General features: G+C 72.4%; 46 protein-coding genes (2 of these 46 running past the window's edge). 18 read left to right on the top strand and 28 right to left on the bottom strand.

Going from position 1 to position 57505, the window contains the following annotated elements:
* Nucleotides 1-1190 carry the beginning of a polymorphic toxin-type HINT domain-containing protein gene (locus ACWCPY_RS15520; protein WP_451265112.1) on the bottom strand. The gene continues 6706 nt to the left of window position 1, outside the view, so 1190 of the gene's 7896 nt are visible here — the first part of the coding sequence; it begins with the start codon at nt 1188-1190; its stop codon lies off the left edge, out of view.
* A gap of 435 nt (nt 1191-1625) precedes the next feature.
* Here ACWCPY_RS15520 and ACWCPY_RS15515 point away from each other — a divergent pair, with 435 nt between their 5' ends.
* A complete protein-coding gene (locus ACWCPY_RS15515; RefSeq protein WP_451265110.1) occupies nt 1626-2801 on the top strand; it encodes an NlpC/P60 family protein in 1176 nt (391 codons plus the stop codon).
* Nucleotides 2802-2883: 82 nt separating this feature from the next.
* Here ACWCPY_RS15515 and ACWCPY_RS15510 read toward each other — a convergent pair whose 3' ends face one another.
* From ACWCPY_RS15510 to ACWCPY_RS15490, 5 genes are read right to left on the bottom strand one after another with little or no spacing between them, the layout of a single operon-like run.
* Nucleotides 2884-4131 (bottom strand): styrene monooxygenase/indole monooxygenase family protein, encoded by a 1248-nt coding sequence (locus tag ACWCPY_RS15510; RefSeq protein WP_451265108.1) that lies wholly within the window; start codon nt 4129-4131, stop codon nt 2884-2886.
* Between the two features lie 22 nt (nt 4132-4153).
* A complete protein-coding gene (locus ACWCPY_RS15505; protein WP_266414357.1) occupies nt 4154-4804 on the bottom strand; it encodes a GTP-binding protein in 651 nt (216 codons plus the stop codon).
* Nucleotides 4785-5198: a DUF742 domain-containing protein gene (locus ACWCPY_RS15500; protein ID WP_266414359.1), complete on the bottom strand. Its 414-nt coding sequence runs from the start codon at nt 5196-5198 to the stop codon at nt 4785-4787. Before ACWCPY_RS15500 ends, ACWCPY_RS15505 begins: the two co-directional genes overlap by 20 nt.
* The gene (locus ACWCPY_RS15495; protein ID WP_329816015.1) at nt 5195-5674 is read right to left on the bottom strand and encodes a roadblock/LC7 domain-containing protein; all 480 of its coding nucleotides are present in this window, start codon (nt 5672-5674) and stop codon (nt 5195-5197) included. Before ACWCPY_RS15495 ends, ACWCPY_RS15500 begins: the two co-directional genes overlap by 4 nt.
* Nucleotides 5671-8589: a nitrate- and nitrite sensing domain-containing protein gene (locus tag ACWCPY_RS15490; protein ID WP_451265105.1), complete on the bottom strand. Its 2919-nt coding sequence runs from the start codon at nt 8587-8589 to the stop codon at nt 5671-5673. The genes ACWCPY_RS15495 and ACWCPY_RS15490 overlap by 4 nt, the downstream gene beginning before the upstream one ends.
* A gap of 364 nt (nt 8590-8953) precedes the next feature.
* Here ACWCPY_RS15490 and ACWCPY_RS15485 point away from each other — a divergent pair, with 364 nt between their 5' ends.
* The gene (locus tag ACWCPY_RS15485) at nt 8954-9739 is read left to right on the top strand and encodes a hypothetical protein (protein WP_451265103.1); all 786 of its coding nucleotides are present in this window, start codon (nt 8954-8956) and stop codon (nt 9737-9739) included.
* Between the two features lie 30 nt (nt 9740-9769).
* Here ACWCPY_RS15485 and ACWCPY_RS15480 read toward each other — a convergent pair whose 3' ends face one another.
* Nucleotides 9770-10252 carry a MarR family winged helix-turn-helix transcriptional regulator gene (locus tag ACWCPY_RS15480; protein ID WP_362438020.1) on the bottom strand — a complete coding sequence of 161 codons (483 nt, stop codon included), beginning with the start codon at nt 10250-10252 and terminating at the stop codon, nt 9770-9772.
* Nucleotides 10253-10494: 242 nt separating this feature from the next.
* On the opposite strand from ACWCPY_RS15480, the gene ACWCPY_RS15475 reads away from it, so the two are divergent.
* Both ACWCPY_RS15475 and ACWCPY_RS15470 read left to right on the top strand, forming a co-directional pair.
* A complete protein-coding gene (locus ACWCPY_RS15475) occupies nt 10495-11346 on the top strand; it encodes a lysozyme (protein ID WP_451265101.1) in 852 nt (283 codons plus the stop codon).
* A gap of 225 nt (nt 11347-11571) precedes the next feature.
* A complete protein-coding gene (locus ACWCPY_RS15470; protein ID WP_451265229.1) occupies nt 11572-12330 on the top strand; it encodes a polysaccharide deacetylase family protein in 759 nt (252 codons plus the stop codon).
* Nucleotides 12331-12466: 136 nt separating this feature from the next.
* Here the strand turns inward: ACWCPY_RS15470 and lon are convergent, their stop codons facing one another.
* Entirely contained in the window at nt 12467-14890 is a 2424-nt protein-coding gene (gene lon / locus ACWCPY_RS15465) for an endopeptidase La (protein WP_451265099.1), read from the bottom strand.
* 177 nt (nt 14891-15067) lie between these two features.
* Between lon and ACWCPY_RS15460 the strand changes: the two genes are divergently transcribed.
* The gene (locus ACWCPY_RS15460; protein WP_451265097.1) at nt 15068-15334 is read left to right on the top strand and encodes a hypothetical protein; all 267 of its coding nucleotides are present in this window, start codon (nt 15068-15070) and stop codon (nt 15332-15334) included.
* Here the strand turns inward: ACWCPY_RS15460 and ACWCPY_RS15455 are convergent.
* Entirely contained in the window at nt 15300-16100 is an 801-nt protein-coding gene (locus tag ACWCPY_RS15455; protein ID WP_451265095.1) for a rhomboid-like protein, read from the bottom strand. The genes ACWCPY_RS15460 and ACWCPY_RS15455 overlap by 35 nt on opposite strands.
* A gap of 135 nt (nt 16101-16235) precedes the next feature.
* Between ACWCPY_RS15455 and ACWCPY_RS15450 the strand changes: the two genes are divergently transcribed.
* From ACWCPY_RS15450 to ACWCPY_RS15410, 9 genes are all read left to right on the top strand, one after another.
* Nucleotides 16236-16841 carry an RNA polymerase sigma factor gene (locus ACWCPY_RS15450; protein ID WP_451265093.1) on the top strand — a complete coding sequence of 202 codons (606 nt, stop codon included), beginning with the start codon at nt 16236-16238 and terminating at the stop codon, nt 16839-16841.
* A 20-nt stretch (nt 16842-16861) separates the two neighbouring features.
* On the top strand, nt 16862-17755 hold the full coding sequence (locus ACWCPY_RS15445) for a zf-HC2 domain-containing protein (RefSeq protein WP_451265227.1): 894 nt from the start codon (nt 16862-16864) through the stop codon (nt 17753-17755).
* Nucleotides 17756-17765: 10 nt separating this feature from the next.
* A complete protein-coding gene (locus ACWCPY_RS15440; RefSeq protein WP_451265091.1) occupies nt 17766-18569 on the top strand; it encodes an ABC transporter ATP-binding protein in 804 nt (267 codons plus the stop codon).
* A gap of 11 nt (nt 18570-18580) precedes the next feature.
* Nucleotides 18581-19927 (top strand): hypothetical protein, encoded by a 1347-nt coding sequence (locus ACWCPY_RS15435; protein ID WP_451265089.1) that lies wholly within the window; start codon nt 18581-18583, stop codon nt 19925-19927.
* Nucleotides 19924-20547, top strand: a complete 624-nt coding sequence (locus tag ACWCPY_RS15430) for a hypothetical protein (protein ID WP_451265087.1) — start codon at nt 19924-19926, stop codon at nt 20545-20547. The genes ACWCPY_RS15435 and ACWCPY_RS15430 overlap by 4 nt, the downstream gene beginning before the upstream one ends.
* 98 nt (nt 20548-20645) lie before the next feature.
* The gene (locus ACWCPY_RS15425; protein WP_451265085.1) at nt 20646-21338 is read left to right on the top strand and encodes a spermidine synthase; all 693 of its coding nucleotides are present in this window, start codon (nt 20646-20648) and stop codon (nt 21336-21338) included.
* A gap of 223 nt (nt 21339-21561) precedes the next feature.
* Nucleotides 21562-22299, top strand: coding sequence for a response regulator transcription factor (locus ACWCPY_RS15420; RefSeq protein ID WP_018521091.1), 738 nt, complete (start codon nt 21562-21564; stop codon nt 22297-22299).
* Nucleotides 22296-23372, top strand: a complete 1077-nt coding sequence (locus ACWCPY_RS15415) for a HAMP domain-containing sensor histidine kinase (RefSeq protein ID WP_329815998.1) — start codon at nt 22296-22298, stop codon at nt 23370-23372. The genes ACWCPY_RS15420 and ACWCPY_RS15415 overlap by 4 nt, the downstream gene beginning before the upstream one ends.
* 258 nt (nt 23373-23630) lie before the next feature.
* Entirely contained in the window at nt 23631-27452 is a 3822-nt protein-coding gene (locus ACWCPY_RS15410) for a multifunctional oxoglutarate decarboxylase/oxoglutarate dehydrogenase thiamine pyrophosphate-binding subunit/dihydrolipoyllysine-residue succinyltransferase subunit (protein ID WP_451265082.1), read from the top strand.
* 89 nt (nt 27453-27541) lie between these two features.
* On the opposite strand, the gene fxsT (ACWCPY_RS15405) is transcribed toward ACWCPY_RS15410, so the two are convergent.
* The 13 genes from fxsT (ACWCPY_RS15405) to ACWCPY_RS15345 all read right to left on the bottom strand — a co-directional run bounded on the left by fxsT (ACWCPY_RS15405) (nt 27542) and on the right by ACWCPY_RS15345 (nt 48822).
* Nucleotides 27542-31033 carry an FxSxx-COOH system tetratricopeptide repeat protein gene (fxsT, locus tag ACWCPY_RS15405; protein ID WP_451265080.1) on the bottom strand — a complete coding sequence of 1164 codons (3492 nt, stop codon included), beginning with the start codon at nt 31031-31033 and terminating at the stop codon, nt 27542-27544.
* Nucleotides 31030-32370, bottom strand: coding sequence for a CHAT domain-containing protein (locus ACWCPY_RS15400; protein WP_451265078.1), 1341 nt, complete (start codon nt 32368-32370; stop codon nt 31030-31032). The genes fxsT (ACWCPY_RS15405) and ACWCPY_RS15400 overlap by 4 nt, the downstream gene beginning before the upstream one ends.
* Nucleotides 32360-34216 carry a hypothetical protein gene (locus ACWCPY_RS15395; RefSeq protein WP_451265076.1) on the bottom strand — a complete coding sequence of 619 codons (1857 nt, stop codon included), beginning with the start codon at nt 34214-34216 and terminating at the stop codon, nt 32360-32362. The genes ACWCPY_RS15400 and ACWCPY_RS15395 overlap by 11 nt, the downstream gene beginning before the upstream one ends.
* Nucleotides 34217-34223: 7 nt before the next feature.
* Complete coding sequence (locus ACWCPY_RS15390; protein ID WP_451265074.1) at nt 34224-35183, bottom strand: ATP-binding protein; 960 nt, start codon at nt 35181-35183, stop codon at nt 34224-34226.
* Nucleotides 35180-35593: a CU044_2847 family protein gene (locus ACWCPY_RS15385; protein WP_451265072.1), complete on the bottom strand. Its 414-nt coding sequence runs from the start codon at nt 35591-35593 to the stop codon at nt 35180-35182. Before ACWCPY_RS15385 ends, ACWCPY_RS15390 begins: the two co-directional genes overlap by 4 nt.
* An 85-nt stretch (nt 35594-35678) precedes the next feature.
* Nucleotides 35679-38672 carry an FxSxx-COOH system tetratricopeptide repeat protein gene (gene fxsT, locus ACWCPY_RS15380; protein WP_451265070.1) on the bottom strand — a complete coding sequence of 998 codons (2994 nt, stop codon included), beginning with the start codon at nt 38670-38672 and terminating at the stop codon, nt 35679-35681.
* 81 nt (nt 38673-38753) lie between these two features.
* Complete coding sequence (locus ACWCPY_RS15375) at nt 38754-40145, bottom strand: aKG-HExxH-type peptide beta-hydroxylase (RefSeq protein WP_451265068.1); 1392 nt, start codon at nt 40143-40145, stop codon at nt 38754-38756.
* Entirely contained in the window at nt 40142-41335 is a 1194-nt protein-coding gene (locus ACWCPY_RS15370; RefSeq protein ID WP_451265066.1) for an FxsB family cyclophane-forming radical SAM/SPASM peptide maturase, read from the bottom strand. The genes ACWCPY_RS15375 and ACWCPY_RS15370 overlap by 4 nt, the downstream gene beginning before the upstream one ends.
* A gap of 144 nt (nt 41336-41479) precedes the next feature.
* Nucleotides 41480-41677, bottom strand: coding sequence for an FxSxx-COOH cyclophane-containing RiPP peptide (gene fxsA, locus ACWCPY_RS15365; RefSeq protein WP_451265064.1), 198 nt, complete (start codon nt 41675-41677; stop codon nt 41480-41482).
* A gap of 58 nt (nt 41678-41735) precedes the next feature.
* Nucleotides 41736-45113 (bottom strand): SAV_2336 N-terminal domain-related protein, encoded by a 3378-nt coding sequence (locus ACWCPY_RS15360; protein WP_451265062.1) that lies wholly within the window; start codon nt 45111-45113, stop codon nt 41736-41738.
* A 7-nt stretch (nt 45114-45120) separates the two neighbouring features.
* On the bottom strand, nt 45121-46152 hold the full coding sequence (locus ACWCPY_RS15355; protein WP_451265060.1) for an AAA family ATPase: 1032 nt from the start codon (nt 46150-46152) through the stop codon (nt 45121-45123).
* A gap of 91 nt (nt 46153-46243) precedes the next feature.
* A complete protein-coding gene (locus ACWCPY_RS15350; protein WP_451265058.1) occupies nt 46244-48310 on the bottom strand; it encodes a VMAP-C domain-containing protein in 2067 nt (688 codons plus the stop codon).
* Nucleotides 48307-48822 (bottom strand): CU044_2847 family protein, encoded by a 516-nt coding sequence (locus ACWCPY_RS15345; protein ID WP_451265056.1) that lies wholly within the window; start codon nt 48820-48822, stop codon nt 48307-48309. The genes ACWCPY_RS15350 and ACWCPY_RS15345 overlap by 4 nt, the downstream gene beginning before the upstream one ends.
* A 185-nt stretch (nt 48823-49007) precedes the next feature.
* Between ACWCPY_RS15345 and ACWCPY_RS15340 the strand changes: the two genes are divergently transcribed.
* Entirely contained in the window at nt 49008-49190 is a 183-nt protein-coding gene (locus ACWCPY_RS15340) for a DUF6104 family protein (RefSeq protein ID WP_003961784.1), read from the top strand.
* On the opposite strand, the gene ACWCPY_RS15335 is transcribed toward ACWCPY_RS15340, so the two are convergent.
* Nucleotides 49191-50027: a hypothetical protein gene (locus ACWCPY_RS15335; protein ID WP_451265054.1), complete on the bottom strand. Its 837-nt coding sequence runs from the start codon at nt 50025-50027 to the stop codon at nt 49191-49193.
* Between the two features lie 153 nt (nt 50028-50180).
* Between ACWCPY_RS15335 and ACWCPY_RS15330 the strand changes: the two genes are divergently transcribed.
* Both ACWCPY_RS15330 and ACWCPY_RS15325 read left to right on the top strand, forming a co-directional pair.
* Nucleotides 50181-51038 (top strand): DUF4097 family beta strand repeat-containing protein, encoded by an 858-nt coding sequence (locus ACWCPY_RS15330; protein WP_451265052.1) that lies wholly within the window; start codon nt 50181-50183, stop codon nt 51036-51038.
* 1 nt (nt 51039) lies between these two features.
* Nucleotides 51040-52023: a helix-turn-helix transcriptional regulator gene (locus tag ACWCPY_RS15325; protein WP_451265050.1), complete on the top strand. Its 984-nt coding sequence runs from the start codon at nt 51040-51042 to the stop codon at nt 52021-52023.
* 91 nt (nt 52024-52114) lie between these two features.
* Here the strand turns inward: ACWCPY_RS15325 and ACWCPY_RS15320 are convergent, their stop codons facing one another.
* The 5 genes from ACWCPY_RS15320 to ACWCPY_RS15300 all read right to left on the bottom strand — a co-directional run bounded on the left by ACWCPY_RS15320 (nt 52115) and on the right by ACWCPY_RS15300 (nt 56798).
* Nucleotides 52115-52702: a Clp protease N-terminal domain-containing protein gene (locus ACWCPY_RS15320; protein ID WP_451265048.1), complete on the bottom strand. Its 588-nt coding sequence runs from the start codon at nt 52700-52702 to the stop codon at nt 52115-52117.
* Complete coding sequence (locus tag ACWCPY_RS15315) at nt 52702-52911, bottom strand: helix-turn-helix domain-containing protein (RefSeq protein WP_451265046.1); 210 nt, start codon at nt 52909-52911, stop codon at nt 52702-52704. The genes ACWCPY_RS15320 and ACWCPY_RS15315 overlap by 1 nt, the downstream gene beginning before the upstream one ends.
* A gap of 68 nt (nt 52912-52979) precedes the next feature.
* Nucleotides 52980-54395, bottom strand: coding sequence for a cellulase family glycosylhydrolase (locus ACWCPY_RS15310; RefSeq protein WP_451265044.1), 1416 nt, complete (start codon nt 54393-54395; stop codon nt 52980-52982).
* A 32-nt stretch (nt 54396-54427) separates the two neighbouring features.
* Complete coding sequence (locus ACWCPY_RS15305; RefSeq protein WP_451265042.1) at nt 54428-55393, bottom strand: zinc-binding dehydrogenase; 966 nt, start codon at nt 55391-55393, stop codon at nt 54428-54430.
* A 193-nt stretch (nt 55394-55586) separates the two neighbouring features.
* On the bottom strand, nt 55587-56798 hold the full coding sequence (locus ACWCPY_RS15300; RefSeq protein ID WP_385828072.1) for an NAD(P)-dependent malic enzyme: 1212 nt from the start codon (nt 56796-56798) through the stop codon (nt 55587-55589).
* 521 nt (nt 56799-57319) lie between these two features.
* On the opposite strand from ACWCPY_RS15300, the gene ACWCPY_RS15295 reads away from it, so the two are divergent.
* A protein-coding gene (locus ACWCPY_RS15295) for an ABC transporter substrate-binding protein (protein ID WP_451265040.1) crosses the window boundary here: on the top strand, nt 57320-57505 show its beginning. 759 nt of this gene lie beyond the right edge of the window; 186 of the gene's 945 nt are visible here — the first part of the coding sequence; the start codon lies at nt 57320-57322; the stop codon falls past the right edge of the window.

Raw genomic sequence — 57505 nt, 5'->3', positions numbered from 1 at the left:
ACGGTCACGGCGCCGATGTTGTTCGAGCCGGGGGTCAGCATCAGGGTGTAGCGTCCCACCACTGGCAGGTCTCTGACCTGCCAGTCCCCCACAGGCTTGGAGAACGAACCGGTGCCGACCTGTTCGCCGGTCGGTGCGATGAGTCGCACCGGAACAGGCACGTCGAACGTCGATCCGGTGAATCCGAAGCTGATGTTGTCGCCTTGATCGGCGTCGAACAACACCTCGGCACGGTTGCCTGGCGTCGTCACCGATACCGTCGGGGGTGCTTCGTCCGTCACCGATGTCTTCGCCGACGACTCGATCTCGGAGCCGCTCGGCAGGATCTGATAGCTCGAAGGGCTGGCGGTGGTGCCGGCCGGAGTGGTGAGCTCGATCGGTCCTGTGACAGCCCCTGCAGGCACGAACACGGTCAGCGCGCTGTCCGTACGGGTCTTGACCTGGGCAATCACTCCCCCGCCGAACCGGACCACGTTGTCCGTCACTGCTGGTGCAAAACCTGATCCGGTCAGGACGACTTCGGCACCCACCATTCCGGATGCCGGAGCCAGTTTGGCGACTGAGGGTGCCGGCGCGGCCGGGCTGAAGGACTCCGCGGACTGAACGGTCCTACCGCCGGTCGTGACCGAGACACGTCCGTCGGGCGCCCCCGCAGGCACCTTGACCTTGAGCCTGGTCGTGGCAGCCGACACGACTTCGGCCGCCGCCGACCCGAACGTGACTGTGTTCGACGTCGGTGTCGTAGCGAATCCCGTACCGGAGATCGTCACGGTCGCACCGGTTGCCGCACTGGCCGGTACCAGGGAGAGCACCGACAGGTCACTCGAAGGGAACCGGTCGATGCCCAGCCGGTTACCTGCCTCGTCATACCGGTAGCGGGCGGTCTCACCACCCGGGTCGCTCACCCCGACCAGACGCCCGGCCGCGTCGTAGGCGTACACCGCGTCGCCGGTCGTCGGCGCGTCGGCCGGCTTGGGCTCGCCCTTCGGCGCGGCCGCTTCGGGCTGTGGAGGCTCCGTGGGCAGCGCCGAGGGGGACGGGCTGCCACTCGGCCGTGTGCCGGGGGCCGCTGATGCCGCCCCGGTGGCAGGCGTTGTCGCGGAGGGAGCAGGCGAGCGGGAGGGGTCCGGAGCCGCCTCCGCGGAGATCGCGCCGCCTGCCAGCGCGAACACCAGGACACCGACGGTCAATGACCGCCGGAGCGTGGAAAGCCGTACCCCGAACTTTTCGCCGCGCACACGCACCGCGTCCCCCCAGGACAACCACATGAGTCACAACAGAACCACTGAACCCACACTCCCCGTGCAGGCCGTCACAACCTACACACATTCCGTCATGTGCATGCCTGAAATCACCAAAGGCCTCCTACAACCGAACGAATCGAGCCACCGATACCGACCCCTCGGGGACCCCGACCGGCGAAGGCGGACCCGTAGGCACCGGCGACCCTGCCGCGCTCCGTGCACGAACGGACCCGGCCGGAGCCCGCCCACGGCCTTCCGGGCGAACCCGTCCACCGCCGCGCCGCACGGTTCTTGCATCTCCCGGCACCGGGTGACCGTATTGTCCCGTTGCGCTCACTCTTGGGGTAGTCCCGTGATCGCCCCGTCATCGGAGGTGATGTCGTGTCAGGCGGAGTCTTGCGTACGGCGTGCGCCGCCGCCCTGGCCACGCTCGTCGTGACCTCGCCGGCGGCCGCCGCGCCCGTGGCCCCGGACCCCGCGGCGGGCGGCACGGCGAAGGCGCCCGCGGCACCCGCGGCTGCGAACAGGAGTGTCCCCCAGCTCCTGTCCGAGCTGCGGCAGCTGTACCAGCAGGCCGAGGAGGCCACCGAGGCGTACAACGGGACCGCCGCGGAGCTGAAGAAGCGCGCGGCACAGGCGAAGAAGCTCGACATCGAGCTCGTCGCCGCCCGGACCGCGCTGGCCGACAGCCGCGACGAGGCCGGGCGGCTGGCCCGGGAGCAGTACCAGGGCCGGTCCGACTTCTCCGCGTACGTGCGGCTGCTGCTGTCCCGGGATCCCGAACACCTCCTGGACCAGGAGCATGTGATCCGGCGTGCGGCTTCCGCGCGGGCGGCGACCGTGGAGCGGCTCACCGGCGCCGAGAAGCGCGCCGACGAACTGGCCACCGAGTCCCGCAAGGTGCTCGACCGGCAGCAGGTGCTGGCCACGAAGCGGAAGAAGCAGCGGGACACGGTCCGGTCGCGGCTGAAGGCCGTCGAGAAGAAGCTGGCCACACTCTCCGGCCCGCAGCTCGCCGAGCTGTCCCGCCTCGAACAGCGGGACATGGAGAAGGCGCAGGGCGCCCTGGCCGCCTCGGGGGCGCTGTCCTCGACGAGGCCGCCGTCCGAAGCGGGCGGCGAGGCGGTGAAGTACGCGCTCGCCCAGGTCGGCAAGCCGTACGTGTGGGGCGCGGAGGGACCGGACTCCTTCGACTGCTCGGGGCTCACCTCGCAGTCCTGGGCGAAGGCGGGCCTGGTCATCCCGCGGACGTCGCAGGAGCAGTGGCGCCAACTGCGGAAGGTGCCGGTGAACGCGCTGCGTCCGGGCGACCTGGTGATCTACTTCCCGAAGGCCACGCATGTGGCGCTGTACATCGGCAACGGCCTGGTGGTGCAGGCGCCCCGGCCGGGCTCGCAGGTGAAGGTCTCGCCGGTGGCGTCGAACCCGCTGCTCGGCGCCGTACGGCCCGACCCGCGGAGCGCGCCGCTGTCCGCGTACCAGCCGCCGGTACTCCCGCAGGGGGCCTCCTCCGGCTCGGACGCGGGGTACAGCTCCTCGTCGGCCCCCTCGGCCTGAGGGCAGTGGACGGCGGGCGCGGGAACGGGAGCGGGGCCGGGTCCGGTCGGATGTCCGACGGTCCCGGCCCCGCTGTCGTCGGTCAGGCGGTCTGCGCCGCCCCGGAGACCTCGGCGAGGTACGCGTTGGTCTTCTCCGGGTCGAAGAAGAAGTTGTCGAAGTCCGCCGGGTTGTTGAAGCCGTTGGCGAAGCGGTCGGCGACCGGCTGGAGCTGGCCGGCGGCGCCGATCAGGTTCAGTACGTGCTCCGGCGGTACGCCGAGCATCGCGTTGGTCCACTTCACGACGTGCTGCGCGGTGTCCCAGTAACGGTCGAACGTGGCCTGCATCCACTCCGCGTCGAACTCCCGGTCGCCGTGCTCGATGATCGAGTCCAGGTAGGCGTTGGCGCACTTGGAGGCCGAGTTGGAGCCCTGGCCGGTGATCGGGTCGTTGGCGACGACGACGTCCGCGACGCCGAGCACCAGACCGCCGCCGGGCAGCCGGCCGATCGGCTTGCGGACGGTCGGGGCGTAGCGGCCCGCCAGGGTGCCGTTGGCGTCGGTCAGTTCGACCTTGGTGGCGCGGGCGTACTCCCACGGCGTGAACCGCTCCATCAGCTCCAGCGTCTTCGCCAGGTGCTCGGACGGGTCCTTGATGCCCTGGAACACGTCCAGCGGGCCGCCGGGGACGCCTTCCCAGAACAGGATGTCGGCGCGGCCGGAGGTGGTCAGCGTCGGCATCACGAAGAGCTCGCCGACACCGGGGACCAGGTTGCAGCGGACCGCGTCGAACTCGGGGTGCTCCGGGCGCGGGCCCATGCCGTGGACGTACGCGACGGCCAGAGCGCGCTGCGGGGCGTCGAACGGCGAACGGGAGGCGTCCCGGCCGAACATGGAGACCAGCTCGCCCTTGCCGGCGGAGACCATCACCAGGTCGTAGGTGCGGGAGAAGTAGTCCAGGTCGGAGACGGCCGCGCCGTGGATGACGAGCTGTCCGCCGCGCTGGGCGAAGGTCTCCATCCAGCCGGCCATCTTCACGCGCTGGTCGACGGACTGGGCGAAGCCGTCCAGCTTGCCGACCCAGTCGACGGCGCGCGAGGAGTCCGGTGCCGCGACGGAGACGCCGAGGCCCTCGATGCGCGGGGCCTGGGACTCCCAGAAGTTGAGCTGGTAGTCACGCTCGTGCTGGAGCGCCGTGTGGAACATGCACTGCGTGGACATGACCCGGCCGGAGCGGATCTCGTCGGCCGTGCGGTTGGACATCAGGGTGACTTCGTAACCCCGGGACTGCAGTCCCAGGGCCAGCTGGAGCCCGGACTGGCCGGCTCCGACTATGAGTATCTTCCGCATCGCGGTTCTCCGTTGTGTGTAGCTATGCCGGGGTTGCGTCGAGCGCGTGGCCCACGAGGGCCAGCAGCGACTCGATGACGGTGATCTTGTTACGCGCGTCCATGATCACAACAGGCACGTGCGGCGGGACCGTCAGGGCCTCCCGGACGTCCTCGGCCTCGAACCCGGGGGTTCCCTCGAAGTGGTTGACGGCGACGATGTACGGCAGCCCGCAGCTCTCGAAGTAGTCGAGGGCGGGGAAGCAGTCGGCGAGCCGGCGGGTGTCGGCCATCACGACCGCGCCGATCGCGCCGCGCACCAGGTCGTCCCACATGAACCAGAAGCGCTGCTGGCCCGGTGTGCCGAAGACGTACAGCACGAGGTCGTCGTCGAGCGTGATCCGGCCGAAGTCCATCGCGACGGTCGTGGTGACCTTGTCGGGCGTCGCGGAGAGATCGTCGGTCTCCTCGCTGGCCTGGGTCATCATCGCTTCGGTCTTCAGCGGGGTGATCTCGGAGACCGACCCGACGAAGGTGGTCTTGCCCACGCCGAAGCCGCCCGCGACCACGATCTTCGTGGCGATGGGGGCCCTGGTGTGGTCCAGCTGCCAGGCCTGGAGCGATTCCTCGGCCTGGTCCCTGGCGCCCGGCTGACGCGGGGCGAAGAGCGGCGACTCAGAGACGGCGGAGTCCATTGAGCACCCTTTCGAGCAGTGCGCGGTCGGGCTGGCCGGTGCCGTGACCGGTCCCGTACACGCGGATCTTTCCCTGGTCGGCCAAGTCGCTGAGCAGCACCCGGACCACGCCGAGCGGCATCTTCAGCAGGGCCGAGATCTCCGCGACGGTACGCATCCGGCGGCAGATTTCGACGATGGCCTGGAGCTCCGGCATGACGCGGCCGGCCAGATTGCCATTGGTCAGTTCGCGGCGCTCCTCGGGCGCTTCGAGCGCGGCGACGAACGTCTCGACGAGCAGGACGTGTCCGAAGCGGGTGCGTCCGCCGGTGAGCGAGTACGGACGGACCCGTGCGGGCCTTCGGTCGGACCCGCGGACGGGGAGCCTGCGGGCGGGTTCAGCAGCGGGCTTCACTGGGTGCTCTCCATCGATTTGCGCAGTTCACTGCGGAGTTCGGGGGTGAGTACGTGTCCGGCCCGGCCGACGAAGAGCGCCATGTGGTAGGCGATGACGCTCATGTCGCAGTCCGGGGTGGCGTGCACGCCGAGCAGCGAACCGTCGCTGATCGACATGACGAAGACGCTGCCCTCGTCCATGGCGACCATCGTCTGTTTGACGCCGCCGCCATCCATCAGCTTGGCGGCGCCGATGGTGAGGCTGCCGATGCCGGAAACGATGGTCGCCAGGTCGGCGCTGGAGCCCTTGGGCCCGTCCTGCCCGCCGGTGCTCCGGGTGACCAGATGGCCGGGGTCGGAGGAGAGCAGCATCAGCCCGTCCGACGAGACGACGGTGACCGAGTGGACCCCTGGCACCTCCTCCACCAGATTGCTCAGCAACCAGTGAAGGTTACGGGCCTCGGTACTCAGCCCGAATGTGCTGGGCGCAGTCAACTGCGTGCCTCCTCGACTGTGTCCCCCGTCTCATCCGTCTGGTCGGTCCGTGCCGTGCGTCCATCGGGTGCGGTCGCTCCCGGGAGGGACTGGGTGGCCGTGATCTCGGCGATCTCGGCCTCCACGTCCCGTCGGCCGTCCTTCGCGCCCTGGTGGAAGCCGCCGAGCCTGCGGCGCAGCGCCTCCTTGTCCAGGCTGCCCTTGCGCTCGGTGGTGGGGGCCGCGGTGGGCTTGACGACCTTGGGGGTGCGCTTGGGCAGCCCCTTGTCCGTGATGCGTTCGGTCTGCTGCGGCTGCTGGTCCGGCTGCCGGGGGCCGGGCAGCGCGTCGGCCAGGGGCGTGGGGGCCGGGGTGTACGGCTCCGGGGCGGGGGCCGGGGTGTACGGCTCCGGAGCCGGGTCCGCGGCGCGTTCGTGGCGGTCGGGGCCGATGGCGTACGGGTCGGGCGCCTCGGTCCCGGCAGCGTCCGCAGCGTCCGCGGACGCCGGAACCACCGGGAGCCGGACCTGCATCGTGACCTCGGACTCCGCCTCGACCGGAGCCTTCGCCGGAGCCGGGGCCTCCGCCCGAGCCGGGGCCTGCGCCTCGGCCGGTGCGGGCGAAGGGGCGGCGGGTGCCGCTTCGGCGCCCGCCTCGCGGATCGTCTGCTCGGCGGCGGCGATCAGCGGGTCCTCGGGCAGCCCGGGCGTACGGGCCGGCAGCGCGTTGGAGTTGGCCTCGGCGACCGAACCCGGCAGGTTCAGCGCGGGGGCGTCCCCGGGGATCCGCACCGGCGGCGGAGTGGCCGCCGGGGGCGCCTTCGGCAGCAGGGTCCGCGGCAGGACGACGACCGCCGTGACCCCGCTGCCCTTGTGGTCGCGCAGCTGGACCCGTACGCCGTGGCGCGCGGCCAGCAGGGAGGTGACCTGGAGGCCGAGGCCGGCCCCGGACGCCCCGTTGTCGTCCCGCTCCCCCGCCTCGAACAGGGTGGGGTCGCCGAGCCGGGTGTTGAGCTCGCCCATCCGTTCGGCCGACATCCCGATGCCCGCGTCCTCGACGGAGAGCATCACCTCGCCGCTCTCCAGCAGCCAGCCGGAGAGCTGGACATGGGAGTCCGGCGGCGAGAAGGAGGTGGCGTTCTCCAGGAGTTCGGCGACGAGGTGGCTGAGGTCGTCGGCGGCGAAGCCGGCGATCTGGGCGTGCGGCGGCAGGGACTGGATGGTGACCCGCTCGTACCGCTCGATCTCCGACACGGCCGCGCGCAACACGTCGACCAGCGGGATCGGTCCCGCGTGGCCGTGGCCGTGCTCGGCGCCCGCGAGGACCAGCATGTTCTCGCTGTGCCTGCGCATGACGGTGGCCATGTGGTCGAGCTTGAAGAGGGTGGCGAGCCGCTCGGGGTCGTGCTCCCGCTCCTCCAGGCTCTCGATGACCCCGAGCTGGCGCTCGACGAGGCCGAGGGTGCGCAGCGAGAGGTTGACGAAGGTGTGGTGGACCGTGTTCTTCAGCCGCTCCAGCTGGGCGGTGAGGTCGGCGGCCAGGACCTGGAGCTCGGCGCGCTGGACGGTGAGGGCCTCGCGCCCGGCGATCAGTTCGCCGTGCTCGGCCTGCAGGCTCTCGAAGCGGCCGTTGAACTCGGTCAGGAGCCCCTGGAGCCTGCCGTGCAGGCTGTTGAGGGACCGTACGACCTGGGCGAACTCGTCGTTGCGGCCGGTGTAGCGGACCGGTTCGGCGGTGTCGGGCTCCGCGGCGAGGCGGGCGGCGCCGATCCGCAGGACGGCGAGCGGCTGGGTGAGGGTGCGGGCCACTGCGGTGGAGACGCCGACGGCGACCAGCAGACAGCCGCCGAGCAGCGCGATGCGCAGTTCGAGCGCGGTGACGTCGTCGTCGCGCAACTGCTCCAGGCGCTGGATCTGTTCGGTGCCGAGGGCGGACTCGACGCTCCGCATCCTGTCGATCCGGGCGGAGAGCGCCGCCTCGGCCTTCTTGCGGTCGGTGCTCTGGTCGGAGTCCGACAGCTCGGGGCGGTCGGTGAGGGTGTTGAGGTACTTCTCCGCGCTGTTGACCTCGGGCCCGGTGACGGTGGAGGACAGCTTGTCGCGGGCGGTGGCGCCCGCGGCCTGGTCGAAGTCGGCGAGCGAGGCGAGTTCGCGGACCCGGGCCTGCTGGGCGGCGGCGCTCAGCTCGTCACGGGTGCGGTCGTCCTTGTCGCTGCCGCCGGCCGGGGTCTGCACCGGCAGTCCGGTCACCGGGTCGATCTGGGGGACGGTGACCTTGCGGGGCACCGAGAGCGCGGCGATCAGCAGCCCGCGGGTGGCGGAGGCCTGCTCGGTGGCCCGCCCGAGGGCGAGCGGGGCACGGGTGGCCTCGGCGGCGCGCGGCGGGGTCTTCTCGGCGAGTTCGTCGGCGAGGTCGTGGAGCTTGGCGATGACCTCGGAGTAGGCCTGGTGGGCCTCCACTGCCGTGCCCTTGCCGCTGAGCGCGTCGCGCCGCAGGGAGGGGATGGTGGAGAGGTCGCGGCGCAGTGCGGCCGGGGCCGTGGCCCTGATCTCGTCGACCTGCTGGTCGACGCGGCCGCTCCGGCTGCCGGAGTCGTCCTTGCCGTCCGTCGTACCGGACTTCTCGTCACGCCCGGCGGCGATCCGGGCGGTGACCTCGTCGCGCTCGTCCGCGAGGGCGTGGGCGAGGGCGATGGCCTGTTGGTTCAGCTCGGCGAGGGTGACCAGCCGCTGAGATTCGTTCAGTTCGGAGGAGGCGGCGAGGATCGCGGGCGCGCCCGCGGCGATGACGGTGATACCGACGACCGCGACACCGGCGACCAGCCGGCTCCGCACACGCACGGTACGCCGGGCGCCCTCGCTCTCGGCAGGTGCCGGTGGCGTCACCCCGGAACCGTGCTGCTTGCCGCCCTTGCTCCGAGGCCGCTTCTTCTGCACCGGTGCTCGCAATCTTGACTCGTCCGCCCTTGAAGCAGAGGTGACGCACGGTCACATGTAATGAGCGCCCCGACCCCTGTACGGCTTCTGACCATTCCAGTGCTTTTGAGAGGGGGGCGCGCATCAACCACTCCGCCACCTGAACGAGTGAACATCACTCCAGAGTTGGCGAACAAGTTTGCCCCGGGCGCCCTTCGGCCACACCTGGTCCGTCGGCTGGAACTTCCGCGCAGGCTTTGGCAGGATGCCCGCCCGCACGCCCCACGGAGCCATTCCTTCCGCTCCGACCACTCGTCTGACCTGCTGGTACAGGCCAATCCGCGCCAGGTGCAGGGCTCGTGAAGGCGTCGTGCAGACTGGCCGTATGCGCATCGAACTGGCCACCGCCGCCGGCAGCCCGGAACGCCCGAACGAGGATTGGGCCGCCACCGCGCTTCCCGCTTCCGGCCAGGGTGGAGCCGTGATCCTGCTCGACGGGGTGACGCCGCCGCGGGGCGGGGACGGTTGTGTGCACTCGGTCCCCTGGTTCACCGCCCGACTGGGCGGCGCCCTGGTCGAACTGTCCGGTTCGCGGCCGGATCTGACCCTCCAGGAGATCCTGGCAGTGTCCATCCGACGCACCGCCGACACACACCGCCCCCTGTGTGACCTTTCTCACGTCCGCACACCGCAGGCGACGGTCGTCATGGCCCGCTGGGACGAGCGCGAGATCGAGTATCTGGTGCTCTCCGATTCCGTACTGCTGTTCGAGGCGCACGACGGAAGTGTGCGCCCCCTGCTCGACGACCGGCTCGACCGGCTGCCGCCCGGCACGCTGAGCAGCGAGGCGGTCGCCGACGCCCGGGCACGGAACAAGGAGGGCGGCTTCTTCACCGCCGCCGCCGATCCGTCCGTGGCGTCCCGCGCGGTCACCGGGCGCACCCCGATCGACCGGGTGCGGGCGATCGCCGCGCTGACCGACGGGGCGGCCCGCTGGACCGAGATGTTCCACGAGGGCGACTGGGCGGACTGCCTCGGCGTTCTCCACAAGGAGGGGACGCAGGGGCTGATCGACCGCGTCAGGGCCCTGGAGGACGGGGACACCGGGCACAGGCGGCTGCTTCGCGGGAAGACCCACGACGACGCGACGGCCGTGTACGCGGTGCTGTGACGGCGCGCCGGAAGGCGTGCCCGGCGCGCGTCAGTCCTCGGCGCGCGCGTTCAAGTGGTGCAGCAGCCGGGCCAGTTCGGCCACCTCGGCCCGGTCCCAGTCGTCGAGCTTGCGGACATAGCGCTCACGGCGGGCGTCGCGCACACTGCGGTAGCGGTCCAGCCCCTCGGCGGTGAGGTGGACGAGAAAGGCCCGGCCGTCGGCCGGATCGGGTTCACGGGCCACCAGTCCGAGATCTTCCAGGGCGCGCAGTTGACGGCTCATGGTCGCCTTGCCCACCCCGAAGTAGGCCGCGAGATCGGTGGCCCGCTGCTGCCCGGCCGATTCCAGCCGGACGAGAAGTCCGTACGCGGCGGCCTCCAGTTCCGGGTGGACCTCACGCGCCATCTCCCCCGAGTTCGCCCGCGCGCGGCGCAGAAAGACGGCCAACTCCCGCTCCAGGGCGAGGAATGCGTGGTCCACACCACTCCCCCCGGTCGCGCCGGGTTCACTACCGCTTTCGCTCCCGTGCACGTCAACACCCCTCGTGAGCTTTCCTGTCGCTGAAAATTTCTTTCGCCGCTGGTCATCACCGCAGCTCCGCCAGTATTTCGTAGGCGTAGACCAACGGCGGCGACCAGGCCCCCTTCCGCAGCACGGGTCTACGTGCGTAGCGTCATGCATGGCATGTTCACACCATTACATGTCTGCAGGGGTGCGCCCACGCCCCCCTGGGATCAGCACGTCCCCCCACCACGTCCTCGGAGGCACTCCCCATGCCGGTGCTCAGATCCACGTCCAAGACGTCCCGCCGCTCGCGCTTCGCGGCGGCCGGAACCCTGCTCGCAGCCCTCTCCCTGCTGCTCACCCTGCCCGGCGCGGCCAGCGCGGCCGGCACCCATGACGCGGCTGCCAAGAAGCCCGCCCGCGGCACGGCCACGATGGGCATGGGCGTCATCGCCCACGACGGCCAGGACGGACTGCCGCGGGACACCCGCGCCGTCCAGACCGAAGGCGTCGACGTCTCCGGCCACCAGGGCAACGTCGCCTGGTCGACGCTCTGGAACAGCGGTGTGAAGTGGGCCTACACCAAGGCCACCGAGGGCACGTACTACAAGAACGAGTACTTCGCGCAGCAGTACAACGGCTCGTACAACGTGGGCATGATCCGGGGCTCGTACCACTTCGCCACCCCGAACACCACGAGCGGCGCCACCCAGGCCAACTACTTCGTGGACAACGGGGGAGGCTGGTCGCGGGACGGCAAGACGCTGCCCGGCGTGCTCGACATCGAGTGGAACCCGTACGGCGACCAGTGCTACGGCCTGAGCCAGGCCGGCATGGTCTCCTGGATCCGCGACTTCGTGAACACGTACAAGGCGCGCACCGGACGCGACGCGGTCATCTACACCGCTACCAGCTGGTGGCAGACCTGCACCGGCAACAACGCGAGCTTCGGCGCCACCAACCCGCTGTGGGTGGCGCGTTACGCCTCCACGGTCGGCGAGCTCCCGGCCGGCTGGGGCTTCTACACGATATGGCAGTACACCTCGTCCGGCCCCACGGTCGGCGACCACGACCGCTTCAACGGCGCCCTCGACCGCGTGCAGGCCCTCGCCAACGGCTGAGCCGGCCCACCGCGCCCTCGCGGCCCCACCGCTCCGCGCAGCAGAGCCCCGGTGATCGGAAGATCCCCGGGGCTCTGCTCGTTCCACGCCTCCGACCAGGGGTTCTTCACTCTCCGGACCGACAGCGGACCCCCTATACATCAGGTGTATACGCCCTATGTATAGTCCTTCTCTGCCGCACATCGTGCGCCCTGTACAGCTACGGAGGAGTGACCCGCCTTGTCCATGAAGACGAAGTCGATCGGTACGGGGTTGGCCGCCGCCCTTGTGACGGCGCTCACCCTGACGCTGAGCGGCTGCTCCATGCAGACCACCGCGCCCGCCTCGGCGCGCGGTGACGCGGGCTCCGACGCCAAGGGCTCCTTCGGTCCGGTGGACTGCCGCAAGGCGAAGTGCATAGCGCTGACCTTCGACGCGGGACCGGGCGAGGACACCCCGCACCTGCTGGACATCCTCAAGGAGAAGAAGGTGCACGCGACCTTCTTCCTGCTGGGCAAGAACCACGTCAAGAAGCACCCCGACACCGTGCGCAGGATCGCCGCCGAGGGGCACGAGGTGGCCAACCACACCTGGACGCACCAGGTCCTGACGGACCGCAAGCCGGCCGACATACGCGCCGAGCTGAAGAAGACGCAGGACGCGATAGCGGAGATAACCGGCAAGAAGCCGCGCCTCATGCGCCCGCCGCAGGGCCGCACCGACGACACCGTCTCGGACATCAGCCGCGACCTGGGGCTCTCCCAGATCCTGTGGAGCGCCACCGCGAAGGACTACTCCACGACCGACTCGGCGCTGATCAAGAAGCGCATCCTGGACCAGGCGAGCAAGGACGGCGTCATCCTGCTGCACGACATCTACAAGGGCACGGTGCCCGCGGTGCCGGGCATCATCGACGAGCTGAAGAAGCAGGGCTACACCTTCGTCACCGTCCCGCAGCTGATGGCGCCCGCCGAGCCGGTCCCGGGGACCATCTACCGCCCCTGAGCCGGGCACGGAACACGCGGACACGGAAGGTCCCGCCCACCCGTTGCCGGGCGGGCGGGACTTCACGGACCCGGCCCGGGGCGTCCCGTTCGGACCATGCCGGCCTCGGGGGGCGGCGTGATCCGAACGGAAACCCCTAGGCGGCCGCCGGGATCCTCTCCTCGGGCCTTGCCGCGGCGGCCGGGGCCAGGGCGATCTCCAGGACCTGGCGGACATCGGTCACCGGGTGGACCTCCAGCGTGTCCAGGACCTCGGCGGGGACGTCGTCGAGGTCGGCCTCGTTCCGCTTCGGGATCACCACGGTGGTGATCCCGGCCCGGTGCGCGGCCAGCAGCTTCTGCTTCAGGCCGCCGATCGGCAGCACCCGTCCGGTCAGCGAGACCTCACCGGTCATCGCCACGTCCGTACGGACCAGCCGTCCGGAGAGCAGCGACGCCAGCGCCGTCGTCATGGTGATGCCGGCGCTCGGGCCGTCCTTCGGGACCGCGCCCGCCGGGAAGTGGATGTGCACGCCGCGGTCCTTCAGGTCCGCGACCGGCAGCTCCAGCTCCGCACCGTGCGACCGCAGGAAGCTCAGCGCGATCTGCGCGGACTCCTTCATGACGTCGCCGAGCTGACCGGTGAGGGTCAGTCCGGACGCCCCGGTCTCCGGGTCGGCCAGTGACGCCTCCACGAACAGCACGTCGCCGCCCGCGCCGGTCACCGCGAGTCCGGTGGCCACACCGGGCACCGACGTACGGCGCTCGGCCGGGTCCTGGGCGGACTCGGGAACGTGGTGCGGACGCCCGATCAGAGCGCGCAGATCCGCTTCGGTGACCGTGAACGGAAGCTCCCGGTCGCCCAGTTCGTGCTGGGCCGCGACCTTGCGGAGCAGCCGGGCGACGGCCCGCTCCAGATTGCGTACGCCCGCTTCACGGGTGTACTCGCCGGCCAGCTTGCGCAGCGCGGACTCGTCGAGCGTCACCTCGTCCTTCTCCAGACCGGCCCGCTCCAGCTGGCGCGGGAGCAGGTGGTCCCGGGCGATGACGACCTTCTCGTCCTCGGTGTAGCCGTCCAGCCGGACCAGCTCCATGCGGTCGAGCAGGGCCTCCGGGATCGCTTCGAGCACATTGGCCGTGGCCAGGAAGACGACATCGCTGAGGTCGAGTTCGACCTCCAGGTAGTGGTCGCGGAAGGTGTGGTTCTGCGCCGGGTCGAGGACTTCGAGCAGGGCGGCGGCCGGGTCGCCCCGGAAGTCGGAGCCGACCTTGTCGATCTCGTCGAGCAGGACGACCGGGTTCATCGAGCCGGCCTCCTTGATGGCCCGCACGATCCGTCCGGGGAGGGCGCCCACGTACGTACGCCGGTGGCCCCGGATCTCCGCCTCGTCCCGCACACCGCCGAGCGCGACGCGGACGAACTTGCGGCCCATGGCGTGTGCGACGGACTCGCCGAGCGAGGTCTTTCCCACGCCCGGAGGCCCCACCAGCGCCAGCACGGCACCGCCGCGCCGCCCGCCGACGACCCCCAGGCCGCGGTCGCAGCGCCGCTTGCGGACGGCGAGGTACTCGGTGATGCGCTCCTTCACGTCCTGGAGCCCCGCGTGCTCGGCATCGAGGATCTCCTGGGCGCCCCGGATGTCGTAGGCGTCCTCGGTCCGCTCGGTCCACGGCAGTTCGAGGACGGTGTCGAGCCAGGTCCGGATCCAGGAGCCCTCGGGGCTCTGGTCGGAGGAGCGCTCCAGCTTGTCGACCTCCTTGAGCGCGGCCTCGCGGACGTGCTCGGGAAGGTCGGCGGCCTCGACGCGGGCCCGGTAGTCGTCGGACTCGTCCTCCGGATCACCGTTGAGCTCGGAGAGCTCCTTGCGCACGGCTTCGAGCTGGCGCCGCAGCAGGAACTCGCGCTGCTGCTTGTCGACGCCCTCCTGGACGTCCTTGGCGATGGATTCGGCGACGTCCTGCTCGGCGAGGTGTTCGCCGAGCCACTGGATGGCGAGCTTCAGCCGGGCGACCGGGTCCGCGGTCTCCAGGAGCCGCACCTTCTGGGCGGTGGTGAGGAAGGGCGAGTAACCGGAATTGTCGGCGAGCGCGGAGATGTCCTCGATCTGCTGGACCCGGTCCACGACCTGCCAGGCGCCGCGCTTCTTCAGCCAGCTGGTGGCGAGCGCCTTGTACTCCTTGACCAGCTCGGCGGCGGCTCCGGGAAGCGGGTCGGGGACGACCGCGTCGATCCGGGTCCCCTCCACCCAGAGCGCCCCGCCCGGCCCGCTGGTCCCGGCCCCGATCCGCACCCGGCCCCGGCCGCGGATCAGCGCGCCCGGATCCCCGTCCGAAAGCCGTCCGACCTGCTCGACGGTGCCGATGACACCGGTCCCGGTGTACGTCCCGTCGATCCGCGGCACCAGCAGCACCTCGGGTTTGCCGCCGCCGTCCCGGGCCGCGGCCTGTGCGGCCTCGACGGCGGCACGTACATCGGTGTCGGACAGGTCCAGAGGCACCACCATCCCGGGCAGCACGACCTCGTCGTCGAGCGGCAGCACGGGCAGGGCGAGCGGAGTGACCGCATCGGAATCGGTAGCCATGATCTCCCCTTCGGCAGTCAAGTTGAGCTATGCAGACTCAATGCTCCTGAGCCGCTCATTGTTCCCCGGGGAGTGTTCGCTCTGAGCGATCATCCGATCGCTCTCGTGAAACGGCGATGGCGGCGAAGGGCCGCCGGAGCCACCACGGAGGCCTGACGCCGACGCCTGGTACGCGGCGTGGCGCGACGGCTCGTACGGTCCGGCTTCACCCTGGTCATGCCGCGCCGGCGCGGCTGGACCAGCGACCTCGCCGAGTCCGCCGAGGTGTTCGCCCGCTACTACCCCGACCACCCGGAGCGGACCGAGCAGCTGCGGCCGGCCGCACGCGCCGGCCGCGCCCCCTGCGCCGACCCGGCCGTCGTCGCGATGCTCATCGACGACCTGGCACCCTGGCCGGCGGCCGAGTACCTCACGGTGCACGGCGCGAAGGCGCCACGCCCCTGACCGCTCCCTTGGCCGCACCGGCCCGGCGCAGCAGCGGCCAGCAGGCCACTCCGAGCAGCAGCGCCAGCGGATGGCCCCAGTTGGTGAGCGGGTTGCTCAGTTCGACCAGGTCCCGTGCCAGCATCACGCCCACCCCGCCGAGCACCAGCACCCGCAGCAGCGGGGTGAACAGCCCGCTCAGCGCGCCCACGCTCGCCATCAGCCCGAAGCTGATGCCGTAGTCGAGGCGGTGCAGGGACGACTCCGGCAGATGCCCGGCGACCACGGAGAGCCCGACCGGGATCTCCGTGGCGAGCGTGGCCACGACATGGCCGAGCACGAACACCCCGGCGGTCCGCCACCCCCCGATGCGGCGTTCCAGCGCGGTCAGTACGAGGGCGAAGGCGACGACGTACGGGGAGGTGAGCCCGCCGACGACCCACAGGGCGCTGGCGACCAGGACGAGCAGCGGGGTCTCGCCGAGGTGTGCGACGTCCGTGCTCGATTCGCGCAGCACGGCGGCGACGGTGCCGGGATCGGCGTACTCCATGAAGAGGGACGTGGCGACCAGCACCAGCAGGTAGCCGAAGGTGAAAGGGGTTCCGGTGGGTGTCGGGAGCAGCCGCGGCCACCGGTAGGACCTGTGGACCGGATTCGGCGGGGCCGCGGGGCCGCCCGTACGGTCCCGGCACGGGACGGCGGCCGCGCGGTTCTGGCACGGGACGACGTCGAGCAGCGGAGCCTCGCGGGGTTCTTCGTGGACCGCCCTGTCCGTACGCTGATGCACCTCGCAAGGTCCCTTTCCATGACAAGCCCCCCGAGGCAACGTTTCACCCTCGGTGATCCTCCCTCAGACCGCCTGTGGCGTGAGCCACACACGCCGTCCGTGAACCGGCTCGGATCCGTGGCCCGATAGAGGGGTGTGAAGCTGTTGCGCCCCTCGGGGGAGGACCCGGACGACGACCACGCCCTGCTGCGTGCCGTCGCACAGGGAGACACGGAGGCCCTGGCGACGCTCTACGACCGGCATGCCGGCTGGCTGCTGGCCCGGCTGGGCAGGCGGTGCGCGGATGCCGAGACGGTACGGGAGGTGCTTCAGGACACCTTTGTCACGGTCTGGCGCTCCGCCGGTTCGCACCGCGGCTTCCGGGTCGGCGGCTGGCTGTGGGTGATCGCCTCGCGCCGGCTGGTGGACGCGCAGCGGGCCGACGCCCGTACCCGTCTCGCCGCCCGGGCCGAGCGGACCGGGACCAACGAGTGGGCCGCCACCGTGCCGTCCGCCGAGGAACGGGTGCTCGCCGGGCTGGAGTACGGGGATGTGGGCGCCGCGCTCGACCGGATCTCGCCCGAGCTGCGGGAGGTCCTGCGCGCCACGGTCATCGACGGGCTGACGACCCGCGAGACGGCGCGGCTCCTCGGCATACCCGAGGGCACGGTCAAGACCCGGGCGATGCGGGCCAGGCGCGAGCTGCGCGCCGCGCTGGAGCTGTCGGTTCCGGAGCCCGGACCGCTGGGAGGAACGGCGTGACCAGGAGGGGAGGCGACGGCATGCCCCGGTGGCATGTGAGCGCGGAGCTGGCCGGGCGGTACGCCGCCGGTTCGATGGCGGAGACCGACGCGTGGTCCGTGGAGAAGCACGTGGAGGCGTGCGGGGGGTGCGCGGCGCGGATCTCGGCGGCGGTGCGGGCCCGGCCGCAGGCGGGTGCGGCGCTGGACACGGTACGCGCGGGGGTGCTGGCCGCGGTGACGGCCGAGGGGGCGCCCGCGAGGGGGCCCGCCCGCAGCGCCCGGCGCCGCTCCCCCGGGGCCGCGACCCGCGCCGGGCGGTTGCTGTGGGCCGCCGGGCCCGCGCTGCGCGCTCCGTGGCTGGCGGCTCTGGTGCTGGTGGCCGTCGGGGCCCTCGCGCTGGCGTACGGGGCCGGGGCCGGCGATGCCGTCCGCCCGCTGCTCCTCGTCGTCGCGCCGGTGCTGCCGCTGGCCGGGGTCGCCCTCTCCTACGGCCGGCACGCGGACCCGATGCACGAGATCACCGCTGCCACCCCGTCCGGCGGGCTGCGGCTGCTGCTGACCAGAACCGCCGCGGTGCTCGCCGTGAGCATCCCGGCGCTCACCCTCGCCGGGGCGGCGCTGCCCCCGTCCGCCGGGTGGCCCGGTGCGGCGGCCTGGCTGCTGCCGGGGCTCGCGATGACGCTGGCGGCGCTCGCCCTCGGTTCGTACGTCGGCTGCCGCACCGGGGCCACGTCCATCGCCGTGACCTGGGCGGCCGCGGTCGTCCTGCCCGTCTTCGCCATGTCCCGCCCGGCGACCGCGGGGGCGGCGGCCGAGGCCGCACGGTACTTCGCCGGGCCCGCCGCACAGGCCGGCTGGGCGGCGGGCGCGCTGATGTGCGCCGCGCTGCTCGCCGTACGCCGTAGATCATTCGACCACCTGGAGAAGTTGTGAGCGTGACAGCATGAGCGGCACCGAGGCCATGAACACGGTCGAGGTCAGGGCGCTGACCTTCCGGCACCGCAGGACGACCGCGCTGGACGCCGTCGATCTCGACCTCGCGCCCGGCGTGCACGGGCTGCTCGGACCGAACGGCGCGGGCAAGACCTCGCTGATCCGGGTGCTCGCCACCGTCGCGGCGCCGTCCGGCGGCCGGGTGGAGCTGCTCGGCGAGGAAGTCGGCGCCGGGTCGGACCACCGCGGCCGGGCGGCGGTCCGGCGCAGGCTCGGCTATCTGCCGCAGGAGTTCGGTTACTACCCGGGCTTCACGGTCCGCGAGTTCGTCTCCTACGTGGCCTGGCTCAAGGAGATGGACGCGTCGGCGGTCCCGGCGGCCGTGGAACGCGCGGTGGACCGGGTGGGCCTGGCGGACCGGATCGACGCCCGGGTGAAGACCCTGTCGGGCGGCATGGTGCGGCGTGTCGGCATCGCCCAGGCGATCGTCAACGATCCGGACCTGCTGCTGCTCGACGAGCCGACCGCCGGCCTGGACCCGGAACAGCGGGTCGAGTTCCGGGCGCTGATACGGGAGCTGGGCCGCACCACCACCGTGATCGTCTCGACCCACCTGGTCGAGGACGTCGCCGCGGCCTGCGCCGATGTCACGCTGATCGAGGCGGGCCGGATCGCGTACCGGGGCACGACGCGGGAGCTGACCGAACTCGGCGGCACCGGGGACGGCGGGGCGGAGCCGCCGGACGGCAATCCGATCGAGCGCGGTTACACCTGCGCGCTGCGGGCGCACCGGGCGGCGGTGGCGAACCGATGACGACCTCCGCCATGCCCGGAAGGACCTCGCCCCCGAGGACCTCACCCGGGAAGACCCCGCCCCGCAAGCGCCCGGCCCGCGCGGCCCTGCGCACCGCCCCGCGGACCGAACTCCGGCGCGGGATCGCCCCCTGGACGGGCCTCGCCGTCGCCCTCACCCTCCTCGTCCCGCTCTGGAGCAAGGCGGCCCAGTGGCAGGGAAGCTGGGGCGAGACGCAGACCCAACTGCACGCGGCGGCGGCGCTGCTCGGCGGCCCGCTCGTCGCCGCGGCCGCCTGCTGGCAGGGCGGCCGGGAGCACCGCCGGCGCACCGCCGAGCTGCTGCTCTCGGTCCCGCGCAGCCGGGCGGCGCAGGTGATGGTGGCCGCGACGCCGATCGTGCTGTGGGCGGCGGCCGGGTATCTGCTCGCGCTGGCCGTGGCGTTCGCGGCGACGGCTCCGTACGCCGGGGCGGGCGGGCCGTCCCTCTCGATCGCCGTCACGGATCTCGGTCTCCTGCTGTCCCTCGGCTCCATCGGCTTCGTGGTCGGGCGGCTGGTGCGGTGGCGGCTGACCGCCCCGGTGCTCGCAGCCGTTCTCTACGTACTCCTGGGGGCCCCGGGTTATGTGGAATCGCGCGCCCGGTTCCTGAGTCCCGCCGAGCAGTACGCGCTGAACGGGCAGGTCCCGGTCTGGTGGTTCGCACCGGTCCTGCTGGCCTGGACGGGCGGCATCGCCGCCACCGTGCTGCTCGCGTACGCGGCCCGGCGGCGTCTGCTGGCCGTCGTACCGCTCGCGCTGGCGGTCGCGGCGGGGGCGGTGATCGTGCCGACGGGCGAGAACCTGCTGCCGGACGACCCGACCGCGCGACGCAGGGTCTGCTCGGCACCGGCACCCGGCACACCGCGGCTCTGCGTGACGGCGCCCTACGCCCCGGTGCTGCCCAGCGTGTCCGCCGCCCTGGCCGGCATGTTCTCGCGCCTGGAGGGAGTCCCGGGCGCACCGGTCGCGTACGTGGGCTCCGAGTTCGACCCGAAGGACGACGAAGCCGCCCTGGCCCATGTCTCGCGCGGCTGGAGCGTCACACGGAACGAGCTGACCGATCCCCGGGCGTACGCCTCGGAAACCGCGCTGGGCCTGACGTCGCGCGACTGTTCGAACGTGCCGCACTGGAGCAAGCGCGAGGGGGCGAAGCGGGCGAATCTCACGGACGACGCCGTACGCACCTGGCTGGCCGGCGGGAACTCCACCTGGGCCCCGGAAGCCCGCCCCCTCGTCGCCCGTCTGGAGGCCATGCCGGACGCCGAGCGCAGGGCCTGGCTCGGCCGCTACCTGGCCACCCGGAAGAGCTGCGCGCCCGCGGAGGTACCGGCCCTGTGAGCACGCACCCGGCCCACGCGGCTCTCCCCCTCCTCTACATCCGTTCCCGTGCCCTCCCCCTCACCGCCGCCACCCTGGCCTGCATCACGCTCGTCGCCGCATGGGCCGCCCGCTGGCTGCAGGACCAGCCGTACTTCGACCACACCGCCCGCGTCCCGGTCGTCGTGCTGGCCCCGCTGCTCGCCTCCGGCGCGATCGGCACCGGCCTGCACGCGCACTCCGACGAGCTGGACCGGACCGCCGTGGGCCGCTGGTGGCCGCGCCGGCTGCTGCATCTGCTGGCGCTGACCGCGGCGGCGGCCGGGGCGCTCGCGCTGGCGGTCCCGGGGCACCCGGAGGCGTTCGGCGCACCGGCCATGCTGCGCAACGTGCTCGGCGCGACAGGGGTGGCCGCGGCCTCCGTCGCGCTGCTCGGTGCCCGGCTGAGCTGGCTGCCGATGACGGTGTACGGCGGCGCCGTCTACCTGGCGGCGCCCCGCACCCCGGGCGGCGCGGCGGCGGTGTGGGCCTGGCCGATGCAGCCGGGGCCGCAGGAGGCTGCGTGGGTGGTGGCCGTGACGGCGTACGCGGCCGGGGCGGTGCTCCTCGCGGTGCGCGGCGCGCGCCCGGAGCGCGGGTAGCCCGGCAGCGGACGGATCCGGCAATCCGCTGGCCTCCGGCGGCACCGACCGGACAGGATGGCGGGGACCCTGTCCGCCGTCCACCGGAGACCCGCACCATGCCCGACTTCCACCGCTCCGATGCCCTCACCCCCGTCACGCTCGACCGCCGCGAAGGCCCGTACGGCGAGGTCGTTCTGCGGGAGCGGGGTGACGACTTCGAGATCATCGCCAACGGGTGCTTCCTGATGGACACCTCGGACGGGCGCTCCGAGCGGCTGCTGATCGACGCGGCGCTGGCCGCCCTGCCCGCCGGCCGGTCCGCCCCGTCGGTGCTCATCGGGGGTCTGGGCGTCGGTTTCTCGCTCGCCCGGGCCGCCGCCGAGCCGCGGTGGGGGCGGATCGTCGTGGCCGAGCGGGAGCAGGCGATCGTGGACTGGCACCTGGAGGGGCCGCTGGCCTCGATCTCCGGTGCGGCGCTCGCCGATCCGCGTACCGGGATCCTGACGACGGATCTGGTCGAGTACCTGAGCACGACTACGGACCGTTACGACGCTCTGTGTCTGGACATCGACAACGGGCCGGACTGGACCGTCACCGAGGACAACACGAGCCTCTACTCCCCCGCCGGTCTCGCGGACTGCCGGGAGCGGCTGACGCCGAGCGGCGTTCTCGCAGTGTGGTCCGCACAACCGTCCGCCGACTTCGAACAGGCCCTGCGGAATGCCGGATTCGATGGGGTAAGAACCGAAGAGGTCAACGTTGCCCGAGGTGTGCCCGACGTGGTGCATCTCGCACTTCGGACAGACTGAGATTCCCCCACCGGGTATCACCGCCCCCGGACGCCCGGGGGCCAAGTGTCACAAGCCCGACACTCCGCCACTTCCTCGCGCCCGAGCCGTTACACCCTGCGTAGCCGAGAGCAGTCCGCTGCCTTTACGCTGCTGACCGGTAACGGGATCACCCACGAAATCCACAAGCGAAGACCGTGCGTCCGGGGGAATGGCCCCCGTGAGAACGGGCAGGGGCGGGGCGATGGAACAGACACACACCACCCAGACCGGCGTCGCGGCCACCCCTGGCGCGCAGCGCCGGGTGCTGGTGGTCGAGGACGACGCCACGATCGTCGATGCCATTTCCGCCCGGCTGCGGGCCGAGGGCTTTCTGGTGCAGACCGCACTCGACGGTCCGGCCGCGGTGGACGCGGCCGAGGCGTGGCAGCCGGACCTGATGGTGCTCGACATCATGCTTCCCGGCTTCGACGGCCTGGAGGTCTGCCGCCGCGTGCAGGCCCAGCGGCCGGTGCCGGTGCTGATGCTGACCGCCCGGGACGACGAGACGGACATGCTGGTCGGCCTCGGCGTCGGCGCCGACGACTACATGACCAAGCCGTTCTCGATGCGCGAGCTGGCGGCCCGGGTCCACGTCCTGCTGCGCCGGGTCGAGCGCGCGGCGCTGGCCGCGGTCACGCCGCGCAGCGGGATCCTGCGCCTGGGCGAGCTGGAGATCGACCACGCGCAGCGCCGGGTCAGGGTGCGCGCCGACGACGTCCACCTCACGCCGACCGAGTTCGACCTGCTGGTCTGTCTGGCCAACACACCGCGTGCGGTGCTCTCCCGGGAGCAGCTGCTGGCCGAGGTCTGGGACTGGGCGGACGCCTCCGGAACCCGTACGGTCGACAGCCACATCAAGGCGCTGCGCAGGAAGATCGGCGCGGAGCGGATCCGCACCGTGCACGGTGTGGGTTACGCCCTGGAGACGCCGGCTCCATGACCCGGCCCGGTTCCGGACTGCGTCCTTTCTCGGTCAAGGCCAAGATGAGCACGCTCGTCGTGGTCTCGGTCTTCATCACGACCGGGCTGCTGATGGTGGCCGTGCGCACCAGGACCGAGCTGCGGTTCATCACGGTGTTCTCGGTGATCGCGACCCTGCTGATCACCCAGTTCGTGGCGCACGGTCTGACCGCGCCGCTGGACGAGATGACCACGGTGGCCCGCTCGATCTCGCACGGCGACTACACCAGACGGGTGAGCGGCGCCGACCGGCGCGACGAGCTCGGCGACCTGGCCCAGACGATCAACCGCATGGCGGACGATCTGGAGGCCGTGGACCGGCATCGCAAGGAGCTGGTCGCCAATGTCTCGCATGAGCTGCGAACACCCATCGCGGCGCTGAGAGCCGTGCTGGAGAACGTCGTGGACGGGGTGTCCTCGGCCGATCCCGAGACGATGCGTACCGCGCTGAAGCAGACCGAGCGGCTCGGCCGGCTGGTGGAGACGCTGCTGGACCTGTCCCGCCTGGACAACGGGGTGGTCACGCTCAAGGCCCGCCGGTTCGAGGTGTGGCCCTATCTGTCGGGCGTGCTGAAGGAGGCGAATCTCGCCGTCTCGCACCGCCGGCTCCCGTCCGGATCCGGGAACCACACGCGCAAGGACGTCCATCTGCACCTGGACGTGTCGCCGCCGGAGCTGACCGCGCACGCGGACGCCGAACGCCTGCACCAGGTGGTGGCCAATCTGATCGACAACGCCGTCAAGCACAGCCCGCCGCACGGCCGGGTCACCGTGCTGGCGCGGCGCGGGCCCGGACCGGAGTCGCTGGCGCTGGAGGTCCTGGACGAGGGGCCCGGCATTCCGGAGTCCGAGCGGCACCGGGTCTTCGAGCGTTTCAACCGCGGCGAGGTGCCCTCCCCGCACGGCCCCGGCAGCGACGGCGGTACAGGCCTCGGCCTGGCGATCGCCCGCTGGGCGGTGGACCTGCACGGCGGACGCATCGGCGTGGCCGAATCCGTTCGCGGCTGCCGCATTCAGGTCACTCTTCCGGGGGTACCGCAACCGCGAGGTTGACATAGGGTTCGAACCGGAAGGACGCGTTCTACGTGTTCCGTTCAGGGGGGTGCGGCCCAGGGGGCCGTAGCCGCGGTCCCGCATACCCAAAGTGAAGCGGAACCGTGCATGTTTCCCGCCAATTCCTGCACCGAAACCCGCCTTCCAATGTGACTTGCGCGACGAAGACCGGCCCGGCCTGCGTGGAACGGCTGGGGAGGCGTAGCCTTGATTTCCGCTGTCCATCACCTTGTGAAGCGGAAGAGGGCGGTTGCCGCCGTGTCGTCTCAGTCCCCCAGTAACTCGAGCATCTCGACCGACCAAGCCGTCCCGGGTACGAACCCGGCCGCGGCTTTCGGGCCCAATGAGTGGCTCGTCGACGAGATCTACCAGCAGTACCTCCAGGATCCCAATTCGGTCGATCGCGCCTGGTGGGACTTCTTCGCCGACTACAAGCCGGGTGCGTCCGGCACGGCGGACAAGCCCGTTCCCGGCGCCCCGGCAACAGGAGCCGCGGTGACCCCGGCCCCGGCCGCACCCGCACAGGCCACCCCGGCGCAGGCCCCGGCTCCGGCCGCCCCCGCCCCGGCTCCCGCGGCCCCGGCGCCCGCACAGGCCGCCCCCGCCGCCGCTCCGGCGGCCCCGGCCGCTCCGGCTCCGGCTCCGGCCGCGAAGGCCGCCGCGCCCGCCCCGGCCAAGGCCGCGGCAGCGCCGGCCACCGAGGCCCCGGAAGGCCCCGAGTACGTGACGCTGCGCGGCCCGTCGGCCGCCGTCGCGAAGAACATGAACGCCTCGCTGGAGCTGCCGACGGCCACGTCCGTCCGCGCGGTCCCGGTGAAGCTGCTCTTCGACAACCGCATCGTCATCAACAACCACCTCAAGCGCGCCCGGGGCGGGAAGATCTCCTTCACGCACCTCATCGGGTACGCGATGGTGCAGGCCCTCAAGGCCATGCCGGCGATGAACCACTCCTTCGCGCTGAAGGACGGCAAGCCGACCCTGGTCAAGCCGGAGCACGTGAACCTCGGCCTCGCCATCGACCTGGTGAAGCCGAACGGCGACCGCCAGCTGGTCGTCGCGGCCATCAAGAAGGCCGAGACGCTCAACTTCTTCGAGTTCTGGCAGGCCTACGAGGACATCGTCCGCCGCGCCCGCAACGGCAAGCTCGGCATGGACGACTTCACCGGCGTCACCGCCTCGCTGACCAACCCCGGCGGCATCGGCACCGTCCACTCGGTGCCCCGCCTGATGCCCGGACAGGGCCTCATCATGGGCGTCGGCGCGATGGACTACCCGGCCGAGTTCCAGGGCACCTCGCAGGACACCCTGAACAAGCTGGGCATCTCCAAGGTCATGACGCTGACCTCGACGTACGACCACCGGGTCATCCAGGGCGCCGCCTCCGGCGAGTTCCTGCGGATCGTCGCCCAGCTCCTGCTCGGCGAGAACGAGTTCTACGACGAGATCTTCAAGTCGCTGCGCATCCCGTACGAGCCGGTCCGCTGGCTCACGGACATCGACGCCTCGCACGACAACGACGTGACCAAGGCCGCGCGGGTCTTCGAGCTGATCCACTCCTACCGGGTCCGCGGCCACGTCATGGCCGACACCGACCCGCTGGAGTACCGCCAGCGCAAGCACCCCGACCTGGACATCACCGAGCACGGCCTCACCCTGTGGGACCTGGAGCGGGACTTCGCGGTCGGCGGTTTCGCCGGCAAGTCGATGATGAAGCTCCGCGACATCCTCGGTGTGCTGCGCGAGTCGTACTGCCGCACCACCGGCATCGAGTTCATGCACATCCAGGACCCGAAGCAGCGCAAGTGGCTCCAGGACCGGGTGGAGCGCCCGCGCGCCCAGCAGCCCGAGCGCGAGGAGCAGCTGCGCATCCTGCGCCGGCTGAACGCCGCCGAGGCGTTCGAGACGTTCCTGCAGACCAAGTACGTCGGCCAGAAGCGGTTCTCGCTGGAGGGCGGCGAGTCCGTCATCCCGCTGCTCGACGCGGTCATCGACTCCGCCGCCGAGGCCCGCCTCGACGAGGTCGTCATCGGCATGGCCCACCGCGGCCGGCTCAACGTCCTCGCCAACATCGTCGGCAAGTCGTACGCGCAGATCTTCCGCGAGTTCGAGGGCAACCTCGACCCCCGGTCGATGCACGGCTCCGGCGACGTCAAGTACCACCTGGGCGCCGAGGGCACCTTCACCGGTCTGGACGGCGAGCAGATCAAGGTCTCGCTGGCCGCCAACCCCTCGCACCTGGAGGCGGTCGACCCGGTCCTGGAGGGCATCGCCCGCGCCAAGCAGGACATCATCAACAAGGGCGGCACGGACTTCACCGTCCTGCCCGTCGCGCTCCACGGCGACGCGGCCTTCGCGGGCCAGGGCGTCGTCGCCGAGACGCTCAACATGTCGCAGCTGCGCGGCTACCGCACCGGCGGCACCGTGCACGTGGTGATCAACAACCAGGTCGGCTTCACCGCCGCCCCGGAGTCCTCGCGCTCCTCGATGTACGCCACCGACGTGGCGCGCATGATCGAGGCGCCGATCATCCACGTCAACGGCGACGACCCCGAGGCCGTGGTCCGCGTCGCGCGGCTCGCCTTCGAGTTCCGCCAGGCGTTCAACAAGGACGTCGTGATCGACCTCATCTGCTACCGCCGCCGCGGTCACAACGAGGGCGACAACCCGGAGTTCACCAACCCGCAGATGTACACCCTGATCGACAAGAAGCGCTCGGTGCGCAAGCTGTACACCGAGTCCCTCATCGGTCGCGGCGACATCACCCTGGAAGAGGCCGAGCAGGCGCTCCAGGACTTCCAGGGCCAGCTGGAGAAGGTCTTCGCGGAGGTCCGCGAGGCCACCTCGCTGCCCGCCCCGGCGCACACCCCCGAGGTCCAGCCCGAGTTCCCGGTCGCCGTGACCACCGCGATCTCCCCGGAGGTCGTCAAGGTCATCGCCGAGTCCCAGGTCAACATCCCCGACCGGATCACCGTCCACCCCCGCCTGATGCCGCAGATGCAGCGCCGCGCGGCCTCGGTGGAGAACGGCACGATCGACTGGGGCATGGGCGAGACCCTGGCCATCGGTTCGCTGCTGATGGAGGGCACCCCGGTCCGGCTCGCCGGCCAGGACACCCGCCGCGGCACCTTCGGCCAGCGCCACGCGGTCCTCGTCGACCAGGTGACCGGCGAGGACTACACCCCGCTGCTCTACCTCGCCGACGAGCAGGCCCGCTACAACGTCTACGACTCGCTGCTCAGCGAGTACGCGGCGATGGGCTTCGAGTACGGCTACTCGCTGGCCCGTCCGGAGTCGCTGGTCGTCTGGGAGGCCCAGTTCGGTGACTTCGTCAACGGCGCGCAGACCGTCGTCGACGAGTTCATCTCCTCGGCCGAGCAGAAGTGGGGCCAGACCTCCGGCGTCACGCTGCTGCTGCCGCACGGCTACGAGGGCCAGGGCCCGGACCACTCGTCCGCCCGCCCGGAGCGCTTCCTCACGCTGTGCGCGCAGAACAACATGACGGTCGCCATGCCGACCCTGCCGTCGAACTACTTCCACCTCCTGCGGTGGCAGGTGCACAACCCGCACCACAAGCCGCTGATCGTCTTCACCCCGAAGTCGATGCTCCGCCTCAAGGCGGCCGCGTCGAAGGTGGAGGAGTTCACCACCGGCGGCTTCCGCCCGGTGATCGGCGACGACTCGGTGAACCCGGCCGACGTCCGCAAGGTCGTCTTCTGCGCCGGCAAGGTCTACTACGACCTGGAGGCCGAGCGCACGAAGCGCGGCGTCACGGACACCGCGATCATCCGTCTGGAGCGCCTGTACCCGCTGCCGGGTGCCGAGCTCCAGGCCGAGATCGCCAAGTACCCGAACGCCGAGAAGTACCTCTGGACCCAGGAGGAGCCGGCCAACCAGGGCGCCTGGCCGTTCATCGCCCTGAACCTGATCGACCACCTGGACCTGGCCGTCGGCGCCGATGTCCCGCACGGTGAGCGCCTGCGCCGCATCTCGCGCCCGCACAGCTCGTCCCCGGCGGTCGGCTCGGCCAAGCGCCACCAGGCCGAGCAGGCCCAGCTGGTCGCCGAGGTCTTCGAGGCCTGACCGGTAGCAGTACGCAGAACCGAAGGGCCCGTCCCCGCGAGACGATCGCGGGGGCGGGCCCTTCGGCGTTCGGGCCGGGCACGGCCCGTTCAGACGATCTGGGGTTCGAAGTCCCAGAAGTCCAGCTGCCCCGCCTGTTCCGGATCCTCCGCCCGCCGGTGGGCCAGGGTGAGCGGGTGGTCCGCTCCCAGCAGCGCCGCCGCCCGCCGGCCGTTCGCCCGGCCCGGCTCGTACGCATCGGCGGCCCGTCCGCTCCTCGTCCGGACGATCACCGCGTTCAGCGCGCATCCGATGGCCCAGGGATGTCCTTCCCCCACCGCCCCGGCCATCAGGGAACCGGCCCGCTCGATCTCCTGGCCCGCCGCGTCCCGCTCCCCCAGCGTCCAGCGCATCAGCCCGAGGTTGCCCTCCGTACCGATGGTGTACGGGTGGTCGTCGCCCAGCATCGACCGGTATCCCTGCGCCACCTGCTCGTGCAGCAGCAGGGCCCGGTCCGGGTCCCCCGCCCGCCGCTCCGCGCAGGCCGCGCTCGCCGTGATCAGCAGGAGGAGCGGATGGTGTTCGCCGAGGAGCCGCAGACAGTCCCGCCGCACCCGGGCGAGGGCGGACCGGGCGGCGGCCGGATCACCCGCGAGGTAGCGGCAGAGCGCGAGGTTGTGCTGGGCGCGCAGGGTCTGCGGATTATTGGCTCCGACCGCCGCCAGATGCCTGCGGACCGTCTGTCCCAGGGCCTCCTCGGCTTCGCGGTGATCTCCGAGCAGCCGTAGGTCGATGGCGCAGTTGAGTTCCGAGTACAGGGTGGCGGGGGCCTGCCCTCCCAGCACGGACCGCCGCAGGTGCAGCGTGTGCCGGTCCTGCTCCAGCGCCTCTCCGTACCGGCCGAGGAGCCGCAGCGACACCGCGAGGTTGTTGTCCGCGTTCAGGGTCCGGTAGTCCTCCGGGCCGAGAACGTCGAGGTAGCGGTCCCTGATCGAGACGGAGAGCCGCAGCGCCTCGTCGTAACGGCCGAGGCCCCGCAGGTCGGCGGCGAGACCGCCGGCGGCGCGCAGATGCGCCAGGTCGTGCTCGCCCCGTTCGGCCCCGAGATAGTCGGCCGCCGCGCGCTCCACGCCTGCGCTCGTCGCGTAGTCGCCCAGGGCGCGGAGCAGGTTGGCGTAGTGGTGGCTGAGGTCCCAGATCCGGGGGTGGGTCCCGCCGAGCAGGGCCCGCCAGGAGGTCATGGCCGGACCGGCGAGCCGCACACCGCTGCCGTACTCGCCCGAGAGGTACATGTAGCGCAGACAGTCGAGGACGAGGTCCTGCACCGCGGGCGCGGTGCTCTCCAGCACCTCCGCCCATTTCAGGTGCGGGGTGAGTGCGGCGTACGTGGTCCACATCCGTACGTCGGAGGGCTGCCCCCTGTCGACGGCGGCCAGCGCGCCACGGGCCGCGTCCGCACAGGCCGTGTGGTCGGCCGCGGTCAGTTCGCCCCGCATCATGCGGTGAATCATGCGGTGCATGTGGAGGGACCGGTGCGGGTCCGCCGGCCCCCGGCCCGGGGGCAGCGTGGTCTCCAGCCTGACGGCCGAGTAGCGCAGCAGCTGCTGGACGGCCTGGTCGAGCCGGTCGGGGTCGGTGAGCGCCTCCAGGCCGGCGACGGTGTCCCAGGCGACCTCGTGCAGCAGGCGCAGGGGGATGGAATCGGGTGCGAAGAAGCTGCACAGGCGCAGCAGACCGGCGGATTCCGGCGCAGTCTCCCAGAGCTTGTTCAGCAGGATCGACCAGGCCGTACGGAAGGTCAGCGGGAAGTCGACGGAGACCTTGACGACGTCCTGGCCGATGCCGCCTTCGAGGAGTCCGATGTACTCCTCGACCGACATGTCGGAGTCGTTGAGCCAGCCCGCCGTCTGGTCCAGGAGCAGCGGCAGGTCTTCGAGGGCCTCCGCCAGCCGGCCGGCGTCGTTCGGGGTCAGGCGGGGTGCGCGGCGGCGGATGAAGGCGACCGACTCGTCGCGTTCGTAGACGGGGACCTCGACGAGGTTGCTGTTGTGCTCGCTCCACTCCGGGTTGCGGGAGGTGATCAGCACGTGCCCGGGGCCGGTCGGCACCAGGTCCCAGATGTGCTCGGGTTCGTCCGCCCCGTCCAGGACCAGCAGCCAGTGGGCGTACGGTTCGCCGCGGCGCAGCGCGTCACGGACCGCCCGCAGCCGCTCCCCGTACTCGGCGCCCGTGGACAGGCCCAGTTCCGGGGCGAGTTCGGCGAGCCTCTGCCGGTAGAAGGACCGGCGGTCGGCGGACACCCACCACACCACGTCGTACTCGGAACCGAACCGGTAGGCGTACTCCGCCGCCAGCTGCGTCTTGCCCACGCCGGACATGCCGTGCAGGGTCACGACCCCGGCACCGGGGCGGGCCTCGTGCAGTGCCTCGTACGTCGCTGCCAGCAGCTCGTCGCGGCCGGTGAACCGGGTGTTGCGGCGCGGCACCCCGCCCCACACCTGGGGGACATCGGCCGGATACCGCGGCCGCTGCCTGGCCCCGACCATCTCGGGCAGCGGGTCGGTGGGCAGGCCCAGGCGCACCAGGAGCCGCCGCTCGGCCTCCTCGGCACCGATGCCGAACAGGTCGGCCGCGCCGAAGGCCGAAGCGGCGCCGGGCAGCGCGGACATGGTGACGCAGACGGCGGCGAACCGGTCGGGCTCGGCGGCGACGACCTCGCGCAGCGCCCGGTTCCACTCCTCGTGACCGCGCGGGCCCAGCTGGAAGTACCAGTCGCTGAGGACCGCCAGCACCTGGCCCCGGGAGAGCGTCAGATCGCGCAGCGACTCCTCCAGCGACACCTCCACCGGAGGGTCCCAGCGCTGCTGGACCACCGTCACCCCGCGCCGCTCCAGACGGTCCCCGATCCACTCCGCCCACGCCCGGTTGAAACCGGCGAAACTGATGGTGACGTGGTCCACCGGACCGGGCGTGGTGCGCGGGACCGGGGGCCCCTCGGAGGGCACGAGGACATCGGCGTCCGCCGCGCCGCCCCCGGTGTGCTCGGTCCGCTCCTCCTCCGGCCAGGCCGTCGCGGCCGTTTCGGGCGCCGGGCCCGACAGCCACAGCGCGTCGGCCGGATCGCTCCGCGGCCACCCGGGCGGTTCCGGGTCCTCGGCGACGGGTGGCCGGGCGGGGACGTATCCGAGGACCGCGGCGGTGCCGTCCGGGGCGTCCTCCGCCTGCCGGGTGATCCGGCAGGGCAGGACGGCCTTGCGGACCGGTGTCCCCCACTGGTTGGTGAGGGTCAGCCACAGCTCGGCGGGCCCGGTGACCCGGCCCGCGGTGACGACGAACCGGGCCGGGCCGTACGTGCCCCCGTAGCGGTGCAGTACGAGCGCGGGGTCGTCGAGGACCTCGCAGACGAAGTGCCGTCCCCCGTCCAGCGCGACGGTGAAGGTCAGCTCCTCGTCCTGGTACGGCCAGGCGTCCGGGTCCTCCTCGCCCTGCGGTCCGAGCGGACCGCGCAGGTCGACGGTGACGAGGTAGGCGCACCCGGCCTCGGCCTCGCGGGGCCGGCTGACGACGGGTTCGATGAGCAGGGCCGGATCGTCGCCGTTCACCGTGCGTCCCCTTCCCCGCCCGTCGCCGTGCCGGGGCGTGGTCCGCTGAGACTGAGCGTGCTGAGCGGATGCCCGTAGTACTGGAACATGAGGCTGTACAGCAGACGCAGGACGGGCCTCTGTCCGTCCACGTTCAACCGTCCTTCGTGCCGGGTGCGCGGCAGGTTCGTCAAGGGGCCGAACTCGTCCAGCGCGCGGGACCGGAAGAGGCGCAGCGAGTCGGCGACCGGCCGCCAGGGTTCGGCCGCCAGGATGCCGACGAGTTGCCCGATGAGTTCGCGTGCCTCGCTGTCGCCGACCTGTCCGGCCGCGACGACGCAGCCTCCGGCGCCCTTGCGGAGGAAGAGTTCGGTGAAACCCCGCAGGTCCGTCTCCCCCAGCCCGGTGTTGCGGACGAACCTGGCCGAGTGGCAGGCGTTGAGACAGACCATCGAGTGGTCCTTGTCGAGCACCGTCATCGGGCGGTCGTCGTACTCGGCCCAGGTCACCTCGGCGAGGGTGAGCGCGTCGACCCGGTCGTCGTAGGTGCCGTGGGCCGCCATGTAGACGAGGCCGACGGGATCTGCCGGACATCCGTCGAGCTCGTCGAGGAATCCGTCGATCGTCAGGTGCGGGCGGTGCGCGTACCCCTGGAAGACCGCCATGTCGGCCCGCATGTCATGGATGTGCCGTACTCCGTCGTGGTAGGGGCGGGCCGGGCGCGCGTCGTGGAAGTAGTAGCCGAGCACATCGCCCGTGGCCGACACGGACGCTTCGGGCAGCACCAGTTCGGTGCTGCGGATGGTGAGCCACCGGGTGACCGCGACGAGGGCGCCGAGCAGCCCTTCGGCCAGCCCTTCGGCCGGGTCGGCAGGCAGCCAGAACGCCTCCCAGGGGATCTCGTAGCCGGTGTCGTCGTGGATGGTGACCTGGAGCGCGTCGCCGTGCACCGCGCGGGCCCGGTTGATCCAGGCGGCGAGCCGCCGCTGGTTGTGGGACCAGTGCCGGATGTCGCGGAGCAGTTGGGAGGGGGCGGGGCCGTCGCCCAGGGCGTTGCCCAGGCCGATGCCGGTGGGGCGCAGCTGGGTCGGTCCGGTGGTGTACGGGAGCGGGGGGATGCCTTCGCACCAAGCACTGACGCCGAACGTCTGGGTGCCGCCGTGGCATTCGTGGTGCGGGACGACCGTGATCCGGGCGGTGTGCGGCGGGGGACGGCTGTCGGCGTCGGCCTCCGTGAGCCCGAGCCGTTCGCGCAGTCCGGTGCGCACCCCGGCCGGTACGGGGGTCCTGGCCAGCCGTCGGCCGGTGGCCACGGAGGTCTCCAGCAGGCGGCGCAGCCCTGCGGATTCACCGCCCACGGTCGGCCGCCTCGTGCTCCGGCCTGCCCGGGACCACTCTGCCGTCGAGGGCCTCGGCCAGCAGATGGGGAAGTTCCGGGTACGGCTGCCGTCCCGGGTCGACGACCAGGCTGTGCAGCCGGGTCCGGTCCATGCCGCTGATCCGGCCGGCCGCGGCGAGCGCGTCGTCGACGCCGGTGCGGCCCACGGCGCCGCGTAAGGCCTCGCCGCGCCGGCTCGCGGCGAGCGGAACGTTGCCGCGCCCGTCGCTCACCACGACCAGCAGCGCTTCCACCAGGCCCGCGCGGTGGTGCTGGAAGGCCCGGCGCAGGGTCTGTTCGGCCAGCTGCAGTCCGTGGGCGAGCGGGGTGGCCCGGCCGGGCTGCCGGGCCAGAGCCGCGGCGATCCGCGGGGAGCGGGTGGACAGGGCGGTGAAGGACTCGGCCCGTACCTCGTTCGGTGCCCCGCGCCCGCCGACCTCGACCACGTGCACCGGGGCGCGGGTGACATAGGCCCATTGCAGGAACGGGTCGAGTGCCGCGTGCCAGTCCCAGTCCTCGCGGCAGGTGTGGTCCAGGACGAGGGTGAGCATCCGGACCGGTTCCGGTGCCCGGACGTACCCGCGCAGGTCGCCCGGCAGGATCACCAGCCGCTCGCTCCGGTCCCGTACCGCCCGGTACTTGGCCGCTTCCATCGCCGTGCGCACGGGCGCCAGGTCCCACAGGTCCCTGGCCGGGCGTACCCCGACGACGGGGCCGCGTGCGGCCCGGGGGCCGGTGGTGCGCCGGGCCGGGGTGCGCAGGGGCGAGTCCTCCGGCGGCGGTCCGGCGGTGTCCTCCGGGTACGGGGTGTCGGTGGCCGGCCACGGGCCGGCCGCGCGTCCCGACCCGATGGGCTCGGCGGGTCCGGGTTCCAGGACGGGCGTGCCGGGCGGGGGAGGCCGGTCGGTGCCGGGCCGGGGTTCGGGGAGGACGCGGGCCCCGGACCGCGCGGTGTCGACGGTGTCGGGCCCGGGTGGGGGTTCGGCGGACGGGCGCCGGGCGCCGCGCAGGCGGATGAGTCGGGCGGCCGCTTCGGCGTGGTCGGCCGTGATGCGTTCGGCGTCAACGAGGCGGGCCAGGGCGCGGGCGGTCCGGGACAGGGCGAGGGCTCTGCGCTGGCCGGTGCCGTCCTGGTCGTCGAGGAGTTCCAGGACCCGGGCGGCGAAGTCGTCGGCGGGGTGGAGCGGTGGCCCGGGGGCGGTGGAGCGGGCCCGGTCCAGGGCCCGTGTCCAGGCGGCCGGGAGGGGACCGAGCGGGGTGTCACCCGGCTCGACGCGCAGTTCGGGGACGGTGAGGCGGAGCGGAAAGCGGTCCAGGAGGTGCGGGGAGACGCGGGGGACGTCCTCCGTACGGCAGACGGCCAGCCAGCGGGCCGCCGGCCGCCAGCGGCGGCGCAGCCCGGACTGTTCGACGGTGGCGACATCGGCGCCGAGGAGCTGTACGGCGGCTCGCTTCCCCGGCACGCTGAGCCTGGCCAGGTCGGGGACGACGACGAGGGACGGACCGGGCACGGGTTCGGTGAGGGGTCCGGGGTCCAGGGCGAAGTCGATGCCGTGCGGCCCCCGGCTCACCCGGGGCCGGGACCACAGGTCCTCTTCCGTGGTGGCGGCGGTGAGGGCGGTGCGGGGGACGGGCGTACCGGTGGGACCGGCGAGCAGCCGGTCGAGGACGGCGGCGACGGCGGCGAGGTGCGCGTCGGGGAGGTCGAACAGCAGCACCCCGGACAGTCCGGGCTCGACGGCGGCGCAGACCAGTGCGGTGAGCAGTCGCCGGGGGAGTTCGTCGGCGTCCGCGACGGGCAGGGGCCGGGGTAGGGATGCGGGCATCGGCGGCTCAGCCGAAGAGGGCGCTGACGCGGTCGTCCTCGTCCGGCCCCCAGGTGAGGGCGGCGCCGTGGGCGGAGTCCGGTCTGCGATGGCGCAGGGCCAGTGGCAGCACCCGGCGGACGTGGTCGGGTTCGACCTGCCGGTGCCCGTCCCGTGCGGCCAGCGCACGGGCGGTCTTCGCCACGAGGAGGTCACCGCGCTGCCCGATCGCGCCCAGCAGCTCCGCCGCCTCGGCACAGAGCCCGCTCACGCTCTCGTCGAGCCGGACGTCCTTCAGCCGGTCCCTCGCCTCCAGAAGCGCGGTGCGCAGTGTGTCGTCCTCGTCCCGTGCGGCGCGCAGCCAGGCGGAGTCCTCGGCCTCCAGCTCCTCCTCGAAGGTGAGCACGGTCGTGATCATCCGCCGGCGCTCGTCGAGGGCCAGCTCGGACGCGGCCACCATCAGGCCGAAGCGGTCGAGCAGTTGGGCCCGCAGGCTGCCCTCTTCGGGGTTCATGGTGCCGACGAGTCCGAACGACAGCTGCCTGGCCAGGTCGATGCCCTCGCGCTGGATGGACAGCACACCGGTGGAGACGACGTCCAGGATGATGTTGACGAGGTGGTCGTCCAGCAGGTTGACCTCGTCGATGTACAGCAGCCCTTTCCTGTCGGCCTCTTCGAGCAGGCCGGGTTGCGGCTTCGCCACTCCGCGCATCAGCGAGTCCAGTTCCCAGCCGCCGACCACGCGGTCGTCGGTCGCGTTGATCGGGAGCGTGACGGGCAGTTCACCGCCGGACATCAGCGCGAAGGCGCGGACCACGGTGGATTTGGCGGTGCCCCGCTGCCCGGTGATCAGCACCCCGCCGATCCTCGGGGAGACGAAGTTGAGCTCCAGGGCCAGCTTGAGGTCCTCCTGCCCGACGATCCGGCTGTACGGGAGGATCGGCACCCGGGGTGCCGGGGTGGCGGCCCCGGACCGCGGCTCGCTCATGAGGGTGTCGCCGTGGCAGTGGCCTGCCCCTCGTTGCCGGGCTGCCAGCGGAAGGTGACCTGGATCTGCGCCTCGGCACCGGCCTTCACCACGGCCGCCATGCCGGCCTCGAAGGTGATCCCGACCTGGAGCTCGATCTCGTCGGGCCGCATCCCCTCCCCGAGGTCCCCGAGCCGGCGCATCGCCTGGGCGGCGCAGCGTCGCGCCAGATCGAGTCCGTCGCCGTACAGGTCACCGGCGCCGGCCAGGACGCGCCGCGCGGCGTCGGCGCCGCCCCTGGTCTCCCCGGGGCTGTAGAAGGACTCGCCCTCCCCGGTCGGTGCCGGGTCCGCCGCGAAGGTCTCGGCGTCCACGACGACCGGTATCGGGCCGTCCTCCCCCGGTGTCGTGGACCCGATGATGACCGCCATCCGCTCCCCCGTTGCCTCGCAACTGACGTGTCGGAAAAGGATACTGACGGTCATTCACTTGTTGAGAAGCTTTCCGTGAATCGGCTCAGATCATCTGCGGCTCGAAGTCCCAGTACGGGCGGTTGCGGGAGCGGGCCGAGACCGTGTGGACGTGCTGGGCACCCAGTGTCGCGGCCAGGTCGCCCAACGCCTCGCCCTCGACCTTGTCCGCACGCTCGCGGTCCCGGAGGCCGCGCAGGTCAGCGGCGTGTGCGATGCGGGCGGAGAGGGTCAGCGGATGGGTCCGGCCGAGGACCTCGGTGGCCCTGATGATGACCGCGTCCGTCAGCGCGGCCGCGGATTCCGGGTCGCCCACCAGGTTGCGCAGCGCCGAGGCGTTCACCGCGCAGCCCAGGGTCCAGGGGTGGTGCTCCCCTACGGCTCGCGTCATGTCGGCGAGGGCCCCCTCCAACAGGGCGTGCGCCTGGTCGCGTTCGCCCACATTGCGGAGGATCAGGGCGTGGTTGGCTCGGGTTCCCGCCACGTACGGATGGTCCTCGCCGAGCATGTCCACATAGCCGTCGACCACCTTCTCGCTTATGGCCCTGGCCTGGTCGATGTCGGCGTGCTCGCGGGCGAAGAAGCTCTGGCTGGCCGCGAACATCATCGTCAGCGGGTCGATCTCGCCGAGCACCCGCTCGCTTCGTTCGAGGACCCGGGTGAACAGCGTCGCGGCCTTGGCACGCTCGCCCGAGCGGTACTGGCAGAGCGCGAGATTGTGCTCGGCGCGCAGGGTCTGCGGGTTGTCGGCCCCCATGAGACGCCGGTGCACCCGCACGCTCTGGTCCTGGAGCGAGAGGGCGTCGCTGTAGCGGCCGAGCAGACGCAGGTCGGTGGCGTAGTTGATCTCGGAGTAGAGCGTCCAGCCGTGGCGCGGCCGCAGAAGCTGACGACGGGCTTCCAGGGTGCGGCGGTTGAGTTCGAGTGCTTGCTCGTACCGGCCCAGCAAGCGCAGCGACGTAGCCAGGTTGTTCTGCGCGTCGAGCGTGCGCGAGTCTTGGTCCCCCAGGAGCTCGCGGTAGCCCGCGAGGATCCAGGTCGACATCTCCAGGGCCTCGTCGTACCGGCCCAGGCCCCGCAGGTCGGCGGCGAGGCCGCCGGCGGCGCGGAGGTGTTCCAGGTCCTTCGCGCCGCGTTCGGCGCGGAGGTGGTCGACGGCGGCGCGTTCGATGGCTTCCGTGCCGGCGTAGTCACCGACGGACCGCAGCACGTTCGCGTAGTTGTAGCTGAGGTCCCAGATTCTGGGGTGGTTCTCGCCCAGGAGTTCCCGCCAGGCCTTCATGGCGCGTCGGCCCAGCTTGATGCCGGCCCGGTACTCGCCGGAGAGGTACATGTAGCGCAGGCAGTTGAGCACCAGGGTGTGGACGGCCGGGTCGGTGCTGTTGAGCACGTCGGCCCACTTCAGGTGCGGGGTGATCTCGGCGTAGGCGGGCCACAGCCGGGTGTCGGCGGGGCGGCCGGGGTCCGCGGCGGCGAGTGCCCTGCGGACCACGCCGATGAACTCCTGGCGGTCGCGTTCCGGCATGTCCTTGCCGACGATCTGGTGGACCATGCGGTGCATGTAGAGCGACTCGCCGGACGAGGCCTCCTCGCCGGCCGTCTCGTGGGACTCCAGGCGGACCACGGAGTACTGGCGGAGCTGGCCGATCGCCTTGTTCCACAGCAGCGGGTCGTTCATCAGGCCGGAGAGCTGTTCCGGCAGTTCGCCGGGGGGCATCTCCCTCAGCAGACGCACGGGGATGGAGCCGGGTGCGAAGAAGCTGCACAGGCGCAGCAGGTCGACGGATTCCGGGACGGTTTCCCTGAGCTTGTTCAGCAGTATCGACCAGGCGGTCTGGAAGGCGAGCGGGAAGTCGGCGGAGACCTTGACGACGTCCTGGTCGATGCCGCCTTCGAGGAGTTCGATGTACTCCTCGACCGACATGTCGGAGTCGTTGAGCCAGCCCGCCGTCTGGTCGAGGAGGAGCGGGAGGTCTTCGAGGGCCTCCGCCAGCTGGTCGGCGTCGTTCGGGGTCAGGCGGGGTGCGCGGCGGCGGATGAAGGCGACCGACTCGTCGCGTTCGTAGACGGGGACCTCGACGAGGTTGCTGTTGTGCTCGCTCCACTCCGGGTTGCGGGAGGTGATCAGCACGTGCCCGGGGCCGGTCGGCACCAGGTCCCAGATGTGTTCGGGTTCGTCCGCCCCGTCCAGGACCAGCAGCCAGTGGGAGTGCGGTTCGCCGCGGCGCAGCGCGTCACGGACCGCGCGCAGCCGCTCCCCGTACTCGGCGCCCGTGGACAGGCCCAGTTCCGGGGCGAGTTCGGCGAGCTTCTGGCGGTAGAGGGCGCGGCGGTCGGCGGGCACCCACCACACCACGTCGTACTCGGAGCCGAACCGGTAGACGTACTCCGCCGCCAGCTGGGTCTTGCCCACGCCGGACATGCCGTGCAGGGTCACGACGCCTGCACCGGATCCGGCGTCCTGGAGGGCCTGGTACGCCTTGCTGAGCAGCGCCTCCCGGCCGGTGAACCGGGTGTTGCGGCGCGGCACCCCGCCCCACACCTCCGGGACATCGGCCGGATACCGGGGCCCCTGCCGGGCCTCGACGGGCTCGGGCAGCGGGTCGGTGGGCAGGCCCAGGCGCACCAGGAGCCGCCGCTCGGCCTCGTCGGCGCCGACATTGGTCAGGTCGGCCGCGGCGAGGGCCGAGGTGGCGCCGGGCAGTGCGGATGTGGTGACGCAGACGGCGGCGAAGCGGTCGGGGTCGGGGGCGACGACCTCGCGCAGCGCCCGGTTCCACTCCTCGTGACCGCGCGGGCCCAGCTGGAAGTACCAGTCGCTGAGGATCACCAGGACGCGCCCCCGGGAGAGGGTCAGATCGCGCAGTGAGTCCTCCAGCGGGACCTCCACCGGGGGGTCCCAGCGCTGCTGGACCACCGTCACCCCGCGCCGCTCCAGGCGGTCCCCGATCCATGTCGCCCAGGCGCGGTTGAATCCGGCGAAACTGATGGTGACGGTTTGCGCCCCGGTTGCTCCAACTTGCCTACGCGTTCCGGGCATTCGACCGTCTCCCTGCCTCGATTCGAGCCTTGTCAACATACACCGGAGCATGGTCGTTCCGGCGGACAATCCCGGGGTCCCTCACGGCCTGTGCGAGCCGTTCCTCTGCTGCCATATCACCTTGGCGGTGGCCACATATGCCTCCGCGCGTGCGAGGTGCCCCGTTGGAGGCGGGCAATCGTCCAGACGGTGGTAGAGCGTGATCATCTCGTTGACCAGCACCCGGCCTTCGCGGGTCAGTGCCGCCGAACCGGCCAGCACGGGCAGGACCGCCCCGACCTGTTCACGGCAGCGGGCGTGCTCGGCCCAGGCCAGGTCGCGGTGGGTGACGCGCCGCGCGGCGAGCGCGAACCGCTGCCAGTAGTCGGCGAGCGCGATGTGCGAGTAGGCGCCCTGGAGGAGGCCGTCGAAGGGGCGGGGGTCGGAGCGCCAGGGTGCGAAGTGGCGGGGTTCCGGGTCCTCGTGGTGCAGGGGCACGAGGGCACTGAGCGCGGACAGCTTGGTGTGCTGGAGTTCGTGGACGAGTGTGGAGGCGAAGTAGGCGGAGGTGGCCGGCTTGCTGCTGAGGACGGCGCCGAACGCCTCGCGCCTGGTTCCGCTGCAATGTGCCGCGCTCTCCCCCATCGGACCGGAGCCGGGCGGCGGGCCGAGCGGTACCAGGCAGCGCAGCAGGACCGCCGCCTCGGTGAGACGGTGCTCGCCGCCGACGGCGAGCAGGGGTGCCACTCCGGCCCAGGACTCGGCCCACGCCTTGCGTTCGTGGTCGTCGATGTGGGCGGCGGCGCTCAGTCCGTGCGGCTGGAGCCCGCTGCCGTCGGTGCGGTACGGGTCGATGTCGTCCAGGGGCACCGGGCCGATACCGGACTGCACGGCGGGCAGGGCGAACACCGGCAGCCAGCGCGGGTCGGCCGACCCGGTCGTGCCGTCCGGCTGGGCGTGCACCGGGACGGGTGGTTCCTGCCCGTTCCGACGCAGTGTCATCTCGCCCTGGTGGAAGGTGATGTCGATCTCTTCGGCCCGTGTGCGCAGGGCGCCCAGGGTGGGCAGGGACAGGAGCCCGTCGGGTGCGGTGAGCCGGGCCGTGAACGGGATTCCGGCGCGGATCGCGGCCGCTGCGGCCAGGGCGCTCAAGTGGTTCAGGTCGGCGCCGAGTTCGGGCCCCGGGCCGGTGGCGGAGAGGCCGCGCAGGCAGCGTTGCGCCCAGGGGCCCGCGAGGGGGTGGAGCAGGACGGCGCGTACGGCGGTCCGGTCGGCGCGCTCGGCCGTCTCCAGCAGCGCCCAGTCCTGGCGCAGGCGGTCGAGCGCCCGGGGCGGGCAGACGGTGGTGGGGGCCGCCTCGGCCGCGTCGAGCAGGGCCCGCAGCAGCAGGAGCCGGCGGGTGTCCTGATCGCGCACGAGGACGCTGAGGGTCTCGGAGTCGCCCTCGGTGCGGCCCAGCCGGCGCAGCATGTGGTCCGGGAGTGGGGGGATCATCGGCGTTCTCCTGCGGTTGCGTCGGACAGCCGGGCGGCGATGTGGCGTACCAGCCGTTCGAGGTCCGCGCAGTAGACGGACGGGTTGGCGAAGCCGTTCTCCGCGCGGTAGCGGTGTGCGTAGTGGCCGCCCCCGCAGACGGTCAGCAGCGGGCAGGCCCGGCAGGCCGCGGCGAGTGCGTCGGCACCTGCCCGGCGGGCGGCGACGCCGGGATGGCGCAGGGCGTCGTCGAAGGTGTGGCGGAAGACGTCGAGACCCGTGGCGGCGGCCGTGTCGTAGGCGGACTTGAGGGAGTCGACCTGTTCGATCGTCCCGTCCGTCTCGACCACGATCGCGTCGACCGGGTCGAGCCCGAGGGACTCGGTGGCGCCGGGCAGGCCCAGCAGCAGGGCGATGCACTCCTCGAAGAGCCGGATCCGGGTCTCCCGCCGTCCGGAGCCCCACCAGCGGTCGAAGACGGTGGTGAGCCAGTCGCCGTACGGGGTCGGACGGCCGGGCCCGGTGACCGGCAGGCCCGGTGGCGGGGTCGTCCAGTTGCCGTGCGGGAGCAGCAGGTCCAGGGCCGGGGGGCGCAGTTCGAGCAGCGACTCGTACATCCCGACGGGGTCGGTGTCCGGGTCCACGACGGTGAGGATGCCCGCGTAGGCCTCGGGGTGCCGGTCGGCGAGGAGCCGGGTGCCGCGCGAGGCGGCGGGCCACGAGGGGCGTCCGGCGTGGTCGGTGCGCCGGCTGTTGTGGGCGGGCCGGCCGCCGTCGAGGCTGACGCCGATGCGTATCCCGTGCCGGGCGAGGGTGGCGACGCGGCCTTCGGTGAGGAGGGTGGCGTTGGTCTGGACGGTGGTGTGGACGGTGCAGCCGTCGGGCGTCAGGGCGCGCACCCGGTCGGTGAAGGCGGCCAGCCGGCCGGCACCTGCCAGGAGGGGCTCGCCGCCGTGCAGGACGAGCGCGAGGTCCCGCAGTCCGTGCTCCGCCGCGTGTTCGGCGATGCGGTGCGCGGTGCGGTCGAGGACGGCGGGCGCGGCGGCGGCCGGCCGGTCGCGCCAGGTGCGGTCGGGGCCCTCGTAGAGGTAGCAGTAGCGGCAGGCGAGATTGCAGCGGCCGTGCACCTTGACGATGAACTGCCCGAAGGAGAACGGAAGCCGTCCGCCTCCGGTGCCCTGGCGCGGTTTCGGCGTCGCCTGTCGAGACACTCCCGCACCCCCGCGCCGTTCGCATCCTCCGGCACGGCCCCCGTCGCCGCCCCGAGGCGAGTATCCCTGGCCTGTCGTACGGGCAAACGTGTGCCTCACCACGATGTCCTGTTCGACCGGGCCCCGGACCGAAATCGTGCGGCTTCAGAAGGCGTTGGTGAACCCCCACAGCATCTCCCGCGGCTGCTCGGCCCGCCCGCGCAGATCCGCGACCACCTCGGTGAGCACCGGATGGTCCAGCGTCCGCAGCGACTCCAGGTCGAGCCCCAGAAGATCCGGCAGCGCGCCCGGTCCCCCGGACGGCCCGCCCACCGGTAGGCCCTGGTGTTCCGTCTCGTTCATCGTTCCTCCCCGTGACCTCATGAACCCTGCCGTTTGCCGGCGCTCCTCCTCCAGCGGCTCAGCGCTCCAGCTCCGCCAGCCGCCCGGCGGTCGCCTCGCCCGCCGCGCCGCCGCCGTCCGGCAGTCTGCGCCATTCCCGGTGGGCCGCCCGGTACGCCTCGCGGGCGGCCCGGGGGCGGCCCGCCCTCTCGTACGTCATACCCCGCCAGTGGTTGGCTGTAGCACTCAACTCGATGGCTTGTGCGGACTGTTGCGGGCCGTCCAGCTCCGCCTCCGCCGCACCGGCCGCCTCGGCGGCGCCCCGGAACGCCTCGGCCGCCTCGTCGAGCCGGGCCGGACGTTGCAGCACCCGGGAGGCGTCGAGGTGGGAGCGGCCCAGCTCCAGCCAGCAGCGCGCCCCGGTCAGCGGGTCGGCCGCCTCCTGGGCGGCGAGGCCGAAGAGGTGCTCGGCCTCCCTGAGGTCCACCCGGTCCTCGGTGGCCCGGTGCCGCAGCATCAGCGCCCGGCCCAGCATCAGCAGCCGCTCCGCCTGACGTGTGCTCCCCGCCGCCGTCTCCGTACGGCAGTCCCGCAGCACCCTGATCGCGGCGCCGATGTGCGGCCGCCCGTCGGGCAGTTGGGCCCGGCGCAGCAGGGTGCCGCCCCATTCGGCGAGCAGGTCGGCGTGGGCCCGCGAGTCGCGCGGTACGCCGCGGGCGGCGCGGGCGAACCAGGCGGCGGCGTCCACGAGTTCGTCCGGATCACCGGTGTGCTCGTACCGCGCGACACCGACCCGGCCCGCCCTGATCTGGAGCGAGGCGCGCAGCCGCTGTTCGCGTACGGTCGCCAGGGCCTGCTGGATCAGGGTCGCGGCCTCGTCGGGCTCCTGGCCGGAGCCGAGCAGCGCGTCCACCAGGTCCAGCAGGATGCGTACCTCGGTGCCCATGGTGTGCCGGCCGCCGCCCTGTTCGAACGCGGTGCGCAGGGAGCGTGCCGCCTGGCCCGCGTACACCCGGGACTGTTCGGTGTCGGCGGTGGCCCCGGCCAGTTTCAGCAGGGTCCGGCCGTGCGCCAGGGGCAGGGTGGTGGGGCGGTTCTCCTGGTCGGGCCAGACGTCGGCGAAGGCCTCCAGCATGCCGCACGCGGCCTGGAGCAGCGCGGTGTCGCCGTCGAGCCGCCACTGCGCCTCCAGGGCGCGGACCCGCTCCAGCGTCAGCCGCAGGGCCTCGGCGGGCTCCAGTCCGGCGGCCGAGCAGGCGGCCGTGTACTCGCGGTCGGCGCGGCGCAGCAGTTCCAGCGCCCCGCGCCGGTCGCCGCGCCGCCGCCGGTCGTCGGCCGCGGCGTGCAGCACCTTGGCCAGTACGGCCCGCTCACGCACCGCGGTGGGGTGTGCGGCGGCCTGCTCGGCGGCGTACTCGGCCTCGCGGAGGAGTTCGGCGTCGCCCTGGACCTCCCACAGCCGCAGCACGCAGCGGGAGTACTCCGCCCACAGGCCGGGGTCGGCGCCCGGCCTCTCCTCGCGTTCGGTGGCGCCGCGCAGCAGCTGCACGGCGTCGATGAGGTACTGCACCATGCTGTCCGACTCGAACTGCCGCAGCAGGGCGCGGGCGCTCTCCACCGCGGCGTTCCGGGTCCGGGCGGTGCCACGGTGGCCGCCGGGTCCGGCCCTCGTCACGAACTGCTCGGGCAGGGGCATGAAACGCTCCAGTACGCGGACCGCGACCTCCGCGAAGGGGTGGGGGACCCGCGACCCGCCGCTCGCGTCGCCCTCCCCGTTCTCGCCACCCTCTTCGCTCTCCTCGTCGGGTGCGCCGTTCTCCGTGGGGTCCGTGCCGAGGGCGGCGGGCAGCGCCGCGGGTCTGCCTTCGCCGAGCTGGGCGAAGGCCAGGGCCGGGAAGTTCGGCCCGCCCTTGCCGAACCGCTGCTCGATGTACTGCGAACAGTGCTTGAGCACGAGCAGCGCCTCGTCGCGGCTCAGCGGGCCGAGCAGCGCCTCCCGTACGCCCGGCACGAACTCGTACCACTGGCCGTCGTACCGGCCGCCGTCCTCGCCCCTGCTCCGTGACAGCAGCCCGCTCAGCAGTACCTCGGCGAGTTCGGAGGGGCCCGAGTGGGGCAGCATCGTGCGCTGCACCAGCTGCATCACCGGCAGGTGCAGCGGGGCCGCCGCGAGGTAGACCGCGAGCTGTCCGGCGGCCGGCGAGGCGGTCGCCCGGAAGCGGCTGACCAGCTGGAGCGAGGAGAGGCCGCCGCCCGGGCGCTGTGCGGCGGCGGCCGGCTGATCGGGCCGCACCCAGCCGACGGCGCCGGAGATCTGCCCCGAGCCGGTGCCGGAGAGCAGCTTCGCCCAGGCCGCCAACGCCCCCTCGACCGGCGGGAGTACGGGCACGGCGAGGGCCCCCGGGTGGACGGCCGGGCCCGTGCCCGGCTGCTCCACCACCTTCAGTACGGCGGCCCCGCCGGGTCCGTCGCCCCGGGACAGCGCGCCGTAGGTGACCGGGAGCCGGGTCCGGCTCCACATCCGCTGCGGCAGTGGCTGGAGCACGGCGGCCGGGGCCTGCGCGGCCAGGTGGTGCAGCAGCCGGTGGGCCCGTCCGCTGTGCCAGAGCGGACCGGCGCAGTCGCTGACCAGGACGGTGACGCGGCGGCCGGTCGGATCGCTCAGCCGGTCCGCGGAGTGCAGTGGCGCCGCGGCCGGGTCGGGGCTGCGGCTCACCGCGGCGGCGCCGTCCGGGCCCTGGTGCAGATAGCGCATCTGGACATCCCGGAAGGCGCCCAACTGGGCGAATATCTGCTGGAGTTCGCCGAACATCCGGTCCCACACCCGCATCGAGGACGAGGCGTCCATGACGCACTGCAGGACCGCCTCCCCCCGGGACACGCCCCGGAACACCGGCATGATCAACCCGCCTGCCCGGGCGCTGAGTTCGGCGGTCGCCGTCTCGTCGAGGACGGTGCGCAGGGGCGGCGAGGCGGGGTGGTAGCGCTGCAAGGGTCTCAGGGCTCGTTGGAGTTCGAGGGGGGCGGGGAGGGCCGGGGCGGCGGGCACCCCGAAGGTGAGGGCGGTCGCACGCCCCGCCCGGCCGGCCCCCGGGCGGGCACCGGTGCGCGGTACGGGGTAGAGGGTGATCCGGTCGGCGTCCCCGGGGTCGGCGCGCGGCGGGGCTTCGTCGTGCGGCGTCCCGGGTGCGGGTGCCACGGCGGCGGGCCCGGGGCCGGCGGGCGGCCCGTCCGCCCGCTCCGGGGGAAGGCGGACGGGAGCGGCGCTCGCCCGTGCCTCCTCGTCCTGCGGCGGTGCGTCCGGGTGGCGGGCCCAGCGGGCCAGCCAGAGCGCGTCGCGGAGCTGCTCGACGTCGGGGTCGAGCCCGGCCTCGCGCAGCCGTGCCACGAACGCGGGGTAGAGCCCCGCGTCGGCGCCACGCGCATCGGGGGACCGCTCCGGCCCCGCGCCCGCCATCAGCACATCACCTCGGCCGGTCGAGTCGCTGGATGAGCAGGTCGGCGAGGCGGTCGCGGCCGGCCGGGGCGGCGGCGTCGGTGAGGTAGATGGCGTTCAACAGCTGGTCCGTGGCGAGGAGTTCGCTGCGCGAACGCTCCAGGAAGTGGGCGATGAGATCGTCCCCGGAGCGCGCCGCCTCGTCGCCGAGGTGGGCGCGTACGAAGGTGGCGAGCCGCTGATGGTCGGGGCGTCCGAGCTCCAGGTGGATGCAGCGGCGCATCAGGGGTGCCGGGAAGTCCCGCTCGCCGTTGCTGGTGAGCACCACGAACGGGAAGGACGTGCACTGCACCCGGCCTCCGCGCACCTTCACCTTGTTGCCGTCGTCGTCGAGGACCTCCGCCTCGCCGTCGGGCAGCCGGTCGGCGATCCGCTCCAGTTCGGGGATGCCGAACTCGCCTTCCTCCAACACGTTGAGCAGGTCGTTCGGCAGGTCGATGTCGCTCTTGTCCAGCTCGTCGATGAGCAGCACCCGGGGCCGGTCCGAGGGCATCAGCGCGGTGCCGAGCGGCCCGAGCCGGATGTAGCTGCCCACGCCGTCGGCGGCCCCGGCGCCGCCCGTACCGGCTGCCGCGCCGTGTGCGGCGATCTGCACGTCCTGGAGCCGGGCGATCGCGTCGTAGTGGTAGAGGCCGTCCAGCAGCGTCGTCCGGCTCACGATCGGCCAGCGCAGGACCCGGCCGAGCCCCAGTTCATGGGCGACGGAGTGGGCCAGCGTGCTCTTTCCGGCGCCGGGGGTGCCGGTGACCAGCAGCGGGCGCCGCAGATAGAGCGCGGCGTTGATCATTTCGAGCTCTTCGGCGCCCGGCCGGTGGAGTTCGGCGATGTGCCGGTGGCCGCCGAGACGGCGGTCGGCGGAGCCGTCCCCGTCCGCCTCGTCGCCGGCCCGGGCGCCCCGGCTCGCGAAGTCCCGCCAGGGCGGTGGCGGGGGCAACTGCTCGATGCCTTCGTGCGGTTCGCCGGCCCCTCGGTAGATGAGCCACTCGCTGGGTTCACTCATAACGTGTTCCTCGTCATCACTCGTCCGCCAGGGGCAGCAGCAGTCGAACGTGGTTCACCGTAGCCATCCGGTCCGCGCCCCGGAACCCACATCACGGGGCCTGCAGGAACAGGTCGGGCGGCTCCGATCGCGGTTTGCCGTAGACCAGGGCGATTCCGTCCGACCAGAACGTGTCGGTGCGGCCCTCGCACACCCCTCTTCTCAGCTCCTGGATCTTCTGCGGGAGCCGGTCGGCCACACCCGTCCCGTCGACCGTGTCGACAGCGCGGAGGTGGAACTCCGTGCAGGCCGCGGCCCGTTCGGCCGTCGGGCGGCGCCACAGGACCACGCCGTACCCGGCTTCGAGCACCCGCCCGAACCCCGCGACGCCCTGGGTGTCGGACCGGCCGCCGTACCGGCAGAGCACGGGGACGGTCTCGTACGCCTGTCCGCGCAGCTCCGCCGTCACCGGTACGGGTACCCGCATACCGTCGTCGCAGTCGAGGACCGCGGCCCGCATCGGGCCGGTGCGGACGCGGTTCCAGCGTGCCTCGCGCTCCCGGGCGCCGTCCTCGGAGGGGGCGGGGAGCCCGTCCGAGCAGCGGATGACGACCGGCCGCTGGACTCCGAGCGGCCGGCCGTCGGCGGGCAGCTCCCACTTCTCGACCTCCAGGTCGAGCAGCGCCGGTGGCACCACGACCTGGAGGACCGCGGGGCTGTCGGGTTCGTCGCACATCCGGAACGCCTTCGCCAGGGACGGTGCGAGCCTGGCCGGCAGTTCGTCGGCCCTGGTCCCCTGGTGGTTCTCGGTCACCGGCAGGTCGTCGTCGGCCGGGCGGGCGACGACCCGCCAGTCGTACTGGTCCGGCTGCCAGGCGCGGGGCTCCAGGTGCAGCACGACGACCGACGGGGAGCGTGGCGGCCGGACCGGCTCGCCGGCCGGCTCGGGCGTTCGCAGATGTTCGGCGCCCCGGTCGTACCGGCCCTGGTAACGCAGCTGGGCCATCTCACGGCGGAACGGCCGCCGGAGCCGGTCCTCGGCGGTCTCCTTCACCCAGTCCCACAGGGCGTCCTCGGCGAGTTTGGTGGACGGCACCACATAGGGGCGTTCGGCGGCGATGGCGCTCATGCAGTAGCGCAGGATCCGCTCCAGCGCCTCTTCGCCCTCGCGCGCGTCGTAGAGGACTCCCAGGCCGTCGCGCCAGCCGCGGGGGGCCGGGACGCCGACGGTCCGGTAGCCGTACCCCAGGCCGCCGAGGATGTCGAGCAGGCTGCGGGTGCTGACCGGCGGGGGGAGCTTGGCGAGCCGCCCCAGCAGGTCGACGCGCTGCTGCGGGGTGAGCGCCGGGCCCGCCACGCAGCCCAGGTCCCGCTGGACGTCCGCCCAGGTCTCCTCGTCGCCGACGGGGTTGTTGTGCCGGTCGGCGTGGTAGCGGTCGTGGGCGTGGAACACGGCCTGGTACGGGTCGTCGGACTCGGCCGTGGCCGCGTCGGCGGGCACGGGCAGCGTGCGCAGCCGCTCCACGCCGATCGCCGTACCGCCGTTCGTATCCATGGAGCGTGATTTGAGTACGCCGACGACCTCGCCCCGGGCCAGGTCGACGACGGGCCCGCCGGACATGCCTGCGTACAGCTGGCTCGCCTCGATCAGCACCTGTTCGTCGCCGTCGGACCAGTCGTCGACGGTGCCCACCACCCGGCACTCCCGGCCGAGCCGCTTGAGCGTTCCCCCGCCGCCGTCCGCCCAGCCCGCGAAGTAGTACGCGCCGCGGTTCATGCCCGTGGAGCGTTCGCTGAGGTACACGCAGGGGTGCTCGACGGGGCGCAGCAGCTGGATGAGGGCGAGGTCGGGGGCCGGCCAGCCGCCGGTACCGGGCCGGTGCTCGGGCAGGGCCGCCCTGACCGTGCCCCCGACCCGGACGGCGTCGCCGCCGCGGGCGGTCTTGTACACCACGTCCACCTGACGCCCCCTCCCCTCCATCGCGACGTGCGCGCACGTGAGGACCCAGCTCGGGGCGATGAAGAAGCCGCTCCCCAGGAAGTCGCCGTCGGATCCTTCAGGGGCATACCCGGGCTCCGGGCGATGGATGCGCACCGTCGCGTCCTTCACGAGGCTCATCAGCGCGGATTCCGCGTCGCTCGGCCCCTGCCACGCGCCCCCGGCCGGCGGGGGCGTCACGATCCGCTTCCGTCGTCCGGCCCGGTGCCGCTCGCGTGCGCCGATGCGCCGGTGGCTGCCCCGGCGGGAGGAACGGAGGGGGAGGACGGAGGAGGGGCCGAGGGGGCGGCCGGCTGCTGTCCCGGCGTCTGCGCGGGCACCTGCGGGTCGAGGGGCGGTCCGCCGCCGTTCCACGTCAGCGTGACCTTGATGGACCCCTTGGCCTCGCCGTCCGCGAGGAGTCCGACGACCTTGCCGGACTTCGCGGTGAGCTCGATGCCGAACTCGACGCTGACCTCGTCGGGCCGCACGGCCCGCAGCGGCTCGGCGAGCGAACGCGCGACGCTGGTCACGACCCCTTGCAGGCTCTCGACCCGGGCCTGCACCCGGTCGGCGATGTTCCCGGCGCCGATGTCGGCGAACGACGGGCCCGAGCCGGGCTGCGTCAGCTCCTCGGCACCGGAGATCCGGGCCCAGACCTCCGTGCCGTCGGGCATCTCGATGCGCGTAATACGGGCGTCACTGTCACCCATGAAACCCCCCGTTCCCCAACTACCCGCAGGCTAACGGCAGTACGCGCCCGACGCGAGGCACATCGGGCAGGACGCGGGGGCGGTGCGGGCCGGTTCTCGGCGGGCTCGCGCGGCCGCCGGGAACCCCGGCCGGGGACCCCGCTCCCGGCCTCCGTGGGGCTGCCACCAGGCATTAGGCTTGCCGCATGTACTTCACCGACCGCGGTATCGAGGAGCTGGAGAAGCGGCGAGGCGAGGAAGAGGTCACTTTCGAGTGGCTCGCCGAGCAGCTCCGTACGTTCGTCGATCTCAATCCCGACTTCGAGGTGCCGGTAGAGCGCCTCGCGACCTGGCTGGCCCGGCTCGACGACGAGGACGAGGACGAGTAGTCAGCCGCACCCGCCCTCGGCGTCCCTGAGCCGGTCGTAGGCGAGGCCGAGGGCGCCGTGCGCCAGCAGCAGCGTCCCGGCCAGCACCCATCCGTCGCCGCGGCGGCGCAGCCCCCACAGGACCAGCGGCAGTCCGGCCGCGAGCTGGGCGCCCGCGAGAATCCGGGCCCTGGGGCCGCGCATCCAGGGGCCGAGAGGGCTGCTCTCGACCGCGTCGAGTTCGGCCTTCACCACTTCGCGCCAGCCGGTCCAGACGAGCGGTTCCGCTTCGGGCCGGTCGTCCGCCGCCGCGTACAGCCGGTCGCCCGGTGTGTCCGGGTCCAGGCCCGGCGGGAGGACCAGCCCGATCCGGGTCAGGACGGCGAGCAGACCGCGCAGCCGGATGCGCGCGTCGGCGTCCGGGTCCGGGCGGGTCAGTTCTTCGAGCGACTGGACGTCCAGCACGGGGTCGAGGCCGAGGCGCTCGGCGAGCGTACGCATGGCCTCGCCCTCACCGGCCGGGGTGCCGTCGGCGAGCCAGACGTAGCCGACCGGACGGCGGAATCCGGACGCGAGCGTGCAGCCGGCCCGGTCGCCGTCCCACCACAGGGCGAGCACGGGCCAGACCGAGCCGACCGCGAGCGCGGTGACCCAGCCGGCCACGACGCGGTCGACCGGCTCCGCATCCGCGGCACCGGCACCGCCCTGCCAGGGCCTTCCTTCGGGTACGAGGACGGACCAGCCGTCTCCGGCGGGAGCCAGCAGCATCCGCTCGCGCAGCAGATGGGCCACCGGCCGTACGGTCTCCGGTTCGGCACGGCACAGCAGCAGCGCCCCTGCGGGGGATGTCGCGTTCATGTGCCACACGCTAGGGCAATTTGCCCACATTTGGCGCTCTTTGATCCGCCGGCGATCATATGACGCGCCTTGACTTCACCGGACCGCGATATATCGTGTTGAACAAGAGACGCGATATGTTGCGTCATCCACGCTCCCCGGGAGGTCAGATCCATGCCTGTGTCGACATGGGCCATCGCCGAGCCCCAGAAGCTGACCTTCGACGACCCCGTGACCTCGCTCAACGTGCGCATCGTCGGAGGCGTCGTCAATGTCGTCGGCACCGAGGATCCGGCCGCCCGGCTGGAGGTCTCCGGGATCGAGGGACCGCCGCTGATCGTGACCCTGGAGGACGGCACACTGACGGTCGCCTACGAGGACCTGCCCTGGCAGAACTTCCTCAAGTGGTTCGACCGCAAGGGCTGGCACCGCAGCGCGGTCGTCTCGCTCGCCGTGCCGGCCGGGTCGGCGGTGGAGGTCGGCGTGGTCGGCGCGGGCGCCGTCGTGTCCGGCATCCGCGGGCGTACGAACGTGCGGGGCGTCACCGGCGACACCGCGCTCGTCGGGCTCGGGGGGCCGGTCCTGGCCGAGACGGTCTCCGGCAGCGTGGAGGCCCAGTCGGTCACCGGCGCCCTGCGCTTCCATTCCGTCTCGGGCGATCTGACGGTCATCGAGGGAGCCGGGGCCTCGGTGCAGGCGGAATCGGTCAGCGGGAACATGGTGCTCGACCTGGACCCGACCGGGAAGCCCACGGACATCCGGCTGACCACCGTCTCCGGCGAGGTCGCCATCAGGCTGCCGCACCCGGCGGACGCGACGGTCGAGGCCAACACCACGAGCGGATCCGTCTCCAACGGCTTCGAGGATCTGCGGGTCAGCGGCCAGTGGGGAGCGAAGAAGATCACCGGCACGCTCGGCGCCGGGACCGGGAAGCTCAGGGCGACGACCGTCTCGGGATCGATCGCCCTGCTGCGCCGCCCGCCGGCCGAGGACGGTCCGTACGATGCCGAGCCGACCGGAAAGGTGCTCTGACATGCCCCCCGTATTCGCCCACGGCCGCCTCCGCCTCTACCTGCTGAAGCTCCTCGACGAGGCCCCCCGCCACGGCTACGAGGTCATCCGGCTCCTGGAGGAGCGTTTCCAGGGGCTGTACGCCCCCTCGGCGGGCACGGTCTATCCGCGCCTGGCCAAGCTGGAGGCCGAGGGCCTCGTCACCCATGCCACCGAGGGCGGCCGCAAGGTCTACTCCATCACCGACGCGGGCCGCGCCGAACTGGCCGGCCGCACCGGTGAACTGGCCGATCTGGAACTGGAGATCCGGGAGTCGGTCTCCGAGCTGGCCGCCGAGATACGGGACGACGTACGCGGCGCCGCCGGCAAGCTGCGCAGCGAGATGCGGGCCGCGGCGGACGAGACCAGGCACACGGGTTCCGGTCCGGGCCGCAAGGGCGACCGGGAGTTCCCCTTCGGCGACTTCGGCGACTTCGGGGACAAGGAGACGTGGCGCGCCGCGAAGGAGGAGCTGCGCAAGGCCAAGCAGGAGTGGAAGGAGCAGGCCCGCCGGGCGAAGGACGAGTCCCGCCGCGCCCGCGAGGAGGCCCAGCAGGCCCGCCGCCAGGCCAAGGAGGCCCAGGACCGGGCGCGCGAGCAGATGCAGAACGCCGCCCGCCAGGTCCAGGAGCACTTCGCCCGGGGCGACTGGCCCACGGGCGTACGGGAGGGGCTGGCCGAGATCACCGGTCAGCTGAGCGGCTTCGCCAGGGCGGGCGCCCGGCCCCCGTACGTCAAGCCCGAGCCCGCCGACGTCGACCCCGCCTGGGGCAAGGACACCGCCTCCACCGGCGATCCGGCCCGCGACCTGGACCGCCTGCTCGACCGCTTCCGCGACGACATCCGCGACGCGGCCCGGGACCGGGGTGTCACGGAGGAGCAGTTGGCGGAGGCCCGCGGCCATCTGTCGACGGCGGCGGCCCGCATCGGGGCGCTGCTGCGCAAGGGCGGCAGCGGGGAGAAGTGACGGGGCGGGCCGGGGCCGTGCGCCGGGGCGCGAACCGGGAGACCCCGGGCGCGCTCCGGGGCACGCCCCCGATGACCGGGAGGGCGGCGCCTCAGCCCGCCTTCCTCAACCGCCCCGCGTCGCCGTCTCCGTACCCGTCGCCCCCGTCCCCGTACAGCGCGCGGTTCACCGTCGTGTACGTCGCGCCGTGCGCGGCGAGGACGTCGGCCACCACGCCGGGGCAGGCGGTGAGCGCCAGGAGGAGGTGCTCGTCGCCGATGAAACGGTCCTGGCGCCCCACCGCGATCCGCAGCGACCTCGCCAGGACGTCCTTCGCGCCGCGGGTGAGCGGGCGGCGCCCCGCACCGCGCCTCCGGACCCGGTCCAGCGCCCCTTCCCCATGGGCCTCCTCGACGCGGGCGACGATCTCGGCCACGTCGATACCGAGGCCGGCCAGCGCGTCCGTATCGGCCCGGGTCAGCCCGCCGCGGCGGCGGGCCGTGACCAGATCGGCCTCGACGTCCGCCCGGCGGTCGACGAGCCCCAGCGAGGCGGCGGCGAAAGCGGCCCGGCCCTCCTGACGGTCCAGCAGCGCGAGGAGGAGGTGCTCCTCGGTGACCGATGCGGCATCGGTCCGTTCGGCGTGGGTCACGGCGCCGGTCACCACGTTCCGGGCGCTCCTGGTGAATCGTTCGAACATCAATGCCTCCCGTACTTCTTGTGCACGGCCTGCCGACTGACACCCAGTTCGGCCGCGATCTCCTGCCACGACCAGCCCTGCGCCCGGGCACTTGTGACCTGTACGGCTTCGAGCTGCTCCAGCAGCCGGCGCAGCGCGGCGACCGCCCGCAGCCCCACCCGGGGGTCGCGGTCACCGGCACGCGCGGCGAGATCCGTTGCTTCCGTCATGATGTCAACCTACGTTGACATCACACGCCTGTCAACCGTGATTGACAACCGTGCCGTGCCGGACCCGTTCAGCCGCGCGCCGTACCGGTCACCGTCACCGTGACGCGCGTCCCCTTCCGGGCCCGGACGCTCACCTCTCCCCCGCGCCTGCGGACCTCGGCGCGGCCGTCCACCGAGACCCGCCACCGCCCTGCCGTCGGCGGCAGCGAGATCTCCGTGGTGCCGCGGCGGCCCGCCGTATAAGTGAGCCGGTACACGCGGGCGTTGTCGTCATACGTGTCGGAGTGGACGGTCCCCGCGACGGCGGGGGCGTACGGGGTGGCGGTCCGGTCCTTGTTGGCGGCGAAGTCCCCGTTCGCGTCGAGGGCGCAGTAGCCGCCGCCGTAGCACCACACCCAGCCGGCCCAGCCCGAGGTGTAGCGGTTCAGGGAGGCCATCGCATCCTGGTAGAAACGACCCATCAGGGGAAGCGTGTTGTTCAACGGGCCCCACTCGCCGACGACGACCGGAATGTGCCGCTGCTCCGGGTAGGTGGTGACGGCGGCCTCGTACGACTCGATCCAGCCCGCCGACGGGTCGTAGTCGGCGCCCGCCTCCATCGCGGTGTTGTAGAAATGCGGTGCGTAGACGATCCGGTGGTCCTTGATCACACCCAGCCCGGTGGGGACACCCTCGCCGACGGCGGGGGTGGGTTCGACGAAGAGCCAGGTGGAGCGGTCCACCGAACGGATGGCGCGGGCCAGCCTGTTGTACATCGGGGTGAGCCGGCGGGCCTCGATGCGCCGGGCGGCCGTCGGCAGGTCCTCACCCTCCTGGAGCTCCCCCATCGGCTCGTTGATCAGGTCGTAGCCGATGACGGCGGGGTGGTGCGCGTAGCGGTCGGCGACGACCTTCCACATCTGCGCCTGGGCGCGCTGGAGATCGGGGTCCTCGTAGAGATGGGTGAAGGCACGCTGCACGGCGGGCTCGAAGTACTCGGCGAACCAGTCGTCGGGGTGCGGGGTGAAGGGCAGACCGTCGGTACGGGTCGCCCAGGCCGGGATGCCCCGACTGCCGAAAGCCGGGCCGAAGACGTCCTGGTGGGCATCGAGCACCACCCGGATGCCGTACTTCCGCGCCCAGCCCAGGACCCGGTCGATCCGGCGCAGGTACGCGGTGCTGTACTGGCCCCGGCGCGGCTCCAGGTCGTCCCAGAAGATGAGGAGCCGGGCGAAGTCGAAGCCCTTGGCATGCAGATCGCGGAACTGTTTCTCGGTGATGGCGGTCAGCGCCTGGTCACCGCTGTTCGTCTTGTCCGCGAAACTCCATCCGCGCAGGGTGAGCGTGCGGCCCTGGTCGTCGGTGAGCCGGGGGATGCCGGTCCGCTGCTCCGGTGGTGCGGGGTGTGCGTCGGCGGCGGGGGCGAGGGCCCCCGCCGCGAGCACGAACGAAGTGACGATCGAAGTGAGTGCGTTGCCCATCCGTATCCGCGTCCGCATTCGCATGGCGCAGATCAGAGCAGCTCACCCCGCACACCTCAAGAGCAGGTGAGCACAATCTTTCCGAACTGGTCGCCCGCCGCCAGCCGTTCGAACCCCTCGCGGGCCCGGTCCAGCGGCAGTACCTCGTCGATGACGGGCCGCACGCCGGTGGTCGCGCAGAACGCCAGGAGGTCCTCCAGCTCGTCCTTGGAACCCATCGTCGAGCCGACCACCTTCAGCTCCAGGAAGAAGATCCGGGTCAGCTCGGCGTGCGAGGGCCGGTCGCCGCTGGTCGCGCCGGAGATGACGAGTGTGCCGCCGGGACGCAGCGACTTCACGGAGTGGGACCAGGTGGCCGCGCCGACCGTCTCGATGACCGCGTCGACGCGCCGGGGCAGCCGCGCGCCCGGCTCGAACGCCTCGATCGCGCCGAGTTCGACGGCCCGCTTGCGCTTGGCCTCGTCGCGGCTGGTGGCGTAGATCCGCAGCCCGGCCGCCCGGCCGAGCACGATCGCGGCGGTGGCGACACCGCCGCCCGCGCCCTGGACGAGGACCGAGTCGCCGGGGCGCACCCCGGCGTTGGTGAAGAGCATCCGGTACGCGGTGAGCCAGGCGGTCGGCAGGCAGGCGGCCTGCTCGAAGGTGAGCTCCTTCGGCTTGGGCAGCACGTTCCAGCTGGGGACGGTGACCTGCTCGGCGAAGGTGCCCTGGTAGCGCTCGGTGAGGATGGAGCGGGGTTCCTCCGGGCCGACGCCGTGACCGGTCTGGCCGATGACGGAGTGCAGGACGACCTCGTTGCCGTCCTCGTCGATTCCGGCCGCGTCGCAGCCGAGGATCATCGGCAGCTTGTCCTCGGCGAGGCCGACGCCGCGCAGGGACCAGAGGTCGTGGTGGTTGAGGGAGGCGGCCCGGACGTTGACGGTGGTCCAGCCGGGGCGGGCCTCGGGGGCGGGGCGTTCCCCCAGATCGAGGCCGTTGAGGGGCTGGTCGCGGTCGATGCGGGATGCGTAGGCGGCGAACATGGCCCCGACGATAGGCCGGGCACGGGCCGGGCGTAACCGGCCGCCGGTGTGACGCGCGCCGCGCGTGCCGGCCCCGTCGGCGATCGAGGAGCGGAGGTCCGGGGGCGGAGTCCCCCGTCACGGGCAGGGGGCGGAGCCGGCCGCAGGCACCCCTTATCCGTGCCCCACTCCGCCCCGCCCCCGCCCCACCGGCTCAGCGCCGGGCCACGCCTTCCGCCCGCGCGGCCGCCGCCACCGCGGCCGTCACCGCGGGGGCCACCCGCTCGTCGAACGGCGACGGGATCACGTAGTCCGCCGCGAGCTCGTCGCCCACGACGTCGGCCAGTGCGTTCGCCGCGGCGATCTTCATGCCCTCGGTGATCCGGGAGGCCCGGACCTGGAGGGCGCCCGCGAAGATACCGGGGAAGGCCAGCACGTTGTTGATCTGGTTCGGGTAGTCGGACCGCCCGGTCGCCACGACGGACGCGTACTTGTGCGCGATGTCGGGGTGGACCTCGGGGTTCGGGTTCGCCATGGCGAAGACGAACGCGCCGGGCGCCATCGAGGCGACGGCCGCCTCGGGGACCGTACCGCCGGAGACGCCGATGAAGACGTCGGCGCCCGCCAGCGCGGACTCCAGCGGACCGGAGATCCCGGCCCGGTTGGTGAGCTCGGCCAGCTCGCGCTTGACCTCGGTCAGGTCCTCGCGGTCGCGGCTCACGATGCCCTTGCGGTCGGCCACGGCGACATCGCCGAGCCCCGCCTCCAGCAGGAACTTCGCGATGGCCACCCCGGCGGCGCCGGCGCCGGAGATGACGGCGCGCAGGTCGCCGAGGCTGCGGCCGGACAGCTTCGCGGCGTTCCGCAGGGCCGCGAGCGTCACGACGGCGGTGCCGTGCTGGTCGTCGTGGAAGACCGGGATGTCGAGCCGCTCCTGGAGCTTGCGCTCGATCTCGAAGCAGCGCGGCGCCGAGATGTCCTCCAGGTTCACGCCGCCGAAGGACGGCGCCAGCCGGACGACCGTCTCGACGATCTCGTCCGCGTCGGTGGTCGCGAGCGCGATCGGCACCGCGTCGACGCCGCCGAACTGCTTGAAGAGGATCGCTTTGCCCTCCATCACCGGGAGGGACGCCTCGGGTCCGATGTCACCGAGGCCGAGCACCGCGGTGCCGTCCGTCACGACGGCGACGACCTGCGACTTCCAGGTGTAGTCGTGGACCAGCTCGGGATTCTCCGCGATGGCGCTGCACACCTTGGCGACGCCGGGCGTGTACGCGAGGGACAGGTCGTCCTTGTCGCGGATGGGAACGGTGGCCTGCACGGCCATCTTTCCCCCGCGGTGGAGCGCGAAGGCCGGATCGAACGGCTCATCGGTGGTGCTGTCGGTGGTGCTGTCGCTGCGAGGATTGACGATCTCCGCTGCCATGGTGTTGACCCCTTAAGTCTTCATCGTTTGAGGGTGGCCACTCCTGGTTGAGGAGGGGTGGGCGGGCACCGCGTACGTGCCCCGCGTCGACGGTTGGCCCGCCCCGGCAGGGGGAAATACATACGCGCGGGCGCGCCGCACACGCGCCCTGAGCCCCGGATGAGGGGTGTAAAGGTCTTTCTTACCCGACGGACCGTGTCATGGACGAGTCCATACCGACTCGGTGACATGACTCATAGTCGAATATCTGGACAAGTCCGCCAAGCGACGAAAGCGTCCACCAGTCGAGACGCGCCGCAGATCTTCCGGCGTGAAGAGGGAAACCCCGTGGATGGTCCGGCCTCGTGTACCGGCCCCCCGGGGTTCGGGGATCGCCCGTTATCCGATTTTGACATGCGCAGCGGCAAGTTCGAGCCAGTCCGAATGGCAAGATGCCCTAATCACACAGGGGGGCGAGATCCACAGTCGTGTGTCCATACCGCCTGGTAACACCACCCTCACCTGCCGGAGGAACCCCGATCATGACCGCAAGCACCACACGTCGCACGGCCGCGAAATCCAGGATCGCAGCGGTCGGCGCCATCGCGGTCGCCGGCACCATGCTGCTGGCCGCCTGTGGCGACCAGACCAAGAACGGGCCGACGAACAGGTCGGCATCGGCCCCGCTCTCCGGTCTCCTGCCCAAGGAGATCAAGGACAAGGGCGTC

The organism is Streptomyces sp. NPDC002403 (assembly GCF_053593015.1).
This window is presented reverse-complemented; position numbering and strand designations above follow the sequence as displayed.

Excerpts from the sequence above, each read along its gene's own strand:
- ACWCPY_RS15310 (WP_451265044.1), bottom strand. The coding sequence starts at position 54,395 with ATGCGAATGCGGACGCGGATACGGATGGGCAACGCACTCACTTCGATC.
- ACWCPY_RS15395 (WP_451265076.1), bottom strand. The coding sequence starts at position 34,216 with ATGCCCGCATCCCTACCCCGGCCCCTGCCCGTCGCGGACGCCGACGAA.
- ACWCPY_RS15305 (WP_451265042.1), bottom strand. The coding sequence starts at position 55,393 with ATGTTCGCCGCCTACGCATCCCGCATCGACCGCGACCAGCCCCTCAAC.
- ACWCPY_RS15420 (WP_018521091.1), top strand. The coding sequence starts at position 21,562 with ATGGAACAGACACACACCACCCAGACCGGCGTCGCGGCCACCCCTGGC.
- ACWCPY_RS15475 (WP_451265101.1), top strand. The coding sequence starts at position 10,495 with ATGCCGGTGCTCAGATCCACGTCCAAGACGTCCCGCCGCTCGCGCTTC.
- ACWCPY_RS15470 (WP_451265229.1), top strand. The coding sequence starts at position 11,572 with ATGAAGACGAAGTCGATCGGTACGGGGTTGGCCGCCGCCCTTGTGACG.
- ACWCPY_RS15355 (WP_451265060.1), bottom strand. The coding sequence starts at position 46,152 with ATGAGTGAACCCAGCGAGTGGCTCATCTACCGAGGGGCCGGCGAACCG.
- ACWCPY_RS15510 (WP_451265108.1), bottom strand. The coding sequence starts at position 4,131 with ATGCGGAAGATACTCATAGTCGGAGCCGGCCAGTCCGGGCTCCAGCTG.
- ACWCPY_RS15445 (WP_451265227.1), top strand. The coding sequence starts at position 16,862 with ATGCCCCGGTGGCATGTGAGCGCGGAGCTGGCCGGGCGGTACGCCGCC.
- ACWCPY_RS15335 (WP_451265054.1), bottom strand. The coding sequence starts at position 50,027 with ATGAACGCGACATCCCCCGCAGGGGCGCTGCTGCTGTGCCGTGCCGAA.
- ACWCPY_RS15315 (WP_451265046.1), bottom strand. The coding sequence starts at position 52,911 with ATGACGGAAGCAACGGATCTCGCCGCGCGTGCCGGTGACCGCGACCCC.
- ACWCPY_RS15390 (WP_451265074.1), bottom strand. The coding sequence starts at position 35,183 with ATGAGCGAGCCGCGGTCCGGGGCCGCCACCCCGGCACCCCGGGTGCCG.
- ACWCPY_RS15485 (WP_451265103.1), top strand. The coding sequence starts at position 8,954 with ATGCGCATCGAACTGGCCACCGCCGCCGGCAGCCCGGAACGCCCGAAC.
- fxsA (WP_451265064.1), bottom strand. The coding sequence starts at position 41,677 with ATGAACGAGACGGAACACCAGGGCCTACCGGTGGGCGGGCCGTCCGGG.
- ACWCPY_RS15345 (WP_451265056.1), bottom strand. The coding sequence starts at position 48,822 with ATGGGTGACAGTGACGCCCGTATTACGCGCATCGAGATGCCCGACGGC.
- ACWCPY_RS15440 (WP_451265091.1), top strand. The coding sequence starts at position 17,766 with ATGAGCGGCACCGAGGCCATGAACACGGTCGAGGTCAGGGCGCTGACC.
- ACWCPY_RS15320 (WP_451265048.1), bottom strand. The coding sequence starts at position 52,702 with ATGTTCGAACGATTCACCAGGAGCGCCCGGAACGTGGTGACCGGCGCC.
- ACWCPY_RS15375 (WP_451265068.1), bottom strand. The coding sequence starts at position 40,145 with ATGATCCCCCCACTCCCGGACCACATGCTGCGCCGGCTGGGCCGCACC.
- ACWCPY_RS15340 (WP_003961784.1), top strand. The coding sequence starts at position 49,008 with ATGTACTTCACCGACCGCGGTATCGAGGAGCTGGAGAAGCGGCGAGGC.
- ACWCPY_RS15505 (WP_266414357.1), bottom strand. The coding sequence starts at position 4,804 with ATGGACTCCGCCGTCTCTGAGTCGCCGCTCTTCGCCCCGCGTCAGCCG.
- fxsT (WP_451265070.1), bottom strand. The coding sequence starts at position 38,672 with ATGCCCGGAACGCGTAGGCAAGTTGGAGCAACCGGGGCGCAAACCGTC.
- ACWCPY_RS15325 (WP_451265050.1), top strand. The coding sequence starts at position 51,040 with ATGCCCCCCGTATTCGCCCACGGCCGCCTCCGCCTCTACCTGCTGAAG.
- ACWCPY_RS15435 (WP_451265089.1), top strand. The coding sequence starts at position 18,581 with ATGCCCGGAAGGACCTCGCCCCCGAGGACCTCACCCGGGAAGACCCCG.
- ACWCPY_RS15330 (WP_451265052.1), top strand. The coding sequence starts at position 50,181 with ATGCCTGTGTCGACATGGGCCATCGCCGAGCCCCAGAAGCTGACCTTC.
- ACWCPY_RS15300 (WP_385828072.1), bottom strand. The coding sequence starts at position 56,798 with ATGGCAGCGGAGATCGTCAATCCTCGCAGCGACAGCACCACCGACAGC.
- ACWCPY_RS15415 (WP_329815998.1), top strand. The coding sequence starts at position 22,296 with ATGACCCGGCCCGGTTCCGGACTGCGTCCTTTCTCGGTCAAGGCCAAG.
- ACWCPY_RS15385 (WP_451265072.1), bottom strand. The coding sequence starts at position 35,593 with ATGGCGGTCATCATCGGGTCCACGACACCGGGGGAGGACGGCCCGATA.
- ACWCPY_RS15425 (WP_451265085.1), top strand. The coding sequence starts at position 20,646 with ATGCCCGACTTCCACCGCTCCGATGCCCTCACCCCCGTCACGCTCGAC.
- lon (WP_451265099.1), bottom strand. The coding sequence starts at position 14,890 with ATGGCTACCGATTCCGATGCGGTCACTCCGCTCGCCCTGCCCGTGCTG.
- ACWCPY_RS15360 (WP_451265062.1), bottom strand. The coding sequence starts at position 45,113 with ATGGCGGGCGCGGGGCCGGAGCGGTCCCCCGATGCGCGTGGCGCCGAC.